General features: G+C 72.5%; 52 protein-coding genes and 1 riboswitch (2 of these 53 cut by a window edge). Of the genes, 38 read left to right on the forward strand and 14 right to left on the reverse strand.

The window, feature by feature from the left end; translation table 11 throughout:
* From ACZ516_RS25840 to ACZ516_RS25875, 8 genes are all read left to right on the forward strand, one after another.
* A protein-coding gene (locus tag ACZ516_RS25840; protein WP_358583990.1) for a quinone-dependent dihydroorotate dehydrogenase crosses the window boundary here: on the forward strand, positions 1–705 show its 3' portion. 402 nt of this gene lie to the left of the window's left edge; 705 of the gene's 1,107 nt are visible here — the last part of the coding sequence; its start codon lies off the left edge, out of view; its stop codon occupies positions 703–705.
* Positions 702–1,568 (forward strand): orotidine-5'-phosphate decarboxylase, encoded by an 867-nt coding sequence (gene pyrF, locus ACZ516_RS25845; protein WP_469011770.1) that lies wholly within the window; start codon positions 702–704, stop codon positions 1,566–1,568. Before ACZ516_RS25840 ends, pyrF begins: the two co-directional genes overlap by 4 nt.
* Positions 1,569–1,823: 255 nt before the next feature.
* Positions 1,824–2,147: an integration host factor gene (locus tag ACZ516_RS25850; RefSeq protein WP_005319887.1), complete on the forward strand. Its 324-nt coding sequence runs from the start codon at positions 1,824–1,826 to the stop codon at positions 2,145–2,147.
* A gap of 38 nt (positions 2,148–2,185) precedes the next feature.
* Positions 2,186–2,779, forward strand: coding sequence for a guanylate kinase (gmk, locus tag ACZ516_RS25855; RefSeq protein WP_469011772.1), 594 nt, complete (start codon positions 2,186–2,188; stop codon positions 2,777–2,779).
* Positions 2,780–2,831: 52 nt separating this feature from the next.
* Positions 2,832–3,104, forward strand: a complete 273-nt coding sequence (rpoZ, locus tag ACZ516_RS25860) for a DNA-directed RNA polymerase subunit omega (protein WP_005319902.1) — start codon at positions 2,832–2,834, stop codon at positions 3,102–3,104.
* Between the two features lie 109 nt (positions 3,105–3,213).
* The gene (gene coaBC / locus ACZ516_RS25865) at positions 3,214–4,416 is read left to right on the forward strand and encodes a bifunctional phosphopantothenoylcysteine decarboxylase/phosphopantothenate--cysteine ligase CoaBC (RefSeq protein ID WP_469011773.1); all 1,203 of its coding nucleotides are present in this window, start codon (positions 3,214–3,216) and stop codon (positions 4,414–4,416) included.
* A 396-nt stretch (positions 4,417–4,812) separates the two neighbouring features.
* A complete protein-coding gene (gene metK, locus ACZ516_RS25870) occupies positions 4,813–6,021 on the forward strand; it encodes a methionine adenosyltransferase (protein WP_358583997.1) in 1,209 nt (402 codons plus the stop codon).
* 111 nt (positions 6,022–6,132) lie between these two features.
* The gene (locus ACZ516_RS25875) at positions 6,133–8,313 is read left to right on the forward strand and encodes a primosomal protein N' (protein ID WP_469011775.1); all 2,181 of its coding nucleotides are present in this window, start codon (positions 6,133–6,135) and stop codon (positions 8,311–8,313) included.
* 481 nt (positions 8,314–8,794) lie between these two features.
* On the opposite strand, the gene ACZ516_RS25880 is transcribed toward ACZ516_RS25875, so the two are convergent.
* Positions 8,795–9,352: a hypothetical protein gene (locus ACZ516_RS25880; protein WP_358582230.1), complete on the reverse strand. Its 558-nt coding sequence runs from the start codon at positions 9,350–9,352 to the stop codon at positions 8,795–8,797.
* Positions 9,353–9,617: 265 nt separating this feature from the next.
* Here ACZ516_RS25880 and fmt point away from each other — a divergent pair, with 265 nt between their 5' ends.
* The 11 genes from fmt (at position 9,618) to ACZ516_RS25935 (ending at position 21,600) form a co-directional block, all read left to right on the forward strand.
* A complete protein-coding gene (gene fmt / locus ACZ516_RS25885; RefSeq protein ID WP_469011776.1) occupies positions 9,618–10,562 on the forward strand; it encodes a methionyl-tRNA formyltransferase in 945 nt (314 codons plus the stop codon).
* Between the two features lie 32 nt (positions 10,563–10,594).
* The gene (locus ACZ516_RS25890) at positions 10,595–12,055 is read left to right on the forward strand and encodes an RsmB/NOP family class I SAM-dependent RNA methyltransferase (protein ID WP_469011777.1); all 1,461 of its coding nucleotides are present in this window, start codon (positions 10,595–10,597) and stop codon (positions 12,053–12,055) included.
* 279 nt (positions 12,056–12,334) lie between these two features.
* Positions 12,335–13,021 (forward strand): ribulose-phosphate 3-epimerase, encoded by a 687-nt coding sequence (gene rpe, locus ACZ516_RS25895; protein ID WP_358582236.1) that lies wholly within the window; start codon positions 12,335–12,337, stop codon positions 13,019–13,021.
* A gap of 78 nt (positions 13,022–13,099) precedes the next feature.
* Positions 13,100–14,152: a sugar-binding transcriptional regulator gene (locus tag ACZ516_RS25900; RefSeq protein ID WP_358582239.1), complete on the forward strand. Its 1,053-nt coding sequence runs from the start codon at positions 13,100–13,102 to the stop codon at positions 14,150–14,152.
* Positions 14,153–14,228: 76 nt separating this feature from the next.
* Positions 14,229–14,618: a guanyl-specific ribonuclease gene (locus ACZ516_RS25905; RefSeq protein WP_469011779.1), complete on the forward strand. Its 390-nt coding sequence runs from the start codon at positions 14,229–14,231 to the stop codon at positions 14,616–14,618.
* Complete coding sequence (locus ACZ516_RS25910; protein ID WP_361078550.1) at positions 14,615–15,022, forward strand: barstar family protein; 408 nt, start codon at positions 14,615–14,617, stop codon at positions 15,020–15,022. The genes ACZ516_RS25905 and ACZ516_RS25910 overlap by 4 nt, the downstream gene beginning before the upstream one ends.
* A 173-nt stretch (positions 15,023–15,195) precedes the next feature.
* A complete protein-coding gene (locus tag ACZ516_RS25915; protein WP_361078547.1) occupies positions 15,196–16,638 on the forward strand; it encodes a GuaB1 family IMP dehydrogenase-related protein in 1,443 nt (480 codons plus the stop codon).
* A 302-nt stretch (positions 16,639–16,940) separates the two neighbouring features.
* A complete protein-coding gene (locus ACZ516_RS25920) occupies positions 16,941–18,410 on the forward strand; it encodes an amino acid permease (protein WP_358582247.1) in 1,470 nt (489 codons plus the stop codon).
* 10 nt (positions 18,411–18,420) lie between these two features.
* Positions 18,421–18,876 carry an Lrp/AsnC family transcriptional regulator gene (locus ACZ516_RS25925; protein WP_358582249.1) on the forward strand — a complete coding sequence of 152 codons (456 nt, stop codon included), beginning with the start codon at positions 18,421–18,423 and terminating at the stop codon, positions 18,874–18,876.
* Between the two features lie 182 nt (positions 18,877–19,058).
* A complete protein-coding gene (locus tag ACZ516_RS25930) occupies positions 19,059–19,856 on the forward strand; it encodes a carbon-nitrogen hydrolase family protein (protein ID WP_358582251.1) in 798 nt (265 codons plus the stop codon).
* 49 nt (positions 19,857–19,905) lie between these two features.
* Positions 19,906–21,600, forward strand: coding sequence for a flavin monoamine oxidase family protein (locus tag ACZ516_RS25935; RefSeq protein ID WP_469011782.1), 1,695 nt, complete (start codon positions 19,906–19,908; stop codon positions 21,598–21,600).
* A 57-nt stretch (positions 21,601–21,657) separates the two neighbouring features.
* On the opposite strand, the gene ACZ516_RS25940 is transcribed toward ACZ516_RS25935, so the two are convergent.
* The 4 genes from ACZ516_RS25940 to ACZ516_RS25955 form a co-directional block, all read right to left on the reverse strand.
* Complete coding sequence (locus ACZ516_RS25940; RefSeq protein ID WP_358582312.1) at positions 21,658–22,365, reverse strand: DUF5995 family protein; 708 nt, start codon at positions 22,363–22,365, stop codon at positions 21,658–21,660.
* Between the two features lie 138 nt (positions 22,366–22,503).
* The gene (locus ACZ516_RS25945) at positions 22,504–23,688 is read right to left on the reverse strand and encodes a Cmx/CmrA family chloramphenicol efflux MFS transporter (protein ID WP_469011783.1); all 1,185 of its coding nucleotides are present in this window, start codon (positions 23,686–23,688) and stop codon (positions 22,504–22,506) included.
* A 246-nt stretch (positions 23,689–23,934) separates the two neighbouring features.
* Complete coding sequence (locus ACZ516_RS25950) at positions 23,935–25,338, reverse strand: uracil-xanthine permease family protein (RefSeq protein ID WP_469011785.1); 1,404 nt, start codon at positions 25,336–25,338, stop codon at positions 23,935–23,937.
* An 86-nt stretch (positions 25,339–25,424) separates the two neighbouring features.
* On the reverse strand, positions 25,425–26,633 hold the full coding sequence (locus tag ACZ516_RS25955; protein WP_469011786.1) for an MFS transporter: 1,209 nt from the start codon (positions 26,631–26,633) through the stop codon (positions 25,425–25,427).
* 98 nt (positions 26,634–26,731) lie between these two features.
* Between ACZ516_RS25955 and ACZ516_RS25960 the strand changes: the two genes are divergently transcribed.
* Positions 26,732–27,892 carry an ROK family transcriptional regulator gene (locus tag ACZ516_RS25960; protein WP_469011787.1) on the forward strand — a complete coding sequence of 387 codons (1,161 nt, stop codon included), beginning with the start codon at positions 26,732–26,734 and terminating at the stop codon, positions 27,890–27,892.
* Between the two features lie 30 nt (positions 27,893–27,922).
* On the opposite strand, the gene ACZ516_RS25965 is transcribed toward ACZ516_RS25960, so the two are convergent.
* Complete coding sequence (locus tag ACZ516_RS25965) at positions 27,923–30,271, reverse strand: chitinase C-terminal domain-containing protein (protein ID WP_361078531.1); 2,349 nt, start codon at positions 30,269–30,271, stop codon at positions 27,923–27,925.
* Between the two features lie 249 nt (positions 30,272–30,520).
* A riboswitch (FMN riboswitch) is annotated at positions 30,521–30,651 on the forward strand.
* Positions 30,652–30,863: 212 nt separating this feature from the next.
* Between ACZ516_RS25965 and ribD the strand changes: the two genes are divergently transcribed.
* The 10 genes from ribD (at position 30,864) to ACZ516_RS26015 (ending at position 39,327) form a co-directional block, all read left to right on the forward strand.
* Positions 30,864–31,919: a bifunctional diaminohydroxyphosphoribosylaminopyrimidine deaminase/5-amino-6-(5-phosphoribosylamino)uracil reductase RibD gene (ribD, locus tag ACZ516_RS25970; RefSeq protein ID WP_469011848.1), complete on the forward strand. Its 1,056-nt coding sequence runs from the start codon at positions 30,864–30,866 to the stop codon at positions 31,917–31,919.
* Position 31,920: 1 nt separating this feature from the next.
* Positions 31,921–32,541 carry a riboflavin synthase gene (locus tag ACZ516_RS25975; protein ID WP_361078528.1) on the forward strand — a complete coding sequence of 207 codons (621 nt, stop codon included), beginning with the start codon at positions 31,921–31,923 and terminating at the stop codon, positions 32,539–32,541.
* A 44-nt stretch (positions 32,542–32,585) separates the two neighbouring features.
* Complete coding sequence (locus ACZ516_RS25980) at positions 32,586–33,185, forward strand: nicotinamide mononucleotide transporter family protein (protein ID WP_358582317.1); 600 nt, start codon at positions 32,586–32,588, stop codon at positions 33,183–33,185.
* Positions 33,182–34,471 carry a bifunctional 3,4-dihydroxy-2-butanone-4-phosphate synthase/GTP cyclohydrolase II gene (locus tag ACZ516_RS25985; protein ID WP_361078525.1) on the forward strand — a complete coding sequence of 430 codons (1,290 nt, stop codon included), beginning with the start codon at positions 33,182–33,184 and terminating at the stop codon, positions 34,469–34,471. The genes ACZ516_RS25980 and ACZ516_RS25985 overlap by 4 nt, the downstream gene beginning before the upstream one ends.
* Positions 34,472–34,523: 52 nt before the next feature.
* Positions 34,524–35,009, forward strand: a complete 486-nt coding sequence (ribH, locus tag ACZ516_RS25990; RefSeq protein ID WP_361078522.1) for a 6,7-dimethyl-8-ribityllumazine synthase — start codon at positions 34,524–34,526, stop codon at positions 35,007–35,009.
* Positions 35,010–35,044: 35 nt separating this feature from the next.
* Positions 35,045–35,317, forward strand: a complete 273-nt coding sequence (locus tag ACZ516_RS25995) for a phosphoribosyl-ATP diphosphatase (RefSeq protein WP_135330016.1) — start codon at positions 35,045–35,047, stop codon at positions 35,315–35,317.
* Between the two features lie 55 nt (positions 35,318–35,372).
* On the forward strand, positions 35,373–36,221 hold the full coding sequence (hisG, locus tag ACZ516_RS26000; RefSeq protein ID WP_358582275.1) for an ATP phosphoribosyltransferase: 849 nt from the start codon (positions 35,373–35,375) through the stop codon (positions 36,219–36,221).
* A gap of 21 nt (positions 36,222–36,242) precedes the next feature.
* On the forward strand, positions 36,243–36,683 hold the full coding sequence (locus tag ACZ516_RS26005) for a PH domain-containing protein (protein ID WP_358582277.1): 441 nt from the start codon (positions 36,243–36,245) through the stop codon (positions 36,681–36,683).
* Positions 36,684–36,889: 206 nt separating this feature from the next.
* Complete coding sequence (locus ACZ516_RS26010; protein ID WP_358698604.1) at positions 36,890–38,233, forward strand: hemolysin family protein; 1,344 nt, start codon at positions 36,890–36,892, stop codon at positions 38,231–38,233.
* Complete coding sequence (locus tag ACZ516_RS26015) at positions 38,230–39,327, forward strand: hemolysin family protein (RefSeq protein ID WP_358698602.1); 1,098 nt, start codon at positions 38,230–38,232, stop codon at positions 39,325–39,327. Before ACZ516_RS26010 ends, ACZ516_RS26015 begins: the two co-directional genes overlap by 4 nt.
* 28 nt (positions 39,328–39,355) lie before the next feature.
* Here the strand turns inward: ACZ516_RS26015 and ACZ516_RS26020 are convergent, their stop codons facing one another.
* Together ACZ516_RS26020 and ACZ516_RS26025 are read right to left on the reverse strand one after the other, a co-directional pair.
* Positions 39,356–41,290 carry an AAA family ATPase gene (locus ACZ516_RS26020; protein WP_469011850.1) on the reverse strand — a complete coding sequence of 645 codons (1,935 nt, stop codon included), beginning with the start codon at positions 41,288–41,290 and terminating at the stop codon, positions 39,356–39,358.
* A gap of 444 nt (positions 41,291–41,734) precedes the next feature.
* Positions 41,735–42,388 carry a uridine kinase family protein gene (locus ACZ516_RS26025; RefSeq protein WP_469011790.1) on the reverse strand — a complete coding sequence of 218 codons (654 nt, stop codon included), beginning with the start codon at positions 42,386–42,388 and terminating at the stop codon, positions 41,735–41,737.
* A gap of 294 nt (positions 42,389–42,682) precedes the next feature.
* Between ACZ516_RS26025 and ACZ516_RS26030 the strand changes: the two genes are divergently transcribed.
* Positions 42,683–44,038, forward strand: coding sequence for a peptidase C39 family protein (locus ACZ516_RS26030; protein WP_469011852.1), 1,356 nt, complete (start codon positions 42,683–42,685; stop codon positions 44,036–44,038).
* 76 nt (positions 44,039–44,114) lie between these two features.
* Here the strand turns inward: ACZ516_RS26030 and ACZ516_RS26035 are convergent, their stop codons facing one another.
* Positions 44,115–45,632, reverse strand: coding sequence for a M1 family metallopeptidase (locus ACZ516_RS26035; protein ID WP_469011791.1), 1,518 nt, complete (start codon positions 45,630–45,632; stop codon positions 44,115–44,117).
* A 211-nt stretch (positions 45,633–45,843) separates the two neighbouring features.
* Here ACZ516_RS26035 and ACZ516_RS26040 point away from each other — a divergent pair, with 211 nt between their 5' ends.
* Positions 45,844–45,990: an SCO1431 family membrane protein gene (locus ACZ516_RS26040; RefSeq protein ID WP_358582290.1), complete on the forward strand. Its 147-nt coding sequence runs from the start codon at positions 45,844–45,846 to the stop codon at positions 45,988–45,990.
* Between the two features lie 42 nt (positions 45,991–46,032).
* On the opposite strand, the gene ACZ516_RS26045 is transcribed toward ACZ516_RS26040, so the two are convergent.
* Positions 46,033–47,022 carry a DUF6114 domain-containing protein gene (locus ACZ516_RS26045; RefSeq protein ID WP_469011853.1) on the reverse strand — a complete coding sequence of 330 codons (990 nt, stop codon included), beginning with the start codon at positions 47,020–47,022 and terminating at the stop codon, positions 46,033–46,035.
* A complete protein-coding gene (locus ACZ516_RS26050; RefSeq protein ID WP_361078504.1) occupies positions 47,019–47,633 on the reverse strand; it encodes a DUF6230 family protein in 615 nt (204 codons plus the stop codon). Before ACZ516_RS26050 ends, ACZ516_RS26045 begins: the two co-directional genes overlap by 4 nt.
* A gap of 171 nt (positions 47,634–47,804) precedes the next feature.
* Between ACZ516_RS26050 and ACZ516_RS26055 the strand changes: the two genes are divergently transcribed.
* Complete coding sequence (locus ACZ516_RS26055) at positions 47,805–48,431, forward strand: TetR/AcrR family transcriptional regulator (protein WP_358912625.1); 627 nt, start codon at positions 47,805–47,807, stop codon at positions 48,429–48,431.
* Positions 48,432–48,495: 64 nt separating this feature from the next.
* Here ACZ516_RS26055 and ACZ516_RS26060 read toward each other — a convergent pair whose 3' ends face one another.
* A complete protein-coding gene (locus ACZ516_RS26060; RefSeq protein WP_358912627.1) occupies positions 48,496–49,740 on the reverse strand; it encodes a glycoside hydrolase family 18 protein in 1,245 nt (414 codons plus the stop codon).
* Positions 49,741–50,098: 358 nt separating this feature from the next.
* Between ACZ516_RS26060 and ACZ516_RS26065 the strand changes: the two genes are divergently transcribed.
* Positions 50,099–51,271 (forward strand): acyl-CoA dehydrogenase family protein, encoded by a 1,173-nt coding sequence (locus ACZ516_RS26065; protein WP_469011793.1) that lies wholly within the window; start codon positions 50,099–50,101, stop codon positions 51,269–51,271.
* Here the strand turns inward: ACZ516_RS26065 and ACZ516_RS26070 are convergent.
* Together ACZ516_RS26070 and ACZ516_RS26075 are read right to left on the reverse strand one after the other, a co-directional pair.
* Positions 51,234–51,734: a hypothetical protein gene (locus ACZ516_RS26070; protein WP_469011795.1), complete on the reverse strand. Its 501-nt coding sequence runs from the start codon at positions 51,732–51,734 to the stop codon at positions 51,234–51,236. The two genes, ACZ516_RS26065 and ACZ516_RS26070, sit on opposite strands and share 38 nt — an antisense overlap.
* 246 nt (positions 51,735–51,980) lie before the next feature.
* The gene (locus ACZ516_RS26075; protein ID WP_358582302.1) at positions 51,981–52,409 is read right to left on the reverse strand and encodes a hypothetical protein; all 429 of its coding nucleotides are present in this window, start codon (positions 52,407–52,409) and stop codon (positions 51,981–51,983) included.
* Between the two features lie 215 nt (positions 52,410–52,624).
* Between ACZ516_RS26075 and ACZ516_RS26080 the strand changes: the two genes are divergently transcribed.
* The 4 genes from ACZ516_RS26080 to fxsA all read left to right on the forward strand — a co-directional run.
* On the forward strand, positions 52,625–53,065 hold the full coding sequence (locus ACZ516_RS26080) for an Lrp/AsnC family transcriptional regulator (RefSeq protein ID WP_030789227.1): 441 nt from the start codon (positions 52,625–52,627) through the stop codon (positions 53,063–53,065).
* Positions 53,066–53,108: 43 nt separating this feature from the next.
* Positions 53,109–54,758 (forward strand): amidohydrolase, encoded by a 1,650-nt coding sequence (locus ACZ516_RS26085; RefSeq protein ID WP_469011796.1) that lies wholly within the window; start codon positions 53,109–53,111, stop codon positions 54,756–54,758.
* A gap of 491 nt (positions 54,759–55,249) precedes the next feature.
* Positions 55,250–56,065 (forward strand): polyprenol monophosphomannose synthase, encoded by an 816-nt coding sequence (locus tag ACZ516_RS26090; RefSeq protein ID WP_361078492.1) that lies wholly within the window; start codon positions 55,250–55,252, stop codon positions 56,063–56,065.
* A gap of 47 nt (positions 56,066–56,112) precedes the next feature.
* Positions 56,113–56,489: the 5' portion of an FxsA family membrane protein gene (gene fxsA, locus ACZ516_RS26095; RefSeq protein WP_469011798.1), read on the forward strand. 199 nt of this gene lie beyond the right edge of the window; 377 of the gene's 576 nt are visible here — the first part of the coding sequence; it begins with the start codon at positions 56,113–56,115; the stop codon falls past the right edge of the window.

The following is a 56,489-nucleotide window of genomic DNA, read 5'->3' on the forward strand; positions in this document are numbered from 1 at the left end:
CGTACGCCCGCCTTCAAGGCCGTCGTCGGCGTCAACATCGGCAAGACCAAGGTCGTGCCGGAGGAGGAGGCCGCCGCCGACTACGTGAAGTCGACCGAGCGGCTCGCCCGCCACGCCGACTACCTGGTCGTCAACGTCTCGTCCCCCAACACCCCGGGCCTGCGCAACCTCCAGGCCACCGAGTCGCTGCGGCCCCTGCTGACCGCCGTGCGCGAGGCCGCCGACCGCAGCGTCGAGGGCCGCCGGGTGCCGCTCCTGGTCAAGATCGCCCCCGACCTCGCGGACGAGGACGTCGACGCCGTCGCGGACCTCGCCGTCGAGCTGGGCCTGGACGGCATCATCGCCACGAACACGACCATCGCGCGCGAGAGCCTCGGTCTGCGGTCCGACCCCTCCCTGGTGCGGGAGACCGGCGGGCTCTCCGGAGCGCCCCTCAAGGAGCGCTCCCTGGAAGTCCTGCGCCGCCTCTACGCGCGCGTGGGCGACCGCATCACCCTCGTGGGCGTCGGAGGCGTGGAGAACGCCGAGGACGCCTGGCAGCGCATTCTGGCGGGCGCCACCCTGGTCCAGGGCTACAGCGCCTTCATCTACGAAGGGCCCTTCTGGGCCCGCGCCATCCACAAGGGTCTCGCCGCGCGCCTGAACGCCTCCCCGTACGCCACGCTCGCCGAGGCCGTCGGCGCCGACGCAAGGAAGTCCGCATGAGTGCCGAGGAGATCCGCGTGGGCGCCCCCGAACCCTTCGGCGCCCGCCTGCGCCACGCCATGGACGAGCGGGGCCCCCTCTGCGTCGGCATCGACCCGCACGCCTCACTGCTGTCCGCCTGGGGACTGAACGACGACATCGCGGGCCTGGAGCGGTTCACACGGACCGTCGTCGAGGCGCTCGCCGGAAGCGTCGCCGTCTTCAAGCCGCAGAGCGCGTTCTTCGAGCGCTTCGGCTCGCGGGGCATCGCCGTCCTGGAGAAGGCCGTCGCGGAGCTGCGCGAGGCCGGTGCCCTGGTCGTCATGGACGCCAAGCGCGGCGACATCGGCTCGACCATGGCCGCGTACGCCGAGACCTTCCTGCACAAGGACTCCCCGCTGTTCAGCGACGCGCTCACGGTCTCGCCCTACCTCGGGTACGGCTCGCTGAGGCCGGCCGTCGAACTCGCCCGGGAGAACGGCGCGGGGCTCTTCGTGCTGGCGCTCACCTCCAACCCGGAGGGCGCCGAGGTCCAGCACGCGCTGCGCGAGGACGGCCGTACGGTCGCGGCCACCGTCCTCGGCCACCTCGCCGCCGACAACGCCGGCCAGACGCCCCTCGGCTCCTTCGGCGCGGTCGTCGGCGCGACGCTGGGCGACCTCTCCTCGTACGACCTCGGGATCAACGGCCCGCTGCTCGCGCCCGGCATCGGCGCGCAGGGCGCGACCCCGGCCGATCTGCCGGGCGTCTTCGGCGCCGCCGTGCGCAACGTGGTGCCGAGCGTGAGCCGGGGAGTGCTGCGGTACGGGCCGGACGCCGCCGGCCTGCGCGGGGCCGCGGAGCGTTTCGCGGACGAGATCCGGACGGCCGTCGAGGCGGCCTGACGGGAGCGGCGGAGCGCGCGTCGTGCTCCCGGCGACGACTCACCGGCCGAAAACCGGTGAGATATGCCGGGAATGTCCGGCTCGACAGAGGCTGACCAGGACTTTTCGTCTGTTCTCGCTGACTCCGGCGGCCATGGCCGCTAGTCTCCGAGGGAGTCAACGGGCAAGCGCGTTGCACGTTGCTCCCCAGGTGTGGGGCGACTAGGTTCCTCACCGGTCCGTATCCGACAGTTCGACATCCGAGGTGACGTAGGCGTGGCTCTTCCGCCCCTTACCCCTGAACAGCGCGCAGCCGCGCTCGAAAAGGCCGCCGCGGCTCGCCGGGAGCGGGCCGAGGTCAAGAATCGACTCAAGCACTCCGGGGCCTCGCTTCACGAGGTCATCAAGCAGGGCCAGGAGAACGATGTCATCGGCAAGATGAAGGTCTCCGCCCTCCTGGAGTCCCTGCCTGGCGTGGGCAAGGTCCGCGCCAAGCAGATCATGGAGCGTCTTGGCATCTCCGAGAGCCGCCGTGTGCGCGGTCTCGGCTCCAACCAGATCGCGTCTCTTGAGCGCGAGTTCGGCGGTGGCGCTGCCTGACGTTCTCAGGCACTCCTGAGAACCTGGATAATCGCTGCATGGCTGCAACATCCCGGGGGACACCCCCCGTACCCCCGGACGTACGTCCGCGGCTGACCGTGCTCTCCGGCCCCTCCGGGGTCGGCAAGAGCACGGTCGTCGCCCATATGCGCAAAGAACACCCCGAGGTCTGGCTCTCGGTCTCCGCCACCACACGGAAGCCGCGGCCCGGGGAGAAGCACGGAGTCCAGTACTTCTTCGTCTCCGACGAGGAGATGGACAAGCTGATCGCCAACGGCGAGCTGCTGGAGTGGGCCGAGTTCGCCGGCCACCGCTACGGCACGCCGCGGCGCGCCGTGATGGATCGCCTGGAGGCGGGCGAGCCCGTCCTCCTGGAGATCGATCTCCAGGGCGCGCGCCTGGTGCGCGAGTCGATGCCGGAGGCGCAGCTCGTCTTCCTCGCCCCGCCGAGCTGGGACGAGCTGGTCCGCCGGCTCACCGGCCGCGGGACCGAGGCGCCCGAGGTGATCGAGCGCAGGCTGGCCGCCGCCAGGATCGAGCTGGCCGCCGAGGCCGAGTTCGACACGACCCTCGTCAACACCTCCGTCGAGGACGTGGCCCGCGAGCTGCTAGCCTTGATGAGAGTTCTCTGATCTTTACCCCTGTCTTGACCCTTCTGGTCTTGACCCCATCGGAAGGCGAAGAGTGTCCTCTTCCATCACCGCGCCCGAGGGCATCATCAACCCGCCGATTGATGAGCTGCTCGAAGCCACCGACTCGAAGTACAGCCTCGTGATCTACGCCGCCAAGCGCGCGCGCCAGATCAACGCGTACTACTCGCAGCTCGGTGAGGGCCTCCTGGAGTACGTCGGCCCCCTGGTGGACACGCACGTCCACGAGAAGCCGCTCTCCATCGCGCTCCGCGAGATCAACGCGGGCCTGCTGACCTCCGAGGCCATCGAGGGCCCCGCCCAGTAGGCGCTGTTCGTTCTCTCACCACAGGCCCGGCAGCGCGACTGCCGGGCCTGTGGTGTGTCATGGAGTCGTACGTCTCCGACTGCGGAGATCCAAGTGCGGGGAGGCACGGGTGAGCAAGCCCAAGGTCGTTCTGGGGGTCAGCGGTGGCATCGCCGCCTACAAGGCGTGCGAGCTGCTGCGGCGGCTGACCGAGTCGGGCCACGACGTGCGCGTCGTGCCGACCGCGTCGGCGCTGCACTTCGTCGGCGCCGCGACCTGGTCCGCCCTGTCCGGCAACCCCGTCTCGACGGAGGTCTGGTCGGACGTCCACGAGGTGCCGCACGTGCGCATCGGGCAGCACGCCGACCTCGTGATCGTCGCCCCCGCCACCGCCGACATGCTCGCCAAGGCGGCGCACGGCCTCGCCGACGACCTGCTCACCAACACCCTCCTCACCGCCCGCTGTCCGGTGGTCTTCGCCCCGGCCATGCACACGGAGATGTGGGAGCACCCGGCCACCCAGGAGAACGTCGCCACGCTGCGGCGGCGCGGCGCCCTGGTCATCGAGCCCGCGGTCGGCCGGCTCACCGGCGTCGACACCGGCAAGGGCCGCTTCCCGGACCCCGTCGAGCTCTTCGAGGTCGTACGCCGGGTCCTGGCGCGCGGCGACCGGGCACGGGACCTCGCCGGGCGCCACGTGGTGGTCAGCGCCGGCGGCACCCGCGAGCCCCTCGACCCCGTCCGCTTCCTCGGCAACCGCTCCTCCGGCAAGCAGGGCTACGCGCTCGCCCGCAGCGCGGCCGCGCGGGGCGCCCGGGTCACGCTGGTGGCGGCGAACGCCGCGCTGCCGGACCCGGCCGGCGTCGACGTCGTGCCGGTCGGCACCGCCGTGCAGCTCCGCGAGGCCGTCCTGAAGGCCGCGGCCGACGCCGACGCCGTCGTGATGGCCGCCGCCGTGGCCGACTTCCGCCCCGCGACCTACGCGGCGGGGAAGATCAAGAAGAAGGACGGCCAGGAGCCGGCGCCCATCGCCCTGGTCCGCAACCCCGACGTCCTCGCCGAGATCGCCGGGGACAGGGCCCGTCCCGGCCAGGTGGTCGTCGGTTTCGCCGCCGAGACGGACGACGTCCTCGCCAACGGCCGGGCCAAGCTGGCCCGCAAGGGCTGTGACCTCCTCGTCGTCAACGAGGTCGGCGAGCGCAAGACCTTCGGCTCCGAGGAGAACGAGGCACTCGTGCTCGGCGCGGACGGCTCCGAGACACCGGTGCCCCACGGGCCGAAGGAGGCGCTGGCCGACACGGTCTGGGACCTGGTCGCGGAACGCCTCTCCTGAGGCGGCCTCGCGCGACGGCTCTCCTGGGGCGGCTCTCCTGGGGCGGCTTCCGTCTCCCCGCGTTCCTCGCCTCTTTTCCTTCGCTCCCTTTCCTCTTGTGGCGGAACTCGGCCACAATGCGGTGCGTTACTTGACCGGGTCTCCTTCATCGGGGCTCAATGTCATCTTCGTACCACCAGTGGTCTCAAACCCGGGGAAATGGGGCGAGAGGTCCTCTGGCGGAGATCGATCGCCGTACCGCACAATGCAGTGCCGCAGGTCACAGGCTCCCAAGTGGCGAGACACGTGGTCCCGCGGACAGGTGTGACCGATAAACTGGTCTCGGACGACGCCGGGCGCAGCTCCCGGCCGTCCATCAATGATCAGCCAGCAGCCGCTGCAACCACAGGGAGCGATGTGTCCCGGCGCCTCTTTACCTCGGAGTCTGTGACCGAAGGTCACCCCGACAAGATCGCTGACCAGATCAGCGACACCATTCTCGACGCGCTTTTGCGGGAGGACCCGAAGTCCCGGGTCGCCGTGGAGACGCTGATCACCACCGGCCTCGTCCACGTGGCCGGCGAGGTCACGACCAAGGCGTACGCGCCGATCGCGCAGCTCGTGCGCGACAAGATCCTCGAGATCGGTTACGACTCCTCGAAGAAGGGCTTCGACGGCGCCTCCTGCGGCGTCTCGGTGTCCATCGGCTCGCAGTCCCCCGACATCGCGCAGGGCGTCGACACGGCGTACGAGCAGCGTGTCGAGGGCGACGAGGACGAGCTGGACAAGCAGGGCGCGGGCGACCAGGGCCTGATGTTCGGCTACGCCTGCGACGAGACGCCCGAGCTGATGCCGCTCCCGATCCACCTCGCGCACCGCCTCTCGCGGCGCCTGTCCGAGGTGCGCAAGAACGGGACCATCCCCTACCTGCGCCCCGACGGCAAGACCCAGGTCACCATCGAGTACGACGGCGACAAGGCCGTCCGTCTCGACACGGTCGTGGTCTCCTCGCAGCACGCCAGCGACATCGACCTGGACTCGCTGCTCGCCCCCGACATCCGCGAGTTCGTGGTCGAGGCCGAGCTGAAGGCGCTCCTCGACGACGGCATCAAGCTGGACACCGAGGGCTACCGCCTGCTGGTCAACCCCACCGGCCGCTTCGAGATCGGCGGCCCGATGGGCGACGCCGGCCTCACCGGCCGCAAGATCATCATCGACACGTACGGCGGCATGGCCCGGCACGGCGGTGGCGCGTTCTCCGGCAAGGACCCGTCCAAGGTCGACCGCTCGGCCGCCTACGCGATGCGCTGGGTCGCCAAGAACGTCGTGGCGGCCGGTCTCGCGGCCCGCTGCGAGGTCCAGGTCGCGTACGCCATCGGCAAGGCCGAGCCGGTCGGTCTGTTCGTCGAGACCTTCGGCACGGCCACGATCGACACGGACAAGATCGAGACGGCCATCAGCGAGGTCTTCGACCTCCGCCCGGCCGCGATCATCCGCGACCTCGACCTGCTGCGTCCGATCTACTCGCAGACCGCCGCGTACGGCCACTTCGGCCGGGCGATCCCCGACTTCACGTGGGAGCGCACGGACCGCGTGGACGCGCTGCGCAAGGCGGCGGGGCTCTAGTCCCGACCGTTTCGTTCCGTTCCGCTTCGTCGAGGCCCGGTATCCCCTGGTGGGATGCCGGGCCTCGACGGTCTTCCGGCGCTGTCGGTGCGGTCTGGTAGGAATGCTGCTGTGAGCAGGGAGAACGGGCCGGGTGTGGGTGAGGGCGCCGGGGGCGGGGTGCCCGAGGGCGAGCAGCTCGCGTTGATCCGGGAGAGCGTGCGGGGCGCCAAGGTGCCGCGGGCCAAGCCGCGGACATGGCGGGGCGCGGCGCTGGCCAAACAGCTGCCGGTGGCCCGCGTCTTGGTCGACAAGGGCGTGCTGCACCTCGACCGGTACTTCGACTACGCCGTGCCCGAGGAGCTGGACGCCGTGGCGCAGCCCGGGGTCAGGGTGCGGGTCCGGTTCGGCGCCGGGGCGCGCAACGTGCGCGAGGGGCGGCGCGAGGGTGGCGGACTGATCGACGGATTCATTGTCGAGCGGCGGGCCGAGAGCGAGTACACCGGCCCGCTGGCCGCGCTGGCGCAGGTCGTCTCGCCGGAGCCGGTGCTCGACCAGGGTCTCCTGGAGCTGGCCCGCGCCGTCGCCGACCGGTACGCCGGCAGCCTCGCCGACGTGCTGCAGCTGGCCGTCCCGCCCCGGCACGCGCGGGCCGAGGCCAAGGCCGCCTCCGCCCCCGCCGCGCCCCCGCCGCCGCCCGACGCCGGGACCTGGCGGCGCTATGCGCATGGGGCCGAGTTCCTCGGGGCCCTCGCCTCGGGCGGCTCGCCCCGCGCGGTGTGGACGGCGCTGCCGGGGCCGCAGTGGGCCGAGGAGATCGCACGCGCCATGCAGGCCACCCTCGCCTCGGGGCGCGGCGCGCTGGTCGTCGTGCCGACCGGGCGGCCCGCCGCACGCGTGGACGCCGCGCTCACGGCGCTCCTCGGCGAGGGGCGGCACGCGCTGCTGACCGCCGACGCCGGGCAGGAGCGCCGCTATCGGGAGTGGCTGTCCGTGCGGCGCGGCGAGGTGCGGGCCGTCGTCGGGACCCGGGCCGCCATGTTCGCGCCCGTACGGGACCTGGGGCTGGTGGTGATCTGGGACGACGGCGACTCCAGCCACAGCGACGACCACGCGCCCTTCCCGCATGTGCGGGAGGTCCTGGAGCTGCGGGCGGCGCGGGACAAGTGCGGTTTCCTGCTGGGGGGATGGAGCTGCACGGTCGAGGCCGCCCAGCTCGTCGAGTCCGGCTGGGCGGCGCCGCTCGTCGCCGACCGCGAGCAGGTGCGCGGCGCCGCGCCGCTGGTGCGCACGGTGGGCGACGGCGACCTCGCGCGGGACGAGGCGGCGCGGGCCGCACGGCTGCCGACGCTGGCCTGGCGGGCCGTCCGGGAGGGTCTCAAGCACGGGCCCGTCCTGGTCCAGGTGCCGCGCCGCGGGTATGTGCCGCGGCTGGCGTGCGAGCGGTGCCGGGAGCCCGCGCGGTGCCGGCGGTGTGCGGGGCCGCTGGAGGCGCAGGAGAGCGGGTCGGCCCTGCGGTGCGGCTGGTGCGGGGTGCCGGAGGCCGCCTGGCACTGCGGTTCGTGCGGCGGGTTCCGGTTGCGGGCGCAGGTCGTCGGGGCGCGGCGGACCGCCGAGGAGCTGGGCCGGGCGTTCCCGGCGGTGCCGGTGCGGACCTCCGGGCGCGAGCAGGTGCTGGATACGGTGCCGGGGGCGCCCGCGCTGGTGGTCAGTACGCCGGGGGCGGAGCCTGTGGCCGAGGGCGGTTATGCCGCCGCCCTGCTGCTCGACGGCTGGGCCATGCTCGGGCGGCCCGACCTGCGGGCGGGGGAGGACGCGCTGCGGCGGTGGATCGGGGCGGCCGCGCTCGTGCGTCCCCAGGGGGAGGGCGGCACGGTGGTGATCGTCGCCGAGCCGACGCTGCGGCCCGTGCAGGCCCTCGTACGGTGGGACCCGGTCGGGCACGCGGTGCGGGAGCTGGAGGAGCGGGCCGAGCTGAACTTCCCGCCGGTCTCGCGGATGGCGGCGGTCTCCGGTCCGCCGGAGGCGCTCAGGGGCTTCCTCGCGGGGGCCGAACTGCCGCCGGACGCCGTGGTGTTGGGCCCGGTACCGGTCCAGGAGGCGACGCCCGGGCCCGCCCGGCGGCCGGGAGCGGCGCCGGTCGGCGAGCGGTGGGAGCGGGTGCTGATCCGGGTACCACCGGGGAGCGGCGCCGCGCTCGCCTCCGCACTGAAGTCGGCGCAGGCAGCGCGGATGGCCCGCGGAGCGAAGGGCACCAAGCAGCCCGGCACAGAGCCGATCCGCCTCCGCGTGGACCCCCCGGACATCGGCTGAGAACGACCACTGCTTCCGGCCCCCGGGCGGGGGCTCCCTCAGGGGCGCGGGGAACTGCGCGACCAGCCACGGCGTGCCCGCGGGGGCTGGCCGGGCGGGGTAACGGGGGTGCGGCTTTGTTGATGGGGGGCGACCGGGGTTCCCTCAGGGGCGCGGGGAACTGCGCGATCGGCCACGACGTACCCGCAGGGGCTGGCCGGGCGGGGCGACGGGTGCGCGGCTTCTGTCGTTGGGCGGCGGCCGGGTTCCCCCCAGGGGCGCGGGGAACTGCGCGATCGGCCACGACGTGCCCGCGGGGGCTGACTGGGCGGGGCACGGGGGCGCGGCTCCCCGGCGCCAGGCGGTGGCGGAGGGCGGCTCCCGTTCCCGGAGAGCGGGCGGCCACGCGACACCCCCCCGCCCCCGGCGGAGCCGTACGCAGGCGACCGCCCCCTCGCCGGACGGGGCGAGGAGGCAGGGAAGAGGTCGAGGGAAGGGCGGGTCAGCCGCTGCGAGGGGCGGGGAAGGCGCTCGGCCTGGTCTCGTCCCGGAGGGCGGGACTGCCGGCGGTCGGCTGGGTCGGCATCGCACGGGCCGCGGGGACGGACGGCAGAGGAGCGCCGACCGGCACCGGGCGGCTGACCGTGGCGGTCGTGGTGGACGCGGCCGGAGCCTCCGTCGCACGCTCCGCCTCGGCCGCCGCCTGGGCGGTGGCCCGCCGGGCCCCGTACCGACGGTGGACGGCCTGCTTGGTGACGCCGAGGGCCGAGCCCACCGCGTCCCACGAGAACCCGAGCGAGCGGTCGAAGTCCACCGCGGCGGTGACCAGCGTCTCGACGCTGTCCCGCAGTTCCTGGGCGAGTCGGACGGTCGGGGCGGGGGCCCGCCCGTAGACGACGAACCCCGCGGAGGGGCTGGAGCGGCGCGGGCGGTAGACGTTGCCGAGCTGGGCGGTGAGGGTCCGCAGTGCGTCCACCTGCCGGCGGACCCGCTCGATGTCCCGCACCAGGAGGTGCAGGCTGGCCCGGGCCTGGGCGTCGTGGGTTGCGTGGTCGGCCATGAACAAGCCTCTCGAACCGGCGTGGAATGAGGATCGGGCCGCAACCGCGGCCCAGGGTGGTCAACTCTCTCTTGACCAACGCGCCAGGTCGTGAGGGGTCACGGTGCAGGGGCGTATGCGCATATGCACGGGGCGCGCGAGGCTTCGTACGCCCCCGGGAGCGTCAACGCCGGGCACCGGCGGGGCCGTCCTGGGCGGGGCCCGCGGGCGGCCCATAGACTGGTGCGCTGCCGTCGCTCCCACCAGAGATCCGAGGTACCACCCAGTGAAGCTCGTCTTCGCAGGCACTCCCGAGGTCGCCGTCCCCGCGCTGGACGCCCTGATCGCCTCCGGCCGGCACGAGGTCGCCGCCGTCGTGACCCGCCCCGACGCGCCCGCGGGCCGTGGGCGCAGGCTCGTCGCCAGCCCGGTCGCGGAGCGCGCGCTGGAGGCCGGCATCGAGGTGCTGAAGCCCGCGAAGCCGCGTGACGAGGACTTCCTGGCGCGGCTGCGGGAGATCGGCCCGGACTGCTGCCCCGTCGTCGCCTATGGCGCCCTGCTGCCCAAGGTCGCGCTCGACGTGCCGGCGCACGGCTGGGTCAACCTGCACTTCTCGCTGCTGCCCGCCTGGCGCGGCGCCGCGCCGGTGCAGCACGCCGTGATGGCGGGCGACGAGATCACCGGCGCGTCGACGTTCCTGATCGAGCAGGGACTCGACTCCGGGCCGGTGTACGGCACGGTCACGGAGGAGGTGCGGCCCACCGACACCAGCGGTGACCTGCTCACCCGCCTGGCCTTCGCGGGCTCGGGGCTGCTGCTCGCGACCATGGACGGCATCGAGGACGGCAGCCTGAAGGCGGTGCCGCAGCCGGCCGACGGCGTCACCCTCGCCCCGAAGATCACCGTCGAGGACGCCCAGGTGGACTGGGCCGCGCCCGCCCTGCGCGTGGACCGCGTGGTGCGCGGCTGCACGCCCGCGCCCGGCGCCTGGACCGTCTTCCGCGGCGAGCGTCTGAAGATCATTCAGGCCGCGCAGGTGCCCGACCGCACGGACCTCGCGCCCGGCGAGCTGTCCGCCGCCAAGAACAACGTCTACGTCGGTACCGGCTCGCACGCCGTCGAGCTGCTCTGGGTCCAGCCGCAGGGCAAGAAGCCGATGCGCGGCGCCGACTGGGCGCGCGGGGTGCGGATCGCCCCCGATGAGCGCCTCGGCGGTGGCGACGTAGGCTGAGTGGGTTCGCCCCATCCAGCAGCGGAGCACCTTTGAACGACCAGCCGAACCGGCGCCCCCGCAAGTCCTCCGGTCAGCCGGGCAAGTCCGGCAAGCCCTACCGTCGGCCCCAGAAGGACCCCGTCCGCTTCCTCGCCTTCGAGGCGCTGCGCGCCGTGGACGAGCGGGACGCGTACGCGAACCTCGTCCTGCCGCCCCTGCTGCGCAAGGCCAGGGAGAAGGAGGGTCCGGAGAAGTTCGACGCGCGGGACGCGGCGCTCGCCACCGAGCTCGTCTACGGGACACTGCGCCGCCAGGGGACGTACGACGCGATCGTGGCGGCCTGCGTCGACCGGCCGTTGCGCGAGGTCGACCCGCCGGTCCTCGACGTGCTCAACCTCGGCGTGCACCAGCTGCTCGGTACACGCATCCCGACGCACGCCGCCGTCTCCGCCTCGGTGGAGCTGGCGCGCGTGGTGCTCGGCGACGGGCGGGCCAAGTTCGTCAACGCCGTGCTGCGCAAGGTCGCCCAGAACGACCTCGACGGCTGGGTGGAGAAGGTCGCGCCGCCCTACGACGAGGACCCCGAGGACCATCTGGCCGTCGTGCACTCGCACCCCCGCTGGGTCGTCTCGGCGCTGTGGGACTCGCTCGGCGGCGGCCGCGCCGGCATCGAGGACCTGCTCGAAGCCGACAACGAACGCCCCGAGGTCACCCTTGTCGCCCGCCCCGGCCGGGCCACCGCGCAGGAACTGCTGCACTCCGTCGGAGAGGACTCGGCCCTGCCCGGCCGCTGGTCGCCGTATGCCGTGCGGCTCAGCGAGGGCGGTGAGCCCGGTCTGGTCGAGGCGGTGCGCGAGGGCCGCGCCGGTGTGCAGGACGAGGGCAGCCAGCTCGTCGCGCTCGCCCTGGCGAACGCCCCGCTGGAGGGCCCCGACACCAAGTGGCTCGACGGATGCGCGGGCCCCGGCGGCAAGGCGGCCCTGCTCGCCGGGCTCGCCGCCGAACGCGGCGCCGTGCTGCTCGCCTCCGAGAAGCTGCCGCACCGGGCCGGCCTGGTCGCCCAGGCCCTGCGCGGCAACCCCGGCCCCTACCAGGTGATCGCCGCCGACGGCACCCGCCCGCCGTGGCGGCCCGGCACCTTCGACCGGGTCCTGATGGACGTGCCCTGCACCGGCCTCGGCGCGCTGCGCAGGCGCCCGGAGGCCCGCTGGCGGCGCCGCCCGCAGGACCTGGACGGCTTCGCCCCGCTGCAACGCTCCCTGCTGCGCACGGCGTTGGAGTCCGTACGCGTCGGAGGCGTCGTCGGGTACGCCACCTGCTCGCCGCACCTGGCCGAGACCCGGGCGGTCGTCGACGACGTCGTCAAGCACAGCGACGGCGCCGAACTGCTCGACGCGCGCCCGCTGCTCCCCGGCGTCCCGGCGCTGGGTGAGGGCCCCGACGTACAGCTGTGGCCGCATCTGCACGGCACGGACGCGATGTATCTGGCGCTGATCCGACGGACCGCCTGATCCGGAGATCCGCCCTCTCCGCCTGAGCCGCCTGAGCCGCCTGCGCCGCCTGAGCCGCGTGAATCGCAGGCGGCGCAGGGCGGCGCAGGCTTCGCGACAGCGAGCGATCCCGCGTCCGGTCCCGCCGTGGCGGACGGCGAGAGGCGCCCCCGCCGCGCGGGCCGGTCTTCGCGGGCGTACACGGCGCGGTGGGGCGCGCGGCACCCGGCCGCGCGGGGCGCCGTGCCCACGGCTCGGACCGCGGTCCGCGGTGGGGGCCGGGCATGGGAGGCTTGGGGCATGGCCGTGCAGATCAACCCCAGCATCCTGTCCGCGGACTTCGCCCGCCTCGCCGAGGAGGCGAAGGCCGTCGAGGGCGCCGACTGGCTCCATGTCGACGTGATGGACAACCACTTCGTCCCCAACCTCACCCTCGGTGTGCCGGTCGTGGAGGCGCTGGCCCGCGCGACGGACACGCCCCTCGACTGCCACCTGATGATCGAGGACCCCGACCGCTGGGCCCCGCAGTACGTCGAGGCGGGCGCCGGATCGGTCACCTTCCACGCGGAGGCCGCCGCCGCTCCCGTGCGGCTGGCCCGCGAGATCCGCGCGAAGGGCGCCCGCGCCTCCATGGCCCTGAAGCCGGCGACGCCCATCGAGCCGTACGAGGACCTGCTGCGCGAGCTCGACATGCTGCTGATCATGACGGTCGAGCCGGGCTTCGGGGGACAGGCGTTCCTCGACATCATGCTGCCCAAGATCCGCCGCACCCGTGAACTGATCGGCAAGCACGGCCTGGAGCTGTGGCTCCAGGTCGACGGCGGGGTCTCCGCCGACACCATCGAGCGCTGCGCGGAGGCCGGAGCCGACGTCTTCGTCGCGGGCTCCGCGGTCTACGGCGCCACGGACCCGGCGGAAGCGGTACGTTCACTGCGTGCCCAAGCGACGGCAAAGACCGCGTCAAGCGCCTGGGCATGCGGCCACTGAGCCACGGGAACGTGAACGCAGTCCCTCAGGGCTGATCGACCAGGCCGGATCTGCAAGGATGAGCGGCGAACCCAGTTTGTGAACAGCAGTGAGGAGAGCGCCGTGTCGGCCATGTCGGCGGGTCGGTCAGCCATGCGGATGGGCCCCGCGGAGCTGGTGCAGGCGGCGGCCATGGCCCGCCGCTTCTACCTCGAGGGCAAGTCCAAGATCCAGATCGCCGAGGAGTTCGGCGTCAGCCGCTTCAAGGTGGCCCGGGTCCTGGAGACGGCCCTGGAGCGGGATCTCGTGCGCATCGAGATCCGGGTCCCGGCGGAGTTGGACGCCGAGCGCTCGGACGCGCTGCGCGCCCGCTACGGCCTGCGGCACGCCGTCGTGGTGGAGTCCCCGGCGCCCACCGACGAGATCGAGGACTCCCCCGACCCCGAGAACCTCGGCGAGGTCGCGGCGGACCTGCTCGGCGAACTGGTCAACGAGGGCGACGTGCTCGGCCTCGCCTGGGGCCGCTCCACGATCCACATGGCGGCGGCGCTCGACCAGCTGCCGCCGTGCACGGTCGTGCAGCTGACCGGTGTTTACGACGCGGGGACCGCCGAGCGCGGCTCCGTGGAGGCCGTACGGCGCGCCGCCCAGGTCTCCGGCGGCGAGGCCCACCCCATCTACGCGCCGATGCTGCTGCCCGACCCCGCCACCGCGGCGGCGCTGCGCAACCAGACCGGCATCGCCCGCGCCTTCGAGTATTTCGACAAGGTGACGGTCGCCGCGGTCTCCATCGGCTCCTGGGAGCGGGGCATCTCCACCGTGCACGACATGCTCAGCGACGAGGAGCGGGCGCACTACGCCTCCCTCGGAGTGGCGGCGGAGATGTCGGCGCACCTGTTCGACGCCGAGGGGCGTCGCGTCGGGCGGGATCTCGGGGAGCGGTGCATCACCGTCGAGGCGGACCGGCTGCGGCGCATTCCCGAGGTCGTCGCCATCGCCGGCGGGCAGCGCAAGGCCGCGGCCATCGACGCGGTGCTGCGGTCCGGGCTCGTCACCAGCCTGGTCACGGACACCGCCGCCGCCGATCAGCTGCTGGTCGCCGGGCCCGCCCCGCGGCCCGCGCTGGACCGGGCGGACCCCGACGGCAGTTGACCGGCCGCGGGCTCCGCGGCGACCGGTCGGACGGTTCCCCGCGCCCCGCGCGGGGCGCTGTGGCAGGGTCTCTTGCATGCTGAGCCGGTTTGTCCCCCGCGTGCTGGGGATCGTGCTGATGTGTCTCGCCGTCCTGGCGAGCGGGTGTGGGCCGGACGCCTCCACCGCGCCGGACTGGGCCCGTGGCATGGACACCGTCCGGGCCGACCGGCTGCCCGCCGAGGCCCGGCTGACCCTGCGGCGCATCGACGACGGCGGCCCCTTCCCGTACGACAAGGACGGCGCCGTCTTCGGCAACTTCGAGCGGAGACTGCCCCGCGAGAAACGCGGCTACTACCACGAGTACACCGTCCGCACGCCCGGTGAGCGCGACCGCGGTGCCCGGCGCATCGTCACCGGGAGCGGCGGCGAGATCTACTACACCGATGACCACTACGCGTCGTTCAAGGCGGTGCTGAGGCGATGACCGACGTACCCGAACCCCGCACCCCCGCACCCGACCCCCTCGCGCCCGTGCTCGATGCCGCGCGCGGCGCCGGGTGGACCACCGCGGCGCTCTCCCTGGCCGGGGTGAGCGACAAGGCGGCCTTCATGGAGCGCTGCGCCCGGGGCCTTGGCCTGCCCGAGTGGTTCGGGCACAACTGGGACGCCCTCGCCGACTGCCTCACCGACCTGTCCTGGGCGCCCCGCGCCCGGGGGCGGCTGCTCGTCGTCTCCGGCTGGCAGGAGTACGCCCGGGCCGAGCCGGGGGAGTGGGAGACGGCGCTGGAGGTCTTCTCCTCGGCGGTCGAGCGCTGGCGGGGCGCGGAGACCGGGCTGGAGATCGTCCTCGCCCTGGGACCGGCCCGCACGGAGCGTGGCGAGGGCTGAACGGAACGTCCCCGTCCGCGGCGCCCTTGGAGGATCCGACCAGCGCCCCCGCGACCGGCCTGGGTGATCGTCCCAGGCGGCACGGGCCCGATGGCATGGGACAATGAAGTACGTGCTTTTCCCTCGGCCTAACTGTCCGGGGGCCACCTCTGATCGACTGGGATGAGCAGCACGTGCGCTTCCTCAATGACATCCAGCCTGCGTACGACCTGACGTACGACGACGTCTTCATGGTCCCGAGGCGCTCCGCCGTCGGCTCCCGCCAGGGCGTCGACCTCACCTCGCCCGACGGCACGGGCACCACGATCCCGCTGGTCGTCGCCAACATGACCGCGATCGCCGGCCGCCGCATGGCCGAGACCGTCGCCCGCCGCGGCGGCCTCGTCGTCATCCCCCAGGACATTCCGATCGAGGTCGTCACCGAGGTCGTCACCTGGGTCAAGACGCGCCACCACGTCCTGGACACCCCGATCGTCCTGGCCCCCACGCAGACGGTCGCCGACGCGCTCGCCCTGCTGCCCAAGCGCGCGCACAACGCGGGCGTCGTGGTCGACGGCGACCAGAAGCCCGTCGGCGTGGTCACCGACACCGACCTGACCGGCGTGGACCGCTTCACGCAGCTCTCCGAGGTCATGTCCAAGGACCTGGTGCTCCTGGACGCCGACATCGACCCGCGCGACGCGTTCAACAAGCTGGACCACGCCAACCGCAGGTACGCCCCCGCCGTGGACAAGGACGGCCGCCTCGCGGGCATCCTGACCCGCACGGGCGCCCTGCGCGCCACCCTCTACACCCCGGCCGTCGACGCCAAGGGCCGCCTGCGCATCGCCGCCGCCGTCGGCATCAACGGCGACGTGGCGGGCAAGGCCAAGCAGCTGCTCGACGCGGGCGTCGACACGCTCGTCGTGGACACCGCGCACGGCCACCAGGAGTCGATGATCGCCGCCGTGAAGGCCGTGCGCTCGCTCGACCCGCAGGTCCCGATCGTCGCCGGCAACATCGTCGCCGCCGAGGGCGTGCGCGACCTCATCGAGGCCGGCGCCGACATCATCAAGGTCGGCGTGGGCCCCGGCGCCATGTGCACCACGCGCATGATGACCGGCGTCGGCCGCCCGCAGTTCTCCGCGGTGCTCGAATGCGCCGCCGAGGCCAAGAAGTTCGGCAAGCACGTCTGGGCCGACGGCGGCGTCCGCCACCCGCGCGACGTCGCCATGGCGCTGGCCGCCGGCGCCTCGAACGTCATGATCGGCTCCTGGTTCGCCGGGACGTACGAGTCCCCGGGCGACCTCCAGCACGACGCCCAGGGCCGCGCCTACAAGGAGTCCTTCGGCATGGCCTCGGCCCGCGCCGTGCGCAACCGCACGAGCGAGGAGTCGGCGTACGACCGCGCCCGCAAGGCGCTCTTCGAGGAGGGCATCTCGACCTCCCGCATGTTCCTGGACCCGACCCGTCCGGGCGTCGAGGACCTGATCGACTCGATCATCGCGGGCGTCCGCTCCTCCTGCACGTACGCGGGCGCGGCCTCCCTCGCGGAGTTCGCCGAGAAGGCCACGGTCGGCGTCCAGAGCGCCGCCGGCTACGCGGAGGGCAAGCCCCTGCACGCCAGCTGGAGCTAGCCCCAGTCGCACCCCACGAAGGCCCCCGCGGTGATCTCCGCGGGGGCCTTCGGCATGCCCCGCGACCCCCGGAACGCAACGGACGAAACGGACCGCGCAACGATCCGACGCCCAGGGCGCAAGTGCGCAATGATCGTCCGCCGGTGCGCAAGGTTGCTGCATTACGGCCGGGAAGGCATGGACCTTAGAGTCAGGCGCTGTACGTGGTGTGGCGGGGACTGCCTGCTCGGTGGCTCCCGTCCCTGGACGCGGATGCCACGGGTCCCCGCCGCCCTGACCGGCAGCGACGAAGGAGCCAGCGCGTGCTCGACCAAGGCGCACCCCCGCAGAACCGCCCCAGCCCCCCGGGCACCCCTGGCCTCGGCCGCCGTCTGATGCGCCGCAAGCCGGTCGAAGCCCTGGTCGCGGAGGGTGGCCAGGGCGAGGGAGGCTCGCTCCGGCGCTCCCTCGGCATGTGGCAGCTGACCATGATCAGCATCGGTGCCACCCTCGGCACCGGCATCTTCGTCGTCCTCGGCGAGAGCGTCCCCAAGGCCGGCCCCGCCGTCACCATCTCCTTCGTGATCGCCGGCCTCACCGCCCTCTTCTCCGCCCTCTCCTACGCGGAACTGGCCGGCTCCATCCCGGTCGCCGGCTCCTCGTACTCGTACGCGTACGCAACGATGGGTGAACTCATCGCCTGGGTCTGCGGCTGGTGCCTGGTCCTGGAGTACGGCGTCTCGGTCGCCGCGGTCGCGGTCGGCTGGGGCGAGTACCTCAACGAACTGCTCGACGGCACCATCGGCGTCACCATCCCCGACGCGCTCTCCGCGGCGCCCGGCGAGGTCGACGGTGCGATCATCAACCTGCCCGGCCTCATCGTCGTGCTCCTCGCCATGGTCTTCCTGCTCGGCGGCGCCAAGGAGTCGGCGACCGCCAACACGATCATGGTCATGGTGAAGATCGCCGCACTGGTGCTCTTCTGCACCATCGGCTTCATGGGCTTCAAGTCCGGCAACTACTCCGACTTCATGCCGCTCGGCACGGCCGGTGTCAGCGCCGCCGCCGCGAGCCTGTTCTTCTCGTACATCGGCTTCGACGCCGCCTCCACTGCCGGCGAGGAGGCCAAGAACCCCCAGCGTGACCTGCCCCGCGCCATCATGCTGTCGCTGGTCATCGTCACCGCGCTGTACGTCCTGGTCGCGGCCGTCGCCGTCGGCGCCTGGAACTGGAAGGACTTCGAGGGCTCCGAGGCCACGCTCGCCGCGATCATGAACGACGTCAGCGGCCAGCACATGTGGGGCACGATCCTCGCCGCCGGCGCGGTCATCTCCATCGCGTCCGTCGTCCTGACCGTCCTCTACGGCCAGACCCGCGTCCTGTTCGCCATGTCCCGCGACGGCCTGGTCCCCAAGGCGTTCGGCAGGGTCAGCGAGAAGACCGGCACGCCCCGCGTGAACACCGTCATCGTGTCGCTGTTCTGCGGCGCGCTCGCCTCGGTCGTCCCGCTCGGCAAGCTCGTCGACGCCACCAGCATCGGCACGCTCTTCGCCTTCGGCCTGGTCAACATCGCCGTGATCGTGCTGCGCCGCACCCGCCCGGACATGCCGCGCACCTTCCGGGTGCCGCTCGGCTGGCTCTTCCCGGTGCTCGGCTTCGGATTCTGCGCCTACAACATGTTCAGCCTCGACTCCATCACCTGGATCGTCTTCGGTGTCTGGATGGCCGTCGGCCTCGTGTTCTACTTCCTGTACGGCATGAGCCGCTCCCGATTGGCCACAGCAGAGAAGTGATCCACCCCCCGTGCGACTGAACGATCTCGACGAACGCATCGTGCACGCCCTCGCCGAGGACGCCCGCCGTTCCTACGCCGACATCGGCCAGCTGGTCGGACTCTCCGCGCCCGCCGTCAAGCGGCGCGTGGACCGGCTGCGGGCCACCGGAGCCATCACGGGCTTCACGGTGCGGGTGGACCCCGCCGCGCTCGGCTGGGAGACCGAGGGGTTCATCGAGATCTACTGTCGCCGCAACACCTCGCCGGAGGCGATCCAGCGAGGACTCGAGCGCTACACCGAGATCGCGTCCGCGTCCACCGTCACGGGGGACGCGGACGCGATCGTTCAGGTCTTCGCCGCGGACATGCGGCATTTCGAGCGGGTCCTGGAGCGGATCGCGGGGGAGCCGTTCGTGGAGCGGACCAAGTCCGTGCTGGTGCTTTCGCCGCTGATGCGGCGGTTCTCCTCGGGGTCACCCGCGTAGTCGTTCGCTGACGGGGCTGGGGCCGGCTTCCAGGGGCGGGCGCAATGAATCGTCGTTCCGGCGTCCGTACGCGCAACAGATCGCGCGGCTGCCCGCAACGGTCGCGTCTTGTACCGGTGAGGTCGGCGCCCGTACCGTCTAACGGACCCCACCTGCCCCTTCGTACGCCATGAGGATCAGCCATGCCTGCGCTGCGCACCGCCCTGCTCCAGAGTTCCGGGCAGCTCGGATCCGTCTCCGAGAACCTCACGGCGCTCGACGACGCGGCCGCGCGCGCCGCCGCCCAGGGGGCCGGGCTGCTCGTGGCGCCCGAGCTGTTCCTGACCGGGTACGCGATCGGCGACGACATCGCCCGCCTCGCCGAGGCCGCCGACGGCCCTTCCGCGACGGCGATCGCCGAGATCGCGGTCCGCCACCGGGTCGGCGTCGTCTACGGCTACCCGGAGCGCGAGGGCGACGTCGTCTTCAACTCCGCGCAGCTCATCGGCCCGGACGGGACCCGCCTCGCGAACTACCGCAAGACCCACCTCTTCGGCTGCTTCGAGCGCGACGCCTTCACCCCGGGGGAGCAGCCCGTCGTCCAGGCCGAGCTGGGCGGCGTCCGCGTCGGCCTCATGATCTGCTACGACGTGGAGTTCCCGGAGAACGTCCGCGCGCACGGCCTGGCGGGCACCGACCTGCTTCTCGTCCCCACCGCGCAGATGCACCCCTTCCAGTTCGTCGCCGAGTCGGTCATCCCGGTGCGCGCCTTCGAGAACCAGATGTACGTCGCGTACGTCAACCGCGTCGGCCCCGAGGGCGAGTTCGAGTTCGTCGGCCTGTCCACGCTGGCCGGCCCCGACGGGGTGGCACGGGCCCGCGCCGGCCGCGGCACCGAGCTGGTCGTCGGCGACGTCGACCCGGACTTCCTGCGCGCGTCCCGCGAGACCAACCCCTACCTGCGCGACCGCCGCCCCGGCCTGTACGCGTCCCTCGTCTGAGCCCACCCCCTCACCTGACTTTTCAGTTCGTGCAAGGAGTCCGTACCCCATGACGTCCACGGTGCCCACCGCCATCCAGCACACCGACGCCCAGCCGCCGATCACCATGTTCGGCCCGGACTTCCCCTACGCGTACGACGACTTCCTCGCGCACCCCGCGGGCCTCGGCCAGATACCCGCGACCGAGCACGGCACCGAGGTCGCCGTCATCGGCGGTGGCCTGTCCGGCATCGTCGCCGCGTACGAGCTGATGAAGATGGGCCTCAAGCCCGTCGTCTACGAGGCCGACCAGATCGGCGGCCGGCTGCGCACCGTTGGCTTCGAGGGGTGCGACGCCGACCTGACGGCCGAGATGGGCGCCATGCGCTTCCCGCCGTCCTCGACGGCGCTCCAGCACTACATCGACCTGGTGGGTCTGAAGACCCGCGCGTTCCCGAACCCGCTCGCCGAGTCGACCCCCTCCACGGTCGTGGACCTCAAGGGCGAGTCGCACTACGCCGAGACGGTGGCGGACCTGCCGCAGGTCTACCGCGACGTGGCGAAGGCGTGGGCGGACTGCCTGGAAGAGGGCGCCGACTTCTCCGACATGAACCGCGCCCTGCGCGAGCGCGACGTGCCCAAGATCCGCGAGATCTGGTCGAAGCTGGTCGAGAAGCTCGACAACCAGACCTTCTACGGCTTCCTCTGCGACTCCGAGGCCTTCAAGTCCTTCCGGCACCGCGAGATCTTCGGCCAGGTCGGCTTCGGCACGGGCGGCTGGGACACCGACTTCCCGAACTCCATCCTGGAGATCCTGCGCGTCGTCTACACCGAGGCCGACGACCACCACCGCGGCATCGTCGGCGGCAGCCAGCAGCTGCCCCTGCGCCTGTGGGAGCGCGAGCCGCAGAAGATCGTGCACTGGGAGCCCGGCACGTCCCTGAAGACGCTCCACGAGGGCGGCGAGCCCAAGCCGGCCGTGATGCGCCTGACCCGCACCGCCGGGAACCGCGTCACCGTCACCGACGCCTCCGGCGACATCCGCACCTACCGGGCGGCGATCTTCACCGCCCAGTCGTGGATGCTGCTCTCCAAGATCGAGTGCGACGACTCGCTCTTCCCCATCGACCACTGGACGGCGATGGAGCGCACCCACTACATGGAGTCCTCCAAGCTCTTCGTGCCGGTGGACCGGCCGTTCTGGCTGGACAAGGACGAGGAGACCGGCCGGGACGTCATGTCGATGACGCTCACCGACCGCATGACCCGCGGCACCTACCTCCTGGACGACGGCCCGGACAAGCCCGCCGTCATCTGCCTCTCCTACACCTGGTGCGACGACAGCCTGAAGTGGCTGCCCCTGTCGGCGAACGAGCGCATGGAGGTCATGCTCAAGTCGCTCGGCGAGATCTACCCGAAGGTCGACATCCGCAGCCACATCATCGGCAACCCGGTGACGGTCTCCTGGGAGAACGAGCCCTACTTCATGGGCGCCTTCAAGGCGAACCTGCCCGGCCACTACCGCTACCAGCGGCGCCTGTTCACCCACTTCATGCAGGACCGCCTGCCCGAGGACAAGCGCGGCATCTTCCTCGCGGGCGACGACATCTCCTGGACGGCCGGCTGGGCCGAGGGCGCGATCCAGACCGCGCTGAACGCGGTGTGGGGCGTGATGCACCACTTCGGCGGGGCCACGGACGCCACGAACCCCGGGCCGGGCGACGTGTACGACGAGATCGCGCCGGTCGAGCTGCCGGAGGACTGACCGCCGAAGGCCTGGCTGCCGGAGCACTGGCGAGGGGCGCGGTGGCGGCGGCCGCGCTCAGTCCGGCAGCGGGGTGAGCAGGATGCGCCCCACCAGGCCCACCGCCCCGTCCAGGCGCTGCGTGAACTCCTCGGCGACGCCGGGCAGCTCCCGCAGCGCCCACAGGGCGCGGGCCGCCGCCCACGCGCCGTCGCGGGCCCGCTCCAGGCTCCAGGAGCCCGCCAGATGGGTCAGCGGATCGCTGATCTGGAGGAGGTCGGGGCCGGGCATCAGCTCCTCGCGGATGTGTTCCTCCAGGGCCACGAGGATGTCGCCCACGCGGTCGAACTCGTCCTCCAGATCGGCCGGTTCGCAGCCGAGCGCACGGCAGGTGTCCAGCAGGGCGAGGGCCAGATCGTGGCCGATGTGCGCGTTGATGCCCGCGAGGGCGAACTGCAGCGGGCGTACGCCGGGATGGCGCCGGTACTGGAACAGCGGACGCCAGCAGGCCGGCGGTGTGCGGCCGTCGGAGGCGGCGTCGACGGCGGCCAGATACCGCTGCGCGAACCGGCCCCCCAGCGTGGCCGCGGCCCGGGTGTCGGGGAAGGCGCCCCGACCGATGCTCCGGCCGATCTCCTCGGTCACCGAGAGGTAGACGCGGTTGAAGACGGCCACCCCGTCGTGCGGTGGCCAGTCGTCGCCGAGCGCGCGCATCCGCGCCAGGACGCTGTCGACCTCCGGTGTGCGCGCAGGCGGCCCGGCCGGCCCGGACCGCTGCGCCACCATGCCGTCGCCCCCGCGCTCCGGGGCCCGTGTCTGTGCGAACCGCTCCACCTGCGCCATGGGGGCAGGGTCCCAGGCCCGGCCCGACCGGGCCCTCGGCGCACCGGTCGCTTCCCCGAAACGAGGGACCCCGCGGCCCGGCTACGAGCGGACGCCGGAAGGGGCCTCGGCGCCCGCCGGGACCCGCCGCCGCAGGACGAGCGCAACGCCCGCGGTGGCCAGCGCCAGCGCCACGAGCAGCGCGCTCACCCACAGCGGCGAGCGGTGGCCGAGCCCCGCCGAGATCGCGAGACCGCCCGCCCAGGGACCGAACGCGCCGCCCACGTTGAAGGCGGCGGTGGCGAAGCCGCCCGACAGCCGGGGCGCGTCGCTCGCCGCGTAGAGGGCCTGCGAGATCAGCGTCGAGCCCACGCCGAAGGACAGCGCGCCCTGGACGAGGACCAGCACCACCACGGCCACCGGGTGCGCGGCGGTCACCGCGAACAGTACCCAGCCCGCCAGCAGGGCGAGCATGCCGGACACCAGGAGCGGTACGGGCCGTACGTCGGCGGCGCGGCCCGCCAGCGTAACCCCGGCGAACGAACCGATGCCGAAGAGGGCGAGCACCATCGGAACCCAGGCCGAGCCGAGCCCGGTGACCTCGGTGACCAGGGGCGCGAGATAGGTGAACGTACAGAACGTCGCGCCGTTCACCAGCGCACCGAGCAGCAGGGTGACCAGCAGCCGTGGGTCACCCAGCGCGCGCAGCTCGCCGAGCACGCCCGGCCCGGCGGTGTCCGGCGCCCCCTTCGGCACGGCCCGTACGATCGCGAGGATCGCGGGCACCGAGAGCAGGGCCACGGCCCAGAACGCGGAGCGCCACCCCCACACCTCGCCGAGCAGCGCACCCGCGGGCACCCCCGCGACGCAGGCGATTGTCACCCCGCCGAGCAGGGCCGAGGTCGCGCGGCCCTTCGCGTGCGGCTCGACCATGGCGGTGGCGGTCACCAGGGCGACCGCGAGGAAGCCGGCGTTGGCGAGAGCGCCCACCACACGGGTGGCGAGGAGCACGGCGAAGCTCGTGGTGAGCGCGCCGACGACATGCACCAGCAAGAAGGTGACCAGGAACGCCGACAGCGCGCCGCGCCGCGAGGAGCGGTGGCTCGCGACGGCCATCAGCGGCGCGCCGACCACCATCCCGATGGCGAAAGCCGAGGTCAGATGGCCCGCGGACGGGATGGACACCTCCAGGTCCCGGGCGATGTCCGCCACCAGACCGGACAGCATGAACTCGGAGGTGCCTTGCGCGAAGACGGCAAGGCCGAGCAGGTAGAGGGCAAAGGGCACAGCAGGACTCCGCAATCACGAGGAAACGCCGGGATCAGGGCACGGGGCGGTGATCCGGTGGCGGCGCGGAGGTCGCGTACGGGCCGAGGCGGAGGTCGCGTACGGCCGAGGTGTCAGTGCGAGAGCGCGGAAAGCCACCGGAGGACCGGTGGCCGCAGTCTTGACGCCTCGGGGCTGGACATGGCGGGCACGCTAGTCAAACGGTGCGCGCCCTGTCCACCCGATTACCGGGTCCTGTCGCTCCGACTACCGGGTCCTGTCGCTCTCGTCCGTGGCGCCGCTCTCGTCGTACGTCGACGTGCCCGCGTCCAGCAGCGGTTCCTGGGACTTGAGGTGCGGCGGGGCGAACGCGCGCAGCACGTGGTAGCCCGTGATGACGACGATCGTGCCGAGCGCGATGCCGCTCAGCTCGAAGTTGTCGGTGATCTTCAGCGAGACACCGCCGACGCCGATGATGATGCCGGCGGCGGTCGGCACGAGGTTCAGCGGATTGCGCAGGTCCACCCCGGCGTTGAGCCAGATCTGCGCGCCGAGCAGGCCGATCATGCCGTACAGGATGACGGTGATGCCGCCGAGCACCCCGCCGGGGATCGCCGCGACGACCGCGCCGAACTTGGGGCAGAGCCCGAAGAGCAGCGCGAAGGCGGCCGCCGCCCAGTACGCGGCCGTGGAGTAGACGCGGGTCGCCGCCATCACGCCGATGTTCTCGGAGTACGTGGTGTTGGGCGGCCCGCCGACCGCGGTGGAGAGCATGGAGGCGGCGCCGTCGGCGGAGATCGCCGTGCCGAGCCTGTCGTCGAGGTTGTCGCCGGTCATCTCGCCGACGGCCTTGACGTGGCCCGCGTTCTCCGCGACCAGCGCGATGACGACGGGCAGCGCCACGAGGATCGCCGACCACTCGAAGCTCGGCGCGTGGAAGGAGGGCAGGCCGATCCAGTCGGCCTTGCCGACGCCGGACAGGTCCAGGCGCCAGTGGTCGACGACCTTGCCGGCGGCGTCCGCCGAGTGGATCGCGCCGAAGACCTGGTCGAAGACCCAGGAGACGGCGTAGCCGAAGACCAGGCCGAGGAAGATCGCGACACGCGACCAGAAGCCGCGCAGACACACCACGGCCAGTCCGGTGAACAGCATCACCAGCAGAGCCGTCCACTGGTCCTGCGGCCAATACGTCGACGCGGTCACGGGCGCCAGATTGAAGCCGATCAGCATGACGACCGCGCCGGTCACGACCGGCGGCATCGCGGCGTGGATGATCCGCGCCCCGAACTTCTGCACCGCGAGCCCCACCAGGAACAGCACGACGCCCACCACGAGGACAGCGCCGGTGACCGTCGCGCTGGAGCCGCCCTGCGCCCGGATGACGGCGGCCACGCCCACGAACGAGAGCGAGCAGCCCAGGTAGCTCGGCACCCGCCCGCGCGTGGCGAGCAGGAAGATGACGGTCGCGACACCCGACATCATGATGGCGAGATTCGGGTCGAGGCCCATCAGCACGGGCGCCACGAAGGACGCGCCGAACATGGCCACCACGTGCTGCGCGCCGAGCCCGAAGGTGCGCGGCCACGAGAGCCGCTCGTCGGGCCGTACGACCGCGCCGGGGGCGGGCGTACGGCCGTCGCCGTGCAGTTTCCAGCGCACGCCGAGATCCATGGTGAGTGTCGCTTTCTGTGCGCCGGACCGGACCGCACAGCGTGTCGCGCGTGGCCCGAAATGATCGACGCCATGTTAATGCGACATCAGTGCGACTTCTCTCCGGTCGGCTGCGCGCTCGGGGCCGGCGCCGCCGCTCGGCCGTCCGTGCGCAGGACGCCCGCGAAGACCGCGAGGCCGAAGGCGAGCAGCGTCACCAGGCCGAACGAGACCACCAGGCTCGTCGCGTCCGCCAGCGTGCCGATCGCGGAGGGGGCGATGAGGCCCGAGGTGTACGTGATGGTGGCGACGCCCGCGATGGCCTGGCTGGGGTTCGGGCCGCTGCGCCCGGCCGCGGCGAACGCCAGCGGCACCACGACGGCGATCCCGAGGCCCAGCAGCGCGAAGCCGCCCATGGCCATGACCGGATGGGTCGCGAAGACCACGAGCAGCCCGCCGAGGGCCGCGAGCACCCCGCCGGCCCGCACCGTGCGCACCGCCCCGAACCGGTCCACCACCGCGTCGCCCGCCAGCCGTGCGACGGCCATGGTGAGCGTGAAACCGGTGGTGGACGCGGCGGCGGCACCGGCCGACGTGTCCAGGACGTCCCGCAGGTAGACCGCCGACCAGTCCAGGCTCGCGCCCTCCGCGAAGACCGCGCAGAAGCCCACCGCGCCGATGAGCAGCGCCGACTTGGGCGGCAGCGAGAACCGCGGCGGCACCTCCTCCTCGGGCGTCGCCTGGAGGTCGAGCACTCCCTGGCAGGCGGCGAGGCCGAGCACCGTCAGCGCGGCGGCGGCGAGGGCGTGGTGCAGCCGGGCGTCCGAGCCCAGGTGGGCGGCGACCGTGCCGGCCGCCGAGCCGATCAGGGCGCCCACGCTCCACATGCCGTGCAGCCCCGACATGATCGACTTCTGCATGCGGGTCTCCGTCTCGACGCCGAGCGCGTTCATCGCGACGTCCGACATGCCGGACGTCGCGCCGTACACGAAGAGCGCGAGGCAGAGCGTGAGCAGGTTGGGCGCGAGCGACGGCAGGATCAGCGAGAGCGTCCACAGCGCCAGCAGCCCGCGCAGCGCGTTGCGGGCGCCGAAGCGGTGGCTGATCCGGCTCGCGAGCGGCATCGCGAGGGAGGCGCCGATCGCCGGGAAGGCGAGGGCCAGGCCGAGCAGGCCGGCGCTGACCGAGGCGTGCTCCTGGATCCAGGGGACCCGGGTCGCGAAGGAGCCGGTGACCGCGCCGTGCACACAGAAGACGGCCGCCACGGCGATCCGCGCGCGCCGCAGCCGCCTCTTGTCGTGGACCACTTCACCCATCACCGCTCCGCCCCTCCCGAGATGTGCCCCGATACGGCGACGTAAACTATCAGGAACCCTGCCTGATAAATAGAAGCGCTCTGTGGAAGGATCGCGGCATGCCTGCCTCACCGAGGACCGCCCGGGCTATCAACGACCGGTTCGCACTGGGCCTCCTGCAGAGCGAGGGCCCCCTGACCGCGGGCCAGTTGAAGCAGCTCACCGGCCTGTCCCGGCCCTCGGTCGCCGACCTCGTCGAGCGCCTCCAGGGCGCCGGGCTCGTCACCGTCGTGGGCGAGGCGGGCGCCCAGCGGCGCGGCCCGAACGCCCGGCTCTACGGGATCGTCGCCGACCGCGCCCACCTCGCCGCGCTCGACGTGCGCACCGACGGCGTCCGCGTGGTCGTGACCGACCTGCTGGGGGCGCGGCTCGCCGAGGCCCGCGCGCCCATCGGCGGCGACACCGCCGCCGCGGTCGAAAGCGCCCTCGCGCTCGTCGAGGGCGCCGTACGCGAGAGCGGCGCCCAAAGGCTGCACACCGTCGGCATGGGCGCGCCCGGCCTCATCGATCCCGCCACCGGCGAGCTGCACGACACGACGTCCCTGCCCGCCTGGCACCGACGGCTCCCCGGCGCCCTCCAGGAGCGGCTCGGGGCGCGGGTCCTGGTGGAGAACGAGACCAACCTCGCGGCCCGCGCCGAACAGCGCGAGGGCGCCGCGCACGACCGGGACACCTTCGTGCTGCTCTGGCTCGGCGAGGGTGTGGGCGCCGCCGTCGTGCTCGACGGCGTGCTGCGCAGGGGGGCCTCCGGCGGCACGGGCGAGATCGGCTTCCTGCCGGTGCCGGGCACGGGCTCGCTGCCCTCCGCCACCGGCTGCGAGGGCGGTTTCCACTCGCTGGCCTGCGCCGCCGCGCTGCGGGAACTCGGCGCGGAGCACGGCCTGTCCGGCCCCGGCCTGACCGCCGCCGACGTGGTGCACCGTGCCGTCGGGAGCGGCGCGGACGCCTTCCTGGACGCCGTCGCGGACCGGATCGCCGTCGGCGCCGCCGCGATGGCCGCGATCCTGGACCCGGGCTGCGTGGTGCTGGGCGGCGAAGTGGGCCGCGCGGGCGGTGCCGCGCTCGCCGAGCGGGTCACCGCCCGCGTCAGCGCCATGTCGCCCCTGCGCACCGAGGTCCGGGCGAGCGTCCTCGGCGACTCGGCGGTCTCTCGCGGCGCGCTGCTGGCCGCCCGTGACGCGGCCCAGGACGAACTGTTCGGCCCGCCGCCCGGCCGGTGAGGCGGGGCGGCGGGCCGGGTCGGGCGAAGGTCAGCAGGCGCCGAGGTCCTGCCAGACGCCCCACTGGCCGCCGGCGCCGGGCTCATCGCCCTTCGTCCACCACTTCGCCTTCCAGGTGTGCGCCTTGTGCGAGACGGTCGTTCCGGAGCCGTACTCGGCCGACGAGCTCCACGCGGGGGCGGTGCACGCGCCGGGTACCGGCGGGTCCGTCGGCCCCGGCGGGTCGGTGGGGCCGGTGCCCGTGCCCGGTTCGACGACCGTGGTGCCGCGCGCCAGGTCGCCGGTGAGCGCGTACGTCGTGCCGCTGATGTTCACCGTCCAGTTCCACGGGGTCGACACCGGCAGGTAGTAGTTGAACGACAGGTCCACCGAGGCGCCCGGGGCCAGCGACTGCCAGGCGGGAAGCTTCAGCGAGACCCGGTGGAAATCGCCCTTCAGACCGCCGACGTTGCTTCCGGTGTGCTCGCTGCTGATGACCTTCGTACCGAAGCCCGACTGGTCGGAGGCGTTGCCCGGGGCCGAGGTGGCGTAGTCGAACTGGAACTCCGTACCGCCCGGCAGCGCCGTCTTCGTGTTGTTGGTGATCTTCACCTTGGGCGTGATCGGGTAGTTGGAGTCACCGAGCTTGAAGTCCCCGAACTCCACGCCGATGTCCACGGCCTTGGTGGGCATCTCCTTGTTCGCGACCTTCGCGCCGTACGGCTTCGCGGCCTTGAACTTGTCGTGCATCAGCGAGGTGAGCGTGTCGCCCATCTCGTACTGGCCCTTGGCCGCGTTCCAGCGGTAGTCGCCCGCCATCTCCCAGACCATCGTGCCGCCGATGCCCCGGTCGACCACGTAGTCGGCCTTCTTCGCCACCGACTCCTCGTCCTCCGTGGACAGGAAGACCTTCTTCTCCGCGTTCCACAGCCACGGCGCGACCAGCGAGGAGCTGTACTTGCGGGCGTAGGTGCCGGTCAGCCTGGTGTCCGCGGGGAAGCCGTACTTGGTGACGTAGTCGCCGACGATCCCCTTCTCCAGGTTCTTGGCGTGCCACATCGGGTTGGAGCCCGCCGGGGACTCCTTGCCGTTGTCGTCCTTGTCGTGCCACAGGTTGTCGATGCCGACCGCGCCGTCACCGCACTTGGTCAGGCCCGAGCCGGCCGGACACGTGCTCGCCGCCGCCTTGCCCCACAGTCCGTCGGTGCCGCCCTGCACGTTCTTGTGGCCGCGCGTGTAGTACGGCAGGCCGATGTTGATCCGCCCCGCGGGCATCGAGCCGCGGAAGTAGTGATAGGCCCAGTCGGTGTTCAAGTAGCCGATGCCGCCGTACTGCTGGCTGCCGTAGACGCCCGCCGCCGCGAGTTCGGCGTCCTTGCCGTCGTCGAAGAGCGAGGCGTTCGGACCGACGTACTCGTTCCAGGCGCCGTGCAGGTCGTAGGACATGATGTTGACGTAGTCCAGGTACTTCTGGACCTGGAAGGTCTCCATGCCGCGCAGCAGATAGCCGGAGGAGGGCGCCGCCACGGTCAGCATGTAGTGCCTGCCGTCCGCCGCGCCCGCCCTGTCGAGCTTCTCGCGCAGGGACTTCATCAGCGCCGCGTAGCCCTTGACCAGGCCGCCGCGCCGGGCGTTGGAGATCGGGAAGTCGGCCGGGTGGCCCGCGTCCTTCATCGAGGTCGGGTACTCGTAGTCGATGTCGACGCCGTTGAAGCCGTACTTCTTTATGAAGGCGACCGCCGAGTCGGCGAAGGTGTCGATGCCCGCCTGGTTGACCGAGCCGTCGGCGTTGGTCGCCATCGAGTAGAAGCCGCCGGACTTCACGCGCTCGCCGTCGTCGCCGAAGTAGCCGCCCGTCTCGGCCCAGCCGCCCACGGAGATGAGCGTCTTGACGTCCGGGTGCTTCTTCTTGAACTTGTTGAGCAGGTTGAAGTGGCCCTTGTAGGGCAGCGCGGGGTCCATCTCGGCGCCCGCGACGCCCGGCCAGGTCATGCCGGTGGCGGCGTTCTTCTCGCCGTCGGAGCCCACGGAGAGCTTGTTGGCCTTGTCGATGTGCCCGAAGGCGTAGTTGACGTGGGTGACCTTCTCCCACGGGATGTCGGAGGCGAGGTAGGCGGGCTCGCCGTTCTTGCCGGTGCGCCAGCCGGTGAAGTAGCCGATGACCCGGCGCTGGTGGTCGGCGCCCATCTTCTCGCGGCCGGCGCTGTCGTAGACGGAGCAGTAGGGGACGTCGACACCGGGCGTCCGGTAGAGGCCGTCGGGGCGGCAGGACGCGTCGTCGGCGGCGTGCGAGACGCCGCCGGACACCATGCCGAGCAGCATTCCGGCGACGGCGACGCCGGTCGCGAGCACGGTGGATCTCGCGCGGTCGAGGGACGGCAAGGGGGCCTCCAGGGGCATGGTGGAACGCGGACGGGCGGAACAGCACAGCCGGTACAGAGGTGGGACGTTCTGGGGCCCGGTGTGCGCACACCGTCGGCTCCGGCTCCTGGGAGGTGACGCAGAGATTAAGAGGACTAGACCAGTCGGTCAATAGGTCTGGACCAAGTTGTTGAACGCAAGATCGATGGCCGCCCCTGTGAGCCAGCCCACAGCCGGTCACTCGCCTGGCCCACGATCAGGCGTGGCACACTGGCCTCGTACCACAAGCAGCGCACTCCGGGGTCGGTGTAATTCCGAACCGGCGGTTACAGTCCGCGACCCGGCCGCCTCCAGCGGTCGGTTGACCAGGTGAAATTCCTGGACCGACGGTGAAAGTCCGGATGGGAGGCAGTGCGCGGCGGGCGGGCATCTCATGCACGCCGCCGACTTGGCTTGTTCCTGGCCTCGGCCAGGGGCGGTTCCTGGGACCTCCCGGGGACAGGTCTCTTTCGGCGACGACGTGTCGGTGGATGTCGTCGCCCGTACGTGTCGTCGTCATCGACAGCCCCGGAGTCCGTGCCCGAAGAGGCAGGAGGACCCGGTGGCCACCGCCGTAGCCGAAGCAGCCGCCATGCGGCGCGCCGTCGAGCTCGCAGCGCTCGGTCTCGGAGCCACGAGCCCCAACCCCGTCGTCGGCTGCGTCGTGCTCGACGCGTCCGGCGAGGTCGCGGGGGAGGGCTGGCACCAGCGCGCCGGCGGCCCGCACGCCGAGGTCAACGCCCTGCGCGCGGCCGGTGAGCGGGCCTGCGGCGGCACCGCGCTCGTCACCCTGGAGCCCTGCAACCACACCGGCCGCACCGGCCCCTGCGCTCAGGCCCTCATCGACGCCGGGATCACCCGCGTCGTCTACGCCGTCGGCGACCCCGACCCCACCGCGACCGGCGGCGCGCAGACGCTCCGTACGGCCGGGATCTCCGTCGAAGCCGGCCTGCTCGAAGCGGAGGCCGCGCGGGGCAACGCCGCCTGGCTCACCGCCGTACGCCTCGGCCGCCCCCACGTCACCTGGAAGTACGCCGCCTCACTGGACGGCAGGATCGCCGCCGCCGACGGTTCGAGCCGCTGGATCACCTCCGCCGACTCCCGCGCCGACGTGCACCGGCTGCGCGCCCAGAGCGACGCCGTCGTCGTCGGCTCCGGCACCCAGCGCGCCGACGACCCGCACCTCGCCGTGCGGGACGTGGCGGGCGCCGTCCAGCCGCTGCGCGTCGTCGTCGACACCCGGGGCACCGCCGTCACGCCGGGCGCCCGCGTCCTGGACGCCGCGGCGCCGACCCTGATCGCCGTGGCCGAGGACGCCCGCCCCCGGCACGGCGCCGAGACCGTCCGGCTCCCGCGCACCGAGCACGGTCTGGACATCCCGGCCCTCCTCGACGTCCTCCACGGGCGCGGAGTGCGCTCCGTGCTCCTCGAAGGCGGCCCGACCCTCGCCGGCGCCTTCGTCGCCGCCGGCGCCCTCGACCGCGTCGTCGCCTACCTCGCCCCCGTCCTGCTGGGCGCGGGCCCCACCGCTCTGGCCGGCGGCGGAATCACCACCATCACCGAAGCGTTGCGGCTCGACGTGAGCGAGACCGTCCGCCTCGGACCCGACCTGCGCATCACCGCGACCCCCGTAGCGAAGGAGCACTGACGTGTTCACCGGAATCGTCGAAGAGCTGGGCGAGATCACCGCCGTCGAGAACCTCCCCGACGCGTCCCGGTTCCGCCTGCGCGGCCCCGTGGTCACCGAAGGGGCCCGGCACGGCGACTCCATCGCCGTCAACGGCGTGTGTCTGACGGTCGTGGAGCACGAGGGCGACGAATTCACCGCCGACGTGATGGCGGAGACCCTGAAGCGCTCCAGCCTCGGCGCGCTCACGGTCGGCTCCCGCGTCAACCTGGAGCGCCCCACCTCGGTCGGCGCGCGCCTCGGCGGGCACATCGTGCAGGGCCACGTCGACGGCACCGGCGAGATCCTGGCGCGCGAGCCCTCCGAGAACTGGGAGATCGTCAAGGTCTCCCTGCCCGCCGGCCTCTCCCGCTACGTCGTGGAGAAGGGCTCCGTCACGGTCGACGGCGTCAGCCTCACCGTCGTCGACGCGGGCCCCGACTTCTTCACCGTCAGCCTGATCCCCACCACCCTCGCGCTGACCACCCTCGGCATCAAGCAGCCCGGCGACCCGGTCAACGTCGAGGTCGACATCATCGCCAAGTACGTGGAGCGCCTCCTCGGCGACCGCGCCCACGCCCCCGGTCGGGAGGCCACCAAGTGAACTGGCTCAACAGCGAGGCCTTCACGGCCTTCGACCAGCACATCATGTGGTCCGACATGATCGGCAACACCGTCGGTCTCATCGCCCTCGCCCTCGGCTGGCGGCGCTCGATATGGACCTGGCCCGCCCAGTTCCTGTCCGGCGTCATCCTCGTCGCCGCGTACGCCGCCGCGGAGCTGTCCGGCGGCGTCGGCAAGCAGTTCCTCGTCATCGGCGTCGCGCTGTGGGGCTGGCGGCAGTGGACGCGCGGCAAGCGGCAGGCGCAGGACGGCTCCATCGCCATCCGCTTCGCGAGCTGGAAGGAGCGGGGGATCCTCCTCGGCGGCACCGCCCTCGGCACGCTCGCCGTTGGCGCGCTGTTCACCGCCGTGCCCTCGCTGTCCTGGAACCCCTGGCCGGACGCCTACATCTTCGTCGGCACGCTCGCCGCGATGGTCGCCCAGGCGCGCGGCCTCGTCGAGTTCTGGTTCGCCTGGCTGCTCGTGGACGTCGTCGGCGTGCCCCTCGCCTTCAGCAGCGGCCTGGCCTTCTCCGGCCTCGTCTACGTCGTCTACCTCGCCCTCGTCCTGTGGGGCATGCGCGACTGGTGGCTGCGCTCCCGCGCGGCGGCCTCGAAGCACGTCATCGAAGGAGCCCCGGCATGACCACGGCACCTGTCCGATACAGCACGGACGACGTCGAGGACTTGTCCCTCGACCCCGTCGAGCAGGCCGTCCGCGACATCGCCGCGGGCCGCCCCGTCGTCGTCGTCGACGACGAGGACCGCGAGAACGAGGGCGACCTCGTCGTCGCCGCCGAGATGGCGACCCCCGAGATCGTCGCCTTCATGATGAGCGAGTGCCGCGGCCTGATCTGCGCGCCCATGGAGGCCGAGGAACTCGACCGGCTGCGCCTGCCGCAGATGGTCGAGAACAACACCGAGTCGATGAGCACGGCCTTCACCGTCTCCGTCGACGCCTCGGCCGCCCACGGCGTGAGCACCGGCATCTCGGCCGCCGACCGCGCCACCACCCTCCAACTGCTCGCCCGCGGGACGGCCGCCGCCGACGACTTCGTGCGGCCCGGCCACATCTTCCCGCTGCGCGCCCGCTCCGGCGGCGTGCTCGCCCGCGACGGCCACACCGAGGCCGCCGTCGACCTCGCCCGCCTCGCGGGCCTGCGCCCCGCCGGCGCCATCGTGGAGATCGCGGGCGAGGACGGCAAGATGCTCCGCCTGCCGGAGCTGATCCCCTTCGCCCGCAAGCACGGACTGACGATCATCTCCATCGCGGACCTGATCGCCTACCGGCGCTCCAGCGAGCCCACCGTCCGCCGCGAGGCCGAGGTCAAACTGCCCACCGCCTTCGGCGACTTCACCGCCTACGGCTACCGCTCCACCGTCGACGGCGTCGAGCACGTCGCCCTCGTCCACGGCGAGCTCGGCGAGGGCGAGGCCGTCCTGGCCCGGCTCCACTCCGAGTGTCTGACCGGCGACGTCTTCCACTCCCTGCGCTGCGACTGCGGCCCGCAGCTGGAGGAGTCCATGCGGCGCATCACCGAGGAAGGACGCGGCGTCCTCGTCTACCTCCGCGGCCACGAGGGGCGCGGCATCGGCCTGCTCTCCAAACTGCGGGCCTACGAACTCCAGGAGCGCGGCAGCGACACCCTCGACGCCAACCTGGAGCTCGGCCTGCCCGCCGACGCCCGGGACTACGGCGCGGGCGCGCGGATCCTGGACGACCTCGGCGTGCGCAGCGTCCGCCTGATGACCAACAACCCCGACAAGACCGACGCCGTCCTGCGGCACGGCCTGCGGATCACCGCACGGGAGCCGATGCCCGTCACGGCCGGCGAGCACAACCTCCGCTACCTGCGCACCAAGCGGGACCGGATGGGCCACGACCTGCCCTGGCTGGACACCCCCGGCGTCTCACCCTGCGGCAACCAGTAAGACACCCCCCAACTTTCCACGACTGCTGTCGACGGACCCGAAGGAGAAGCGCGTGAGCGGCAAGGGCGCACCCGAACTGAGTGTGAAGAACTGCGGAGACCTGCGGGTCGCGGTGATCGCCGCGCAGTGGCACGAGAAGGTCATGGACGGCCTCGTGAACGGCGCCCTGCGCGCCCTCGGCGAGCTGGGCATCAGCGAGCCGACCGTCCTGCGCGTGCCGGGCAGCTTCGAGCTGCCGGTCGTCGCGAAGGTCCTCGCCGAACGCGGCTACGACGCCATCGTGGCGCTCGGCGTCGTCATCCGCGGCGGCACCCCGCACTTCGAGTACGTGTGCCAGGGCGTCACCCAGGGCCTCACCCAGGTCTGCGTGGACACCGGCGTCCCCATCGGCTTCGGCGTGCTCACCTGCGACACCGAGGAGCAGGCCCTCGACCGCGCGGGCATCGAGGGCTCCCGCGAGGACAAGGGGCACGAAGCGGTCACCGCGGCCGTGGCCACCGCGACCACGCTGCGCACCGTCTCCGAGCCCTGGCGCTGAGCGGCGCCCCCCGGCCGCGTAGAGTGAACGGCATCATGTCCAAGAAGACTTTCGAGGAGCTCTTCGCCGAGCTCCAGCACAAGGCCGCCAACGGCGACCCCGCGACCTCCCGCACCGCCGAGCTGGTCGACAAGGGCGTCCATGCCATCGGCAAAAAGGTCGTCGAGGAGGCCGCCGAAGTCTGGATGGCCGCCGAGCACGAGGGCAAGGAAGCCGCCGCCGAGGAGATCTCGCAGCTGCTCTACCACGTCCAGGTGATGATGGTCGCCCGCGGCATCTCCCTCGACGACGTCTACGCCCACCTCTGAGCCGCACGTCATCCGAGCCGGCCCCACACCCCTTCACGCAAAGGAATCCGACCTCATGCTGCGCATCGCCGTCCCCAACAAGGGTTCACTGTCCGGACCTGCGTCGGCGATGCTCCATGAGGCCGGCTACCAGCAGCGCAAGGAGTCGAAGGAACTCGTCCTCGTCGACCCCGAGAACGAGGTCGAGTTCTTCTACCTCCGGCCCAAGGACATCGCGATCTACGTCTCGGCCGGCCGGCTGGACATCGGCATCACCGGCCAGGACCTGCTGGTCGACTCCGGGGCGAACGCCGAGGTGATCCTGCCGCTCGGCTTCGCCCGCTCCACCTTCCGCTTCGCCGCCAAGCCGGGCACCGCCCACGGCATCGAGGACCTCGCCGGCAAGACCGTCGCCACCTCCTACGAGGGCATCGTCGCCAAGCACCTCGCGGACCACGGCGTCGACGCCTCCGTCGTCCACCTCGACGGCGCCGTCGAGACCGCCATCGAACTGGGCGTCGCCCAGGTCATCGCGGACGTCGTGGAGACCGGCACCTCCCTGCGCAACGCGGGCCTTGAGGTCTTCGGCGAGCCGATCATGAAGTCCGAGGCGGTCGTCATCCGGCGCGCCGGCGCCGACGGCGACGACGACAAGGTGCAGCAGTTCCTGCGCCGCCTCCAGGGCGTCCTGGTCGCCCGGTCGTACGTGATGATGGACTACGACTGCCGCGCCGAGCACCTGGAGCGGGCCGTCGCCCTCACTCCCGGCCTCGAATCGCCGACGATCTCCCCGCTGCACAACGAGGGCTGGGTGGCCGTGCGCTCCATGGTCCCCGCCAAGGAGGCGCAGCGCGTCATGGACGACCTGTACGCCCTCGGCGCGCGGGCCATCCTGACCACCGCCATCCACGCCTGCCGTCTCTGAACCGGCCGGAGCCCGCATCCCATGTCCGACCTTCCCGCCCTGCCCGTCACCTTCCGCCCCCGGCGGACCCGGGTCGTCATGCTCACCGCCGGGGCCGCGATGTTCGTTGTCCTCACGGTGATCGCCCTGCTGCTGCCCCACCTCAGCGCGGGGGAGCGGACCAGCTTCGTGTTCACCGGCGCCCTGCTCTTCGGCGTGCTCGTGCTGCTCAGCAGGCCCAAGGTGGTCGCCGACGACTCCGGCGTGACCGTCGTCAACATCGCGACCAGCAGGCGTCTGGCCTGGGCCGAGATCATCCAGGTCACCCTGCGCCCCGGCGACCCCTGGGTGTTCCTGAACCTCAGCGACGGCACCAGCCTGCCGGCCCTGGGCATCCAGCCCGGCATCGCCAGGCAGCAGGCCATCGCCGACTCCCGGGCCCTGCGCGCCCTCGTGGACGCCCGCACACCGCCGGGCGACTGACATCGCGCGCAGTGTCTTGACGTTCTGATTAATCTGGTGGCGGGGCACGCAAGGTGTGCCGCCCCGCCCCTGACGGGCCCGCCCGGCCCCCAGGGGCTCCTGCTACCCGAGGAGTGACACCCTCCGGCGATGGACGGATCGTCCTGTAGTACCTGCGCCGCCCTCTCCCGACACACCGGGAACCGAACGACCGGAGGGGCGGCGGCATGACAGTCCCCCTGCTCCTCCTCGCGGCGGCATTCCTGCTCATTCTCGCCAACGGCTTCTTCGTGGCGGCCGAGTTCGGCCTCGTCACCGTCGAGCGGGCCGACGCGGAGAAGGCCGCGGCCGACGGCGACCGCCGGGCCCGCACGGTCGTCGGTGCCCTCAAGGAGCTGTCCTTCCAGCTCTCCGGCACCCAGCTCGGCATCACCATCACCTCGCTCGTCGTCGGCATGCTCGCCGAACCGGCCCTCGCCCACCTGCTCGCGGGCCCGTTCACGGCGCTCGGCGTCCCCGAGGGCGCCGTCGGCGGGGTCTCCGTGATCGTCGGCATGCTGCTGGCGTCCGCCGTGCAGATGGTCGTCGGCGAACTGGTGCCCAAGAACTGGGCGGTCTCCCGGCCGCTGCAGGTCGCGCGGTTCGTCGCGGGCCCGCAGCACGCCTTCTCGCGGCTCTTCCGGCCCGTGATCGCCCTCCTGAACGCCGTGGCCAACCGGCTGGTGCGCGCCCTCGGCGTCGAGCCCGCCGATGAACTCGCCTCGGCCCGCACCCCCGGCGAACTGGTCTCCCTGGCCCGCCACTCGGCCCAGGCCGGCACCCTGGAGCAGGACACCGCCGACCTGTTCGTCCGCACCCTCTCCCTCGGCGAGCTGACCGCGCAGCACGTCATGACGCCGCGCGTGAAGGTCAGCGCGCTCCAGTCGTCGGCGACCGCCGAGGACGTGGTCAACCTGACGCGCGCCACCGGCCTGTCCCGCTTCCCCGTCTACCGCGAGCGGATCGACGAGATCATCGGCATGGTGCACCTCAAGGACGCCCTCGCGGTGCCCGCCCACGAGAGGCTGCGCACCCCGGTGAGCCGCATCGCCCGGTCCCCGCTCCTGGTCCCCCAGACCCTCCCCGTGCAGCCCCTGCTGGGGCGGCTGCGCAGCGAGCAGCCCATGGCGGTCGTCGTCGACGAGTACGGCGGCACGGCCGGGGTGGTCACCCTGGAGGACATCGTCGAGGAGCTGGTCGGCGAGGTGCGCGACGAGCACGACCTGCACGACCTGCCCGAGCTGTGCGCGGCGCCGCCCGAGGACGGCAGGCCCGCGTGGGACGCCGACGGCGGCTGCCGTGTCGACACCTTGCAGCGCATAGGCCTCGACGTGCCCGAGGGGCCCTACGAGACCGTCGCGGGCCTCGTCGCCGACCTGCTCGGACGCATCCCGGCCCCCGGTGACCGCGCCGAACTCCCGGGCTGGCGCCTCTCGGTGCGCCAGGTCGGGCACAACCGGGCCGAGCGGGTCAGGATCGCCGTGACGGCGGACGCCCCGCTCGCCGCGAGCGCCACGGAGGCGAGCCGATGAGTCTGCTGCAACTCCTCTTCGCCGTGCTCCTGGTGCTCACCAACGGCTTCTTCGTCGGCGCCGAGTTCGCGCTGGTGTCCGTGCGCCGCAGCCAGATCGAGCCCCTGGGGACCAAGCGGTCCCGCCAGGTCCTCCACGGCCTCGAACACCTGCCGCAGATGATGGCCGCCGCCCAGTTCGGCATCACCGTCTGCTCCCTGACGCTCGGCGCCGTCGCCGAGCCGACCGTCGCCCACCTCCTGGAGCCGCTCTTCCACGCGGTCCACCTGCCCGAGGGCATGGTCCATCCCCTGGGCTATGTGATCGCGCTCGCGGTCGTCGTCTTCCTGCACCTCGTCGTCGGCGAGATGCTCCCGAAGAATCTCGCGATGGCGGCGCCCGAGAAGACCGCGCTCTGGTTCAGCCCGGGCCTGGTCACCTTCGCCCGGCTGTGCCGGCCGGTGACGGCGGCCCTCGGGGCGTGCGCGCGCCTCGTCCTCAGGCTCTTCCGGGTGGAGCCAAGGGACGAGGTCGAGGCGGTCTTCACCAGCGAGCAGCTCAACCGCCTCGTGGAGGACTCCGGCCAGGCGGGCCTGCTCGACCCCGAGGAGCAGGAGCGCCTGGAGGACGCCCTGGAACTGGGCTCGCGCCCGGTGACGGACGTCCTGCTCGACCGCGCGTCCCTGGTGAGTGTGGACGCCTCGGTCACCCCGGGCCAGGTCATCGACCTCACCGGGCGCACCGGCTACTCCCGCTTCCCGATCCAGGCGCAGAACGGCGCCTTCATGGGCTACCTCCACGTCAAGGACGTACTGGACCTGGAGGAGACCGAGCGGGCGGTGCCGCAGCAGGTCTGGCGCCCGATGACGACGCTGCGGGCGGAGCTCCCGCTGGACGACGCCCTGACCGTGATGCGCCGCGCCGCGACCCATCTGGCGCAGGTCGCCGACGCCTCGGGCAAGGTGCTCGGCCTGGTCGCCCTGGAGGACGTCCTGGAACTCCTGGTCGGCAAGGTCCGCGACCCCGCGCACCGCGTCACCGTGCCCCGCAGGGCCCAGGACACCAAGGGGACCCGGGAGAAGCTCGACGGCGCCCTCGTCGGCCGGCCCGGCTGACCGGCGGGCCGCGGGCCGTGCCCCGGACTCACATCCCCGGCGCGTCCCGCGGTCCCCGCCCCGACAGCACCTCTCCATAGGCCTGCATCAGATCGGGGAGCCGCAGCGTCGACAGGTCCTCGCGGCCTGGCTCACCGGGATAGCCCGAGAGCCGCAGATCGCGGTAGGCGCAGCTCTTCTCGTAGAGGGTGCGCAGGAAGCGGCCGTTGCCCAGCTCGTCGATCCAGGCCTGGTCGACGACGTGCCCGCTGATGGAGCGCAACTCTTCGAGCGCCTCCTCGTCCCACTTGTCGCCGTTGTCGGCGGCCAGCACCTCGCCGATGGCGGTCAGTTCCAGGGGGCGGTACGAGGGAAAGTCGACGCGTGTCGTGAAGCGCGAGGACAGACCCGGGTTGACGGCGAGCAGCCGGTCCATGCCCTCGGGATAGCCCGCGAGGATCACCACGAGGTGATCGCGGTTGTCCTCGGCCCGCTTGAGGAGGACCTGAAGGGCCTCGTCGCCGTACGCGTCGCCCTTGCCGTAGCCGGAGTTGGACAGGGAGTACGCCTCGTCGACGAAGAGGACGCCGCCGATCGCCGAGTCGATCAGCTCATTGGCCTTCACGGCGGTCTGCCCCAGGTACTCGCCGACGAGGTCGGCGCGCTGGGCCTCCACCAGGTGGTCGCCGCCGAGCAGCCCCAGCGCGTAGAAGACCCGGCCGAGGATGCGGGCCACGGTGGTCTTGCCGGTGCCCGAGGGGCCGGAGAAGACGAAGTGCCGTTTCGGCGGCTGGACCGGCAGGCCCTGCGCGGCCCGCAGCCGCGCCATGTTCAACTGCGCCGAGAGCGCCTTGACCTGGCGCTTGACCGGATCCAGGCCGACCATGCCCTCCAGCTCCGACAGGGCGGCCGCGAGGAGCGCCGGGTCGGTGGTGCCCGGGGGCGGCTGCGCGGGGCCGGGCTTGATCGGGATGATCGCCTTCTCGCGGACGGCGTCGGCCTCGGACCGGCCGGGGCCGTTCTGCCCCGCCGGACCGGTGTTCTGCCCCGCCGGTCCGCTCGGTCCCGGCGGGCCGCCTCCCGGGGGCGGCTCGGGGGTGACCTTCACGTCACGGCCCTCGGTGCCGAAGAGGACGTCGATGCCGTCGGGCCCCTCCAGCGCGTCCTGGCCGCCGCCCGCCAGGCTGATCGCGGCGGCCAGATCGGCCGCCTCGTCGTAGCCGTCGCCCTCGGAGATGGCCGCGAGCCGCGCCGAGGTGTCCATGAAGGAGGAGTCGACCCGGTGCACGGCCCGGTACAGGGGCAGGGCGGCGGCGGAGCGGCCGGTGCCCTCGTGGGCCCTGGCCAGCCAGTACCGCAGCTCCTTGCGCTGGGGCTGCTCGCTGCGGCAGCGCATCAGGGCGGTGGACAGCAGCGGCTCGGCCTGCCCGTACATCTCCAGGCGCACCCGGGCCATGCCGCCGAACAGCCCGGCCTCGATGCCGAGCATCGGGTCGTCGATCAGCGGGTCGGTGTGCCGGACCAGCTGCTCCCAGTCCTTGACCAGATAGGCGCGGCAGGCGTGCAGGAAGCGCACCTGCGGATCCGCGTCGACGGGCGGCAGCCCCGCGAGCGCCCGGTCCAGCTCGGGGACGTGCCGGCCGTCCAGCCAGTGCGAGGCGTGCGCGAGCAGCAGATCCCGCGCGCTCTCCAGCACCGGCTGGACCCACCAGCCCAGCCAGTACCAGGAGTTGAGGGTGCGGGTGTGCCGTGTGCGCTGCTCCCCGAACCTGTCCCGGTGCTGGAACATCCGCAGCAGCGCCGTCGTCGTGTCGACGCGCAGCGCGTGCAGGCCGAGCCAGCCGTCGGCCATCCCCGGATCCATCCGCACCGCCGTGCGGAACTCCTCCTCGGCCTGCGGGTAGGCGCCCACCGTGTAGGCGTCGACGCCCCGCAGCCAGGCGAGGTCGGCCGGTGCGGGTGTGCCCATCGCGTCGAAGTCCATCACGTCCCCCACGAACCGTGCCCCCGTTTGCCAGCCACCGGGCCGGTGCCCGTCGGCCACTGCGCTGAACCGCCGTGCTGTGGACGGGAGTTGATCAGGCGCGCAGAGCAGCCGTCCGAAAAGGCGCACCGATAGGCATCGTACCTGCGCAGGAGCGGTCGGCCGTAGGGTGCCGCACCGCCGGATCGGCCGGAAAAGGGCGTCGGGGAGCGCGAGCGGTGGTAACCGAGGGTGAGCGAATGACGGCTCGCAGCGGCCGAAAAGTGGGCCCGGAGGGCAGAACGAAGCCCCCGATCACGGGGGAACAACCGGGGGCTTCGCGTCTGCGGGCGGTCTCGTAAGTCCGCACATCCAGAACGTAAGTCCTGTAAGGCCCCTGGGTCAAGCGGAGTTGGGGCACTCATGGAAACTGCCGGGGCCATGCGGAAGCGGCCCCCGAAAGGTTCAGCGGACCGCCGACGACCCATCACCCTGAGTGATGAATTCCGTTCCGACCGGTGTCCCACGGGGTCCCGGCTCCACCACGTATCCCTCGGGGCACTGCCGCACCAGAAGGTCGGCGAAGGGCCGGGAAGGGTCCTCGGTGAAGTGCTCGCGTTCCGCCGGTTCCCATCCGTCCCAGAAGTCCCGCTGGGCCGCCCCGTCCCGCTCGCGTCCACGCCGCCACGCCGTCGCACGCGGCACGTCCATCCACAGCACGGCCGCGAGGTGCGCCCGCAGCGCGCGGCGGCCCGCGCCCACCCCCTCGACGAGCACCACGGGCGCGGCCGGCAGGACCTCCTGCGCCGCGCCGAAGCGGCGCTCGTGCCAGTCGTACGCGGCATAGCGCGCGCCCTCGCCGCGCGAGAGCGGCCCCACGAGCCGCAGCGCCCGCTCCGTCCAGCCGAACAGCTCGCCGTGGCTCGCGAGATCGTCGAGCCGCAGCACCGGCGCCCCGCCCAGCGCCCCGGCCAGCCGGCGGGCGAACGTCGACTTCCCCGAGCCGGCGTGCCCGTCCACGGCGATCAGCCGCACCGGGCCGCAGGACGGCGGCAGGCTCCGCAGGGCGGCCGCGATACGGGGGAGCGGGGTGGCGGGGGTCGGCGCGTCAGGGGTCATCACGGCCAGCGTACGACCGCGGAAGCGGGTGTTCCGCGCGCCGCCGCCGGTCATGCCAGTGGTGGAGGCCAATATTGGTGCGCACGGCGGTGTCCGAAGCGCTGGCAGAAGTCGGCGGGGACCCGCCATAGTTGGCCCACTTCCGTGCATTCGACCCGACATCCTTCCGGATCCCGCCGGAAACCACGTCGACTGGGGGTCCCCATGGACCGAGCTGACCGCTTCGACCGAGCTGACGACGCCCCGCGCGAAGGGGCCGCCCCGCACCGGGACGGCCTGTCCGCCCCAGGCGCCATGTCCCGCAGAAACGTGCTCGCCGCGAGTGCCGCGGTGGCGGCCCTCGCGGCGGCCACCGGCCCCGCCCTGGCCTCGGGCGGGCCGTCGCCGGCGCGCCGGCCGCCGCGCGCCGACCGTCCGGTGGACAACCGCTTCTGGACCTCGTACGCGCACTGGCGCGCCGGTACCGCCGAGGGCGCCGTCGCCGTCGCCGGGGTCCGCCCCGGGCTGCGGATCGGGAAGCCGGCGGGCCGCACCACGTACACCGACCCGCACACCGGCAGGACCGCCGAGTGGGAGTACGCCCGCTGGACCTCGCCCACGCACCGCACCACGGTCCCCGCGACGGAGCTGATCGCCTCCTGGAACGCCCGCACGCCCGCCGGCACCTGGATCCAGGTCGAATTGCGGGGCACGTACGCGGACGGCACGCAGAGCCCCTGGTACGTGATGGGCCGCTGGGCCTCGGGCGACGACGAGGAGACCGACATCCGGCGGACCTCCGTCGACGGCCAGACCGACGGCAGGTCGACGGTGTGGACGGACACGCTCTCCCTGGACGACACGGACGCCGGGCCGCGCGTCGTCTCGTACGAGCTGCGCCTGACGCTCCACCGCAGGCCGGGCAGTGCCGCGACCCCCACGGTCTGGCGGCTCGGCGTGATGGCCTCGGCCGTCCCCGACCGCTTCACGGTCCCCGCCTCCCGGCCGGGACTCGCCGAGGAGCTGGCGGTCCCGCGCTACTCGCAGGAGATCCACAAGGGCCAGTACCCGCAGTACGACAACGGCGGCGAGGCCTGGTGCAGCCCCACCTCCTCGCAGATGATCATCGAGTACTGGGGCCGCGAGCCGACCCCGGGCGACCTCGCCTGGGTCGATCCCTCCTATGCCGACCCGCAGGTGTGCCACGCGGCCCGCTTCACGTTCGACTACCAGTACAACGGCTGCGGCAACTGGCCCTTCAACGCGGCGTACGCGGCGACGTACCGGGACCTCCAGGGCGTCGTGACCCGCCTCGCCTCGCTGAGCGAGCTGGAGACGCTGATCGCCGCGGGCATCCCGGCCATCACCTCCCAGTCGTTCCTCAAGGAGGAGCTGACGGGTGCCGGGTACGGCACGGCGGGCCACCTGATGACGGTCATCGGCTTCACGGCGGACGGCGACGTGATCGCCAACGACCCGGCCTCCCCCACCGACCCCGCGGTGCGCCGCGTCTACAAGCGCCGCGAGTTCGAGAACGTCTGGCTGCGCACCAAGCGCTACAACGCCACCGGCAAGGTCGTCTCCGGCACCGGTGGCGTCTGCTACCTGTACTTCCCCACCAAGCTCTCGGCGCGCCGCCGCGAGGCGCTGGCGGCGGTCGGGATCCGCTGAGCTAGGCCGCGGGCCCCTGCCCCGAAGGCGCCCCGCCGCACGGCAGGGGGGCAGGGGCCCGCGCCGTCTCCCGTGATCAGGCCCGCCGCGGCGACGGCACCGGGTTCACCACCCAGTCCGGGTGCCCCGGCATCGGCGGCGTCTTCGAGCCGTACAGCCAGGGGTGGAGGAAGCCCTCCAGGTCCTCGCCCGCGACCTTCGACGCCAGGTCGACGAAGTCCTCGGTGCCCGCCGCGCGGCCCTTGAAGCCGCTGAGCCAGGCACGCTCGATCTTCTGGAACGTCGCGTCGCCGACCCGCTCGCGCAGCGCGTACAGGACGAGGGCCGAGCCGTCGTAGCGCATGCGCTTGAAGAGGTTCGGCTCGGTGGGTTCGGCGGGGGCGCCGTAGTCCTTGCGCCACTGGTCGTGCGCCGCGTACGCGGTCTTCATCGCCGCCTCGAAGCTGTCGCCGCCGTGTGCCTCGGAGTACAGCCGCTCGTAGAACCGGGCGTGCCCCTCGCTCACCCACAGATCGGACCAGCTCTTGAGGGCGACGCTGTCGCCGAACCACTGGTGGGTCAGCTCGTGCACCATGTTCCGCTCGGCGTCGACCTTCGTGCCCAGCAGGTCGGCCTTGGGGACGAGGGAGAGCGTCTGGGTCTCCAGGGCCACACCGAGGTCGGTGTCGCCGACGAGGATGCCGTACCGGTGGAAGGGGTAGGGGCCGAGCCTCTCCTCCAGCCACTTCAGGTGGTCGGGGGTGAGCCCGCGGTACTCGGCCGTCGGCTCGACCAGGGTCTCGGGGACGACGTCCCGCAGCGGGAGGCCGCCGGGCCCCTCGCCGTCGACCAGCCGGAACCTGCCGACCGCCAGCTGCACCAACTGGGTGGAGAGCGGCTGCTCGGAGTCGTACGTCCAGCGCACCCGGTCGCCGGGGACCTTGGTGCGCGAGACCAGTCTGCCGTTGGCGACGGCCGTGCGGTCGCTCGGCGTGGTGATGCGGAAGGTGACGGGGGCCCGTCGGCTGGGGTGGTCGTCGGCCGGGAAGATCAGCCGGGCGCCGTTCGGCTGGGGGTAGACCACCGTGCCGTCGGGCGTGGGTATCCAGCCGTAGTCCTCGATCGCGTCGTCGCGGTGCCGGGTCTGGCTCGGGTCGGCGGTGTAGGTGACCTTCACCGTGAACGAACTGCCGTCGCGTATCGGGGACTTGGGCGTGACGGTCAGCTCGTCGCCCTCGCGGGAGGCGCCGGCCCGCGCGCCGTCCACGGTCACGGTGTGCAGGGTGTTGCCCGCGAAGTCGAGGTTGAAGCGCGACAGGGCCTGCGTGGAGGTGGCCCTGATCGTCGTCGTCGCCGCGAACGGCGTCTTCGGCGCCTGCCAGTCGAAGTCCAGGTAGTAGCGGTCCACCCGGTACCCGCCGTTCCCGTCCAGGGGGAACAGGGGGTCCCCGATACCGGGCGCGCCCGGCGTCGGCTTCTCGGTGGAGGTGGAGGTGGAGTCGGAGGCTGAGGCCGGGGCGGCCTGGGAGGCGGGTGCCGTGAGGGCGGCCGCCGCGGTGATCGCGGCGGCGAGGGCGAGCCGCGCTCCGCGGTGGGTCGTCCGGTCGGTGCTCATCGGGAACCTCTCGGTCGGATGCTGCGCGTACACGCGCCGTGTTCCGTCCTAGACGCGCGGCGTTCCGTCCGAGTTGCGGGACGTTCCGTCCGAGTTGCGGAGGGCAGGTCCGGGGCGTGACCAAGCTCTCTCTCACAAACGGGTTTAGTGCTGGCATGGTGGAGGGGTTCCGTGGGGGGACACCACTGCCGGAAGAATCAGTGAGAAGAACATGACCGCTTTCTCTGCCACCGCCGTTCGCGTCGGAGCCCGCACCGGCGGCCCCGAGGAAGACGGGCCGACCCTCTTCGAGCACCTCGCGGGCTGGACCCTCGTCGTCGTCCTCGCGATGCTCGTCACCCAGACCGGCCTGCTGTGACCCGCTCGCGGCTCTCATACCGCGCCCGTCACGCCCCGCCCCTCACGCCGAGGCCGTGAGGGAGAGCCCGCCGGCCACGATCGAGTCCGAGCTGACCAGGGCCTGTTCGGCGCTCACGTCCGTCATGAAGACGAACGGCGGTACGAGGGGCGGCACCGGCAGCCTGTCGGGGGTGAAGGTCAGACACAGCAGGCCTTCGACGCACCCCTTGAACTTGGTGAGGTAGAGCGTGACCGAGCCGCTGAGGTCCAGCGTGTCGGCGCCGAGGGCGAGTTCCCCGCCGCCGTCCCGCGTCCTGAGCCGGTAGTCGGTGAGCGAGGCCGCCTTCATCCGCAGCACCATGACCTTCAGCGGCCCGTCGGCGGTCGGGATCTCGGTGACGCCCGCCACGATGAAGCCCTGGGGCGCGAAGAGCGCCGTGGTGATGGTCGGCGGGGTCCGCGCCGCCACGGTCGACGGGGCGGCGGGCCGCGCGCCGGCCGGGGCGGCCTTCGCGGGGTTCCCGTTCACCGTCCCCGCGACGATCAGCACCGGCAGCAGCACGGCGAGCGTCCGCGTGCCCTGCCCGTCCCGCGCCTTGGGCCGGGCGGGGTCCTCCTCGGCGTCCTCGGGGACCGGCGTCCAGCCGAAGCCCATGGCGCTGCCGGCGATGCCGAGGAGCATGCCGACGAGGAACCCGCCGAGGTTGGTGGCGGCGAAGGACAGCACCGAGAGGAGCAGGGCGTTGAGGCTCACGTAGTGGCGGGTGTGCGGCAGGAACCACAGGAAGAGACCGGCCACCACCAGCGCGATCCCGATGCCGAGCGCCGCGAGCCCGCCGAGACCGAGGCTCACCAGGACCGTCACCGGCGACAGCGGCACGAGCAGCAGTTCGGCGCCGCCGAGGATCAGCAGCAGCCCGCCCCAGAAGGGCCGGGTGCGCCGCCAGCGGCGGACGGTCCGCCGCCGCTCGGGACAGGGCAGCAGCCGGTCGAGCCGGCCGCCGCCGTCCTTGCGGGGGCCCCGGACGCCGCCCGAGGAGCCGCCGGTCAGAAGCACTTCTTGCCGCCGAGGCTGACGTCGACCCGCATGCCCTTGAGCCGGAAGTTGCCGCCGGTCGCCGACCAGGCGTGCGACTTCACCCCGGAGACCGTGATGTCCCCGGCCTGGAGCCCGAACTTGCCCTTGTCGCCTTTGACCCCGGCCACCTCGTCCAGCGTCGAGGCGTCCCGGCCGATCTCCGCGGTGCCGAAGCGGGCGTCGCCCACCAGGTCCTCGGCGTCGATGATCAGATTGCTCGCGGTGACCTCGCCCGCGTCGCCGCCCGCGGTCAGCTTGAAGACGACCGTGCCGACCGGGGTCTTCACCTCGGCGGCCTGGCAGATGTCGGACAGGGTGGCGTCACCGATTCCGAGGAGCGCCACCGGGTGCCCCTTGCCGTCGATGTCCCGGTCCGTCTGGACGTACGAGGACAGGCCCTCGCTGGTCAGCTTGCCCGAGGAGACCTGGAAGCTGGTGCCCGACACGGCGAAGGACGCGGCGAGCGCGCCCTCGGCCATCACCGCGGCCAGTGCGCCGACGGCCAGAACGGCCGGCAGGGCCACCACGGCCGTCTTCTTCCAGGAGGTCCTGCCCTCGCGTAACGCGTCGCGTGCTGCGCTCACTGTCTTCCTCCCGTACGTCGTTCCGCGTCGTCGAGCGTGCGTAGGAGTGCGCAAGGCTGCGCACGGGTGCGCAAGAGGGGGTGCGTGAAGCGCCGTCGGGAGCCGGTGGGCAGCGGGTGCCGCTCTGCCATACTGCGGACATCCCACGGCAGTTGGAGACTAGGGCCGCAATTGAATAATAGTCAACAGCGCGGCGGCGACCGCTCCGCGGCACGGCGCGCCGAACTCATCACCATCGGCCGGAAGTTGTTCGCCGACACGTCCTACGACGCCCTGTCGATGGACGACATCGCCCGACACGCGGGCGTCGCCAAGGGGCTGATCTACTACTACTTCAAGTCCAAGCGCGGGTACTACCTCGCGATCATCGAGGACTCCGTCGGCGACCTCGTCGCGCGCGCGGCACGCCACGACGACCTGCCGCCCGTCGAGCGCGTGCAGCGCACCGTCGACGGGTATCTGCGCTACGCCGAGCACCACCAGGCGGCCTACCGCGCGATCATCAGCGGGGGCGTCGGCTTCGACGCCGAGGTGCACGCGATACGGGACGGCGTGCGCGAGGCGATGATGGGGACGATCGCCGAGGGGACGTACGGCCACAAGGACGTCCCGTGCCTCGTCCGCACCGCGCTGCTCGGCTGGCTGTGCAGCGTCGAGGGCGTCACCCTCGACTGGATCGGCCGCCGGGACCTGCCGCGCGCGACGGTCTGCGCGCTGCTCGTGCGCACCCTCGGGGACACGCTGCGCGTCATCGAGGACTTCGAGCCGTCGTACCCGGCGCCGGCGCGGCGGCCCTGAGACCGCGCACGCGTCAGGGGCGGGAGCCGGCCGGCCCCCGCCCCTGACGCGTTCCTGAGCAACGTCAGTTGATGGCCTTGATCAGCTCACCGCCCGCCGTGTCGCCGCTCAGCTCCCAGAAGAACGTGCCGCCGAGGCCCGCCTGGTTCTTGTAGTTCATCTTCCCCGCGATGGTCGCCGGGGTGTCGTAGCTCCACCAGTTGTTCCCGCAGTACGCGTACGCGGTCCCGCCGACCGTGCCGTTGGCCGGGCACTTGGTCTTGAGGACCTTGTAGTCGTCGATGCCCTGCTCGTACTTGCCCGCGGCGGGGCCGGTGGCGGTGCCGCCGGGCGCCTTCTGGGTGACGCCCGTCCAGCCGCGGCCGTAGAAGCCGATGCCGAGCAGCAGCTTCTGCGAGGGGATGCCGAGGCCCGTCAGCTTCTTGATGGTGGCGTCGGAGTGGTACGAGGCCTTCGGGATGCCGCTGTAGGAGGTCAGCGGCGAGTGCGGGGCGGTCGGGCCCTTCGCGTCCCAGGCGCCGAAGTAGTCGTACGTCATCGGGTTGTACCAGTCGACGTACTGGGCGGCGCCCGCGTAGTCGGCGGCGTCGAGTTTGCCGCCCGCCGAGGCGTCGGCCGGGATCGCCGCGGTCACGAGGTTGCCGCTGCCGAACTTCGAACGGACCGCCGACATGAGGTTCTTGTACGCGGCGCGCCCGCTGGTGTCACAGCTCAGACCGCAGGCGTTCGGGTACTCCCAGTCGATGTCGATGCCGTCGAAGACATCGGCCCACTTGGAGTTCTCCACCAGGTCGTAGCAGGACTTGGCGAAGGCCTCGGGGTTCTTGGCGGCCTCGGTGAAGCCGCCCGACCAGGTCCAGCCGCCGAAGGACCACAGCACCTTGAGGTTCGGGTGCTTCTTCTTCAGCTTGCGCAGCTGGTTGAAGTTGCCGCGCAGCGGCTGGTCCCAGGTGTCGGCCACGCCGTCCACCGACTGGTCGGCGGGGTACGCCTTGTCGGTGGCCGCGTAGGCGTCGCCCATCGCGCACTTGCCGCCCTGGACGTTGCCGAAGGCGTAGTTGATGTGCGTGAGCTTGTCCGCCGAGCCGGACGTCTCGATGTTCTTGACGTGGTAATTGCGGTCGTAGACACCCCATTCGGTGAAGTAACCGACGACCTTGGAACCGGCGGCCGCCGCCGCGGCCGGGGCGCGGTCCGGCTCGGCGGCGGCGCTGCCGGCGCCCGTGAGCAGACCCGCGCCGAGAGCGGCGCAACAGGCGGTGGCGAGGGCGGCCCGGAGGCCGGCGCGGGGGGAGTGCGGTCTGAGCATCGTGTCTCCTCGTGGGGGGAAACAGGGAGGGGGAAGTCGTGCCGTGGACCTACTGGTGCGCGGGGAAGCGCTTGGCATGAACGCGGTGAGGCGTTGCGGGGAACAGTAGGAGGACTAGACCAGTACGGTCAATGGTTCGTACCAATCCGGCGGCGGGTGACGATCGAGAGACATCTTTCGAGTAAGCGGTCGTTAACTAGTGACTGGGTGCCGCCGATCGGGCATACTCAACGCGCCGCAGCCGCTGGTCAGCCGCTTTCGTGACCCGAAAGGAGACCCTGGCTCACGGCATCGTTTCCGGCGTCGCCGCCTCACCCTTCGCGGGCGTCCGCCGTAGCCCCACAGGGAGGAGAGCGTCATGCCCGACCACGCCCCGCAGCCGGTGGACCGCCAACTGCCGACGGATGAGGCCAGGGATCTGCTCTCGCTCGTCCGGGACATCGTCCAGCGCGAGATCGCCCCGAGGGCGGCCGAGGAAGAGGAGGCCGGGCGCTTCCCGCGCGAGGTCTTCACCCTGCTCTCCGAGGCCGGCCTGCTCGGCCTCGCCTACGACTCCGCATTCGGCGGCGGCGATCAGCCCTACGAGGTCTACCTCCAGGTCCTGGAGGAACTGGCCGCCGCGCGCCTGACCGTCGGCCTCGGCGTCAGCGTCCACTCCCTGTCCTGTCACGCCCTGGCCGGGTACGGCACCAAGGAGCAGCAGGCCGAGCACCTGCCCGCCATGCTCGGCGGCGGCCTCCTCGGCGCGTACTGCCTCTCGGAGCCCGCGTCGGGTTCGGACGCCGCGTCCCTGCGCACGAAGGCCGTGCGCGACGGCGACGACTGGGTCATCGACGGCACCAAGGCCTGGATCACGCACGGCGGGGTCGCCGACTTCTACACCGTGCTCGCCCGCACCGGCGGCGAGGGCGCCCGGGGCGTCACGGCCTTCCTGGTGCCGGGCGACGCCGAGGGGCTGAACGCGGCGGCGCCCGAGAAGAAGATGGGCATGAAGGGCTCGCCCACCGCCCAGATCCACTTCGACGGCGTACGCGTCCCGGACTCCCGCCGGATCGGGGACGAGGGGCAGGGCTTCGCCATCGCCCTCTCCGCGCTCGACTCGGGGCGGCTCGGCATCGCGGCCTGCGCCATCGGCGTGGCCCAGGCGGCACTGGACGAGGCGCTCGGATACGCCACGCAGCGGCGCCAGTTCGGCCGGGCCATCGCGGACTTCCAGGGACTTCGCTTCATGCTCGCGGACATGGCGACGCAGATCGAGGCGGGCCGGGCGCTGTATCTGTCGGCGGCCCGGCTGCGCGACGCGGGCCGGCCGTTCGCCAAGCAGGCGGCCATGGCGAAGCTGCTGTGCACGGACGCCGCGATGAAGGTGACCACGGACGCCGTGCAGGTGCTCGGCGGCTACGGCTACACCGCGGACTTCCCCGTGGAGCGCTTCATGCGCGAGGCCAAGGTGCTGCAGATCGTCGAGGGCACCAATCAGATCCAGCGCATGGTCATCGCCCGTCACCTCGCGGGTCCCGAGTCCCGCTGAACTGCCCCAGGGCGACGGTCGGCGTGACGAGCCGGGCCCACTCCGGGTCGTGCCGCCCGGGCAGGGTCCGGTCGCGGTCGGACCAGTGGCGCAGCAGGGCGCGGTAGATCGGCGGGTCCTGGTGGGGCGGCTGCGGCAGGCGGGACTGCTGCGGGGCGTGGGGCTGGAACGACTGCTGCTGGAAGGGCTGCTGGTACGTCTGCGGCTCGTACGCCGACTGCTCGTATGCCGACTGCTCGTACGGCTGCTGCCGGGGCGGCTGATGCGGCTGGGGCCGACGGGGCTGCTGGTACGCCTGCTGGGAGAGCGGCTGCTGGGGGAGCGGCTGCTGGTAGGGCTGCCGGCGCGGGTCGACCTGCTGGGGCCGCTGGGGAACCGATTCTGCGGAGGCGGGCACCGTCACCAGGGTGCGCCGTCGGCGGCCGCTGGGAACGTGTGTGGGGCCCATGTCCGTGGGGGTCATGCCAGGCCAACGGAGGCCGCGGCACCTTGGTCACCGCCTGGCGGATTAGGGCGTCAGTTCACGGCACCCGCGTGTCGGGGCGGCGTACGCCGGAGCGTCGTCCCGCGCCCCCTCCAGGACCGGCGGCCGCGCCCGGGAGAACGGCCCGACGCGCCACCGCGACGCCCGGCGCCTCAAGGGCGCGGACACCCCGATTCCGCACCACGGCGGCCTCGCGGCCGTGGCGCGGAATCGGCTACGGGTGCGTCAGGCTGCGGGCCGCTGCTGTCGGGGCACCCGGATGGGGCGCGAGCCCGGCCCGCCCACGTGCGAGAACGGCTGTTTGCGCCAGTCGAGTCCCTGAGGGAGCGTCAGCAGCAGGGCGGTGTCCTGCTCCTGGACCTCCATCGACTCGTCGGCGGGCGTGGCGTCCGCGGCGGCGCGGCCGGTGCCGGCGCAGACCGTGAGCCCGAACGGGTTCCACGGAGTGGGGCACAGCGCGTGCTCGGGCAGGACGTCCTCGTCGGCGAGGAGCGCGATCGGCTGCCCGCAGTCGGGGCAGTTCACGCGGTACATCTCAAAGGTGTCGTACGCGTCGAGAAGGGCGTCAGCCGGTTCGACGCCCTCCGGCTCGGGCTCTGCCACCTGCTGCTGCTTGCTGCGGGTGGACCTGCCGGGGCGCTTCAGATTCTGCATGGGACTCTCCCCCTTGGGTGGGCCGACAAGGCACTGCGGCCTCGACCACAGCAAGCACTTCCCGTCCCGTCGTAGAGGTAATCGTGGCATCCCCTCGGACACGGGCACAGCGGTGTGGCGTTCGTCACATAACCCATGTCGCGGGGGTGCTCCGCCGGGGCCCGCTTCCCGCGCTCGGGTATCCGCGGGGATCAAGAGCCCTGTAGGTTCTGCGCATGGAGGAGCTGGACCGACAGATCGTGCAGCTGCTCGTCAAGGACGGGCGGATGAGCTACACCGACCTGGGCAAGGCCACGGGCCTGTCCACGTCGGCCGTGCACCAGCGGGTGCGCCGCCTGGAACAGCGGGGCGTCATCCGCGGCTACGCCGCGGTCGTCGACCCCGAGGCCGTGGGGCTGCCGCTGACGGCTTTCATCTCGGTGAAGCCGTTCGACCCCAGCGCGCCCGACGACATCGCCGAACGCCTCGCGGGCGTCCCGGAGATCGAGGCGTGCCACAGCGTCGCGGGCGACGAGAACTACATCCTCAAGGTGCGGGTCGCCACCCCGCTGGAACTGGAACACCTGCTGAGCCGGCTGCGCGCCCTCGCGGGTGTCTCCACGCGGACGACCGTCGTGCTCTCCACCCCCTACGAGGCGCGCCCGCCCCAGGTGTGACCCGCGCGCGAGGCGCGTGCCCGCAGGGGCGAGACTGGTACCCATGAGCCAGCGCACCGCCCCCGAGGACGCCCGGGACCCCCAGAGCCACCGCACCGTGCTGCTGCGCGGCGGCGACGTCCACAGCCCCGCCGATCCGTTCGCCACCGCGATGGTCGTCGAGCGCGGCCATGTCGCCTGGGTCGGCTCCGAGGGCGCCGCGGACGCCTTCGCGGACGGCGTGGACGAGGTCGTCCACCTCGAAGGCGCCCTGGTCACCCCGGCGTTCACCGACGCCCACGTGCACACCACGGCCACCGGCCTGGCCCTGACGGGCCTCGACCTGTCCGCTGCCCGCTCGCTGGACGAGGCGCTCGTCTCCGTACGCGAACACGCCGCCGCCCGACCGCACGACGCCGTCCTGCTCGGCCACGGCTGGGACGCCGCCCGCTGGCCCGGCGGCCGACCGCCCACGCGCGTGGAGCTCGACGAGGCCACCGGCGGCCGTCCCCTCTACCTCTCCCGCATCGACGTCCACTCGGCGGTCGCCTCCACCGCGCTGCTGGACCTGGTGCCCGGCGTCACCGGGCGCGCCGGCTATCACCCGGACGCCCCGCTCACCGGCGACGCCCATCACGGAGTGCGCGCCACCGCCCTCGGCGCGATCACGCCCCGGCAGCGCACCGAGGCCCAGCGGGCGGCCCTGCGCCGCGCCGCCTCGCTCGGCATCGGCTCCGTGCACGAGTGCGCGGGCCCCGACATCTCCGACGAGGCCGACTTCACCGGGCTGCTGCGGCTCGACGCCGAGGAGTCGGGGCCCCGCGTCATCGGCTACTGGGCCCAGTGGGGCGAGGAAGGCGTGGCGCGCGCCCGGGAGTTGGGCGCGGCCGGCGCCGCCGGTGACCTCTTCGTGGACGGCGCCCTCGGCTCCCACACCGCCTGCCTCCACGAGCCGTACGCCGACGCCGCCCACACCGGCACGGCCCACCTGGACGCCGCCGCCGTCGCCGCCCACGTCGTGGCATGCACCGAGGCGGGCCTCCAGGCGGGCTTCCACGCCATCGGGGACGCCGCGGTGGGCTCCGTGACCGACGGGCTGCGGCTGGCCGCGCAGAAGGTCGGCCTGGCCCGTCTGCGGGCCGCGCGGCACCGCGTCGAGCACGCCGAGATGCTGACCCCCGAGACCATCGCGGCGTTCGCCGAATTCGGGCTCACCGCGTCCGTCCAGCCCGCCTTCGACGCCCTGTGGGGCGGCGAGGACGGCATGTACGCCCGGCGCCTGGGCGCCGAACGGGCCCGCACCCTCAACCCGTACGCGGCTCTGCTGCGCGCCGGCGTGCCCCTCGCCTTCGGCTCCGACAGCCCCGTCACCCCGCTCGACCCCTGGGGCACGGTCCGCGCCGCCGCCTTCCACCGCACGCCCGAGCACCGCGTCTCGGTGCGCGCCGCCTTCACCGCGCACACCCGGGGCGGCTGGCGGGCCGTCGGCCGGGACGACGCGGGCGTGCTCGTGCCGGGCGCGCCCGCCGACTACGCCGTGTGGCGCACCTCCGATCTGGTGGTGCAGGCCCCCGACGACCGCGTCGCCCGGTGGTCGACCGACCCCCGCTCGGGCACGCCCGGCCTGCCCGACCTGTCGCCGGACGCCGAACTGCCCGTCTGCCTGCGCACCGTGGTGGGCGGCCGGCCGGTCCATGTGGGGCCGGACGAGTGATGTCCCGGCGGTGCGCGGCGCCCGTGGCGGCCCGCCGCGGTTCCCGACTACCTGGGAATCCTCGGCACTGACCTGGTGGTCTTTGTCATCACCGCAGCTCACAGGGGTATTGACAGACAGCCGCCGTGGGCCGGTAGGTTCGGCCGGGTCCACCACAGGACGTCCGACCGGTGAACCTCCACGCAGTCGTCGAACGCCGCTGGGTCATGGGCGGTGTGCCGCACCGGCGCACCGCCACTGGGAGCCAGGTCCAGCGCCGGCGACGCGGAGGCGAGGGAACGTATCAGCCGATCGGCAGGTGTGACCCGGGTGGGGCCCGGACGCTCAGTAGACAACGGCTTTCGGTCGACCCGCAGCCAGCGGGTCCCAGGTCGGCCCGAAGGGCGCCGGGCCCCGATCCGCTGTGCGGACCGCCCCTACTCCAGTGCCGCCGCTGCGGCGCAGGCCGGGGCCACTATGGTGGTCCTCTGCGTACGAACGAAGGGGCAGTAGTGAACGACGGCGGTCGGGTCTCCGAAGCGGGGGACCAGGGGAGGCAGTTCGGCTCGCTCGGCACGGCCTTGGTGATCATTCCGACCTACAACGAGGCGGAGAACATCCAGGCCATCGTCGGCCGGGTACGGGCCGCGGTCCCGGACGCGCACGTCCTGGTCGCCGACGACAACAGCCCCGACGGCACCGGCAAGATCGCCGATGAGCTCGCGGCCGAGGACGAGCAGGTCCACGTCCTGCACCGCAAGGGCAAGGAAGGCCTCGGGGCCGCCTATCTCGCGGGCTTCCGCTGGGGCCTCGACCACGACTACGGCGTACTCGTGGAGATGGACGCCGACGGCTCGCACCAGCCCGAGGAGCTGCCCCGGCTGCTCACCGCGCTCAAGGGCGCCGACCTCGTGCTCGGCTCGCGCTGGGTGCCGGGCGGCAGGGTCGTCAACTGGCCCAAGCACCGCGAGTTCATCTCCCGCGGCGGCAGCACCTACTCGCGCCTCCTGCTCGATGTGCCCATCCGGGACGTGACGGGCGGCTACCGCGCCTTCCGCCGCGAGACCCTCGAAGGCCTCGGCCTCGGCGAGGTCGAGTCGCAGGGCTACTGCTTCCAGGTCGACCTCGCGCGCCGCGCCGTCAAGGCGGGCTACCACGTGGTCGAGGTGCCCATCACGTTCGTCGAGCGCGAACTCGGGGACAGCAAGATGAGCCAGAACATCGTGGTCGAGGCGCTGTGGCGGGTCACCGCCTGGGGCGTGGGGGAGCGGGTCGGCCGGGTCGTCGGCCGCAAGCCCGCCGGGCGCCCGCAGGACCCCGCCTCTTGATCATCCCCCTTATCCCGGCCTGAGGCGGACCCAGGCACACTGGAGGCATGACGACTGGCGCACCGCCTCCCCTCCGCCCCGCCCGACCCCGGCGCTCCGGGCCCCTGAAGTTCCTGCCGCTCGGCGTCGCCGCGTGGCTCGTCCTGGAGATCTGGCTGCTCACCGTCGTGGCGGGCGCCACGAGCGGGCTCGTGGTCTTCCTGCTCCTGGTGGGCGGCCTCCTGCTCGGCTCCGCGGTGATCAAGCGCGCGGGGCGCAGGGCCTTTCGCAGGCTCAGCGAGGCGGTGCAGCGCCAGCAGAGCGGGGTGCCGCCCGAGCAGGAGTCCGGGAGCGGCGGCGGGGCCCTGACGATGGTGGGCGGCCTGCTGATCATCCTGCCCGGGCTGATCTCGGACGCGCTGGGGCTGCTCCTGCTGGTGCCGCC

The organism is Streptomyces sp. NPDC034037 (genome assembly GCF_055575715.1).

What these genes read in the sequence shown, in the direction of transcription:
- pyrF (WP_469011770.1), top strand. Translation starts at nt 702, where the DNA reads ATGAGTGCCGAGGAGATCCGCGTGGGCGCCCCCGAACCCTTCGGCGCC.
- gmk (WP_469011772.1), top strand. Translation starts at nt 2,186, where the DNA reads ATGGCTGCAACATCCCGGGGGACACCCCCCGTACCCCCGGACGTACGT.
- ACZ516_RS25880 (WP_358582230.1), bottom strand. Translation starts at nt 9,352, where the DNA reads ATGGCCGACCACGCAACCCACGACGCCCAGGCCCGGGCCAGCCTGCAC.
- rpe (WP_358582236.1), top strand. Translation starts at nt 12,335, where the DNA reads ATGGCCGTGCAGATCAACCCCAGCATCCTGTCCGCGGACTTCGCCCGC.
- ACZ516_RS25905 (WP_469011779.1), top strand. Translation starts at nt 14,229, where the DNA reads ATGCTGAGCCGGTTTGTCCCCCGCGTGCTGGGGATCGTGCTGATGTGT.
- ACZ516_RS25910 (WP_361078550.1), top strand. Translation starts at nt 14,615, where the DNA reads ATGACCGACGTACCCGAACCCCGCACCCCCGCACCCGACCCCCTCGCG.
- ACZ516_RS25930 (WP_358582251.1), top strand. Translation starts at nt 19,059, where the DNA reads ATGCCTGCGCTGCGCACCGCCCTGCTCCAGAGTTCCGGGCAGCTCGGA.
- ACZ516_RS25935 (WP_469011782.1), top strand. Translation starts at nt 19,906, where the DNA reads ATGACGTCCACGGTGCCCACCGCCATCCAGCACACCGACGCCCAGCCG.
- ACZ516_RS25940 (WP_358582312.1), bottom strand. Translation starts at nt 22,365, where the DNA reads ATGGTGGCGCAGCGGTCCGGGCCGGCCGGGCCGCCTGCGCGCACACCG.
- ACZ516_RS25950 (WP_469011785.1), bottom strand. Translation starts at nt 25,338, where the DNA reads ATGGATCTCGGCGTGCGCTGGAAACTGCACGGCGACGGCCGTACGCCC.
- ACZ516_RS25955 (WP_469011786.1), bottom strand. Translation starts at nt 26,633, where the DNA reads ATGGGTGAAGTGGTCCACGACAAGAGGCGGCTGCGGCGCGCGCGGATC.
- ACZ516_RS25960 (WP_469011787.1), top strand. Translation starts at nt 26,732, where the DNA reads ATGCCTGCCTCACCGAGGACCGCCCGGGCTATCAACGACCGGTTCGCA.
- ACZ516_RS25965 (WP_361078531.1), bottom strand. Translation starts at nt 30,271, where the DNA reads ATGCCCCTGGAGGCCCCCTTGCCGTCCCTCGACCGCGCGAGATCCACC.
- ribD (WP_469011848.1), top strand. Translation starts at nt 30,864, where the DNA reads ATGCGGCGCGCCGTCGAGCTCGCAGCGCTCGGTCTCGGAGCCACGAGC.
- ACZ516_RS25980 (WP_358582317.1), top strand. Translation starts at nt 32,586, where the DNA reads ATGTGGTCCGACATGATCGGCAACACCGTCGGTCTCATCGCCCTCGCC.
- ACZ516_RS25985 (WP_361078525.1), top strand. Translation starts at nt 33,182, where the DNA reads ATGACCACGGCACCTGTCCGATACAGCACGGACGACGTCGAGGACTTG.
- ACZ516_RS25995 (WP_135330016.1), top strand. Translation starts at nt 35,045, where the DNA reads ATGTCCAAGAAGACTTTCGAGGAGCTCTTCGCCGAGCTCCAGCACAAG.
- hisG (WP_358582275.1), top strand. Translation starts at nt 35,373, where the DNA reads ATGCTGCGCATCGCCGTCCCCAACAAGGGTTCACTGTCCGGACCTGCG.
- ACZ516_RS26005 (WP_358582277.1), top strand. Translation starts at nt 36,243, where the DNA reads ATGTCCGACCTTCCCGCCCTGCCCGTCACCTTCCGCCCCCGGCGGACC.
- ACZ516_RS26010 (WP_358698604.1), top strand. Translation starts at nt 36,890, where the DNA reads ATGACAGTCCCCCTGCTCCTCCTCGCGGCGGCATTCCTGCTCATTCTC.
- ACZ516_RS26015 (WP_358698602.1), top strand. Translation starts at nt 38,230, where the DNA reads ATGAGTCTGCTGCAACTCCTCTTCGCCGTGCTCCTGGTGCTCACCAAC.
- ACZ516_RS26020 (WP_469011850.1), bottom strand. Translation starts at nt 41,290, where the DNA reads ATGGACTTCGACGCGATGGGCACACCCGCACCGGCCGACCTCGCCTGG.
- ACZ516_RS26025 (WP_469011790.1), bottom strand. Translation starts at nt 42,388, where the DNA reads ATGACCCCTGACGCGCCGACCCCCGCCACCCCGCTCCCCCGTATCGCG.
- ACZ516_RS26030 (WP_469011852.1), top strand. Translation starts at nt 42,683, where the DNA reads ATGTCCCGCAGAAACGTGCTCGCCGCGAGTGCCGCGGTGGCGGCCCTC.
- ACZ516_RS26035 (WP_469011791.1), bottom strand. Translation starts at nt 45,632, where the DNA reads ATGAGCACCGACCGGACGACCCACCGCGGAGCGCGGCTCGCCCTCGCC.
- ACZ516_RS26040 (WP_358582290.1), top strand. Translation starts at nt 45,844, where the DNA reads ATGACCGCTTTCTCTGCCACCGCCGTTCGCGTCGGAGCCCGCACCGGC.
- ACZ516_RS26060 (WP_358912627.1), bottom strand. Translation starts at nt 49,740, where the DNA reads ATGCTCAGACCGCACTCCCCCCGCGCCGGCCTCCGGGCCGCCCTCGCC.
- ACZ516_RS26065 (WP_469011793.1), top strand. Translation starts at nt 50,099, where the DNA reads ATGCCCGACCACGCCCCGCAGCCGGTGGACCGCCAACTGCCGACGGAT.
- ACZ516_RS26070 (WP_469011795.1), bottom strand. Translation starts at nt 51,734, where the DNA reads ATGACCCCCACGGACATGGGCCCCACACACGTTCCCAGCGGCCGCCGA.
- ACZ516_RS26075 (WP_358582302.1), bottom strand. Translation starts at nt 52,409, where the DNA reads ATGCAGAATCTGAAGCGCCCCGGCAGGTCCACCCGCAGCAAGCAGCAG.
- ACZ516_RS26080 (WP_030789227.1), top strand. Translation starts at nt 52,625, where the DNA reads ATGGAGGAGCTGGACCGACAGATCGTGCAGCTGCTCGTCAAGGACGGG.
- ACZ516_RS26085 (WP_469011796.1), top strand. Translation starts at nt 53,109, where the DNA reads ATGAGCCAGCGCACCGCCCCCGAGGACGCCCGGGACCCCCAGAGCCAC.